Raw genomic sequence first — 57,671 nt, forward strand, 5'->3', positions numbered from 1 at the left:
TGAGTCCGTAGACTTTTAATTTTTCGTCTCGCAAGTGCCCACACAGATTGTCTGTTTCTTCTTTTTAAAGAGCTGACAGCTTTAAATTTAACTAAACATTTTGGTGTTTTAGTTTGCTGTCTCAAGGGTTGCGTATGTTACTCACTTCACATGTTTACGTCAACCCCTATTTTGCAAAATTTGCTTTTTTTGGATTAAGTGATTGCTTTTTACACAAAGCAACGTCTTATAGGGTTATTTTTAATTGTTTTACGATAGCATCGGCTTTATTTATTGCTTCTTCCACTGTTACAGCACTAGCAAGTGCAACCCCCATTCTACGGCAACCTTCAACTTGTGGTTTGCCAAATAAATGTAAATCAGTATTTGGTTGACTTAATGCGTTATCTAAATTTGTGAACGATACCTGTTTTGATTCACCTTCAACCATTATGACCACAGATGCACTAGCATGATATTGTTCAATAAGTGGAATAGGCAAGCCTAATATAGCTCTGGCATGTAAGGCAAACTCAGATAGATTCTGGGAAATTAAAGTTACCATTCCGGTATCATGAGGACGAGGCGATACTTCACTAAACCAGACTTTATCGCCTTTAACAAATAGTTCAACACCAAATAAACCGTACCCGCCTAATGCTTGAGTTATTTTAGTTGCAATATCTTTTGCTTGCTCTAAAGCATTACAAGACATTTGTTGAGGCTGCCAAGATTCCCGATAATCACCTTTTTCCTGACGATGCCCAATCGGTTCACAGTAAGAAATACCATTGATATGCCTAACTGTTAATAAGGTAATTTCGTAATCAAAGTCGATAAAACCTTCTATAATGACTTTACCGCCACCAGCTCGACCACCTTCTTGTGCATATTTCCAGGCTAATTGAAGATCAGCTTCACTGCGTAATAATGTTTGCCCTTTACCGGAAGAGCTCATCACTGGTTTAACTAAGCAGGGATAACCAATCTCTTTTACAGCATCTTTAAATTCTATTTCGGTTGAAGCAAACCGATAAGGTGAAGTTGGTAGATTTAGTTGCTCAGCAGCGAGGCGACGAATTCCTTCTCTATTCATGGTTAACGCGACTGCTTTTGCAGTAGGAATAACCGTAAATCCCTCTTGCTCTAACTCAACTAAAGTTTGCGTTGCAATGGCTTCAATTTCAGGAACAATAAAATCCGGTTTTTCCTGTTCAATAATTTTTCTCAGTTCATTACCATCTAGCATATTAATAATATGATAACGATGAGCAACTTGCATTGCTGGTGCATTAGCATAGCGATCAACAGCAATAACTTCACAACCAAACCTTTGTAGCTCTATCACAACTTCTTTAGCCAATTCACCTGCGCCACACAGCATAACTTTGGTTGAAGTGGGTGATAACGGCGTCCCTAATTTAGCCATAATGTCCTCATACTCAGTTAACTATTTTTAATATCCTAAAAATAAAAAATCGGGAAAACGCACCCGATTTTTTATTTACAATTACGCTTGATAAGGATCACGTAGAATCATGGTTTCACTACGATCCGGACCTGTTGATATAATATCAATTGGTGTTTCGGTTAATTCTTCAATTCGTTTGATATAGGATTTGGCTGCTTGTGGTAAAGCATCATAACTTTTAATACCAAACGTTGACTCGCTCCAACCAGGCATAGACTCATATACAGGTTTTACTAAACTCCAATCTTCAGCAGCAGCTGGTGCATTTTTGATGACATCACCATTTGGTAATTGATAACCAACACAGATTTTGACTTCTTTAAGACCATCTAAAACATCAAGTTTAGTTAAACAGAAACCAGAAACTGAATTTAGTTGTACAGCTTTTCGTACAGCAACCGCATCAAGCCAACCAGTACGACGACGACGACCAGTTGTTGCACCAAATTCATTACCTTGTTTGCAAAGATATTCACCCACATCATCAAATAATTCAGTTGGGAAAGGGCCTGCACCGACACGAGTAGAGTAAGCTTTAACAATACCTAAAACATAACCAACATAACGAGGACCAAAGCCTGATCCTGTTGCTACACCGCCAGCAGTAGTATTTGAAGAGGTAACAAAAGGATAAGTACCATGATCAATATCAAGTAAAGTACCTTGCGCCCCTTCAAACATGATTCTTTCGCCTTTTTTTCGAGCATCTTCTAATAGCGTCGGAATATCTGCAATCATAGCCACTAAAATATCTGCAATCGCTAATGTGTCATCAAGGACTTTTTGATAATCAACCGCTTCAACTTTATAGTAATTTACTAATTGAAAGTTGTGGTATTCCATAACTTCTTTCAATTTTTCAGCAAATGCTTGGCGATCACGTAAATCACCTACACGCAATCCACGACGAGCGACTTTATCTTCATATGCAGGACCGATACCTCGACCTGTGGTACCTATCGCTTTATTACCACGTGCTTTTTCTCGAGCTTGGTCTAATGCTATATGATAAGGCAATATTAAAGGACATGATTCTGAAATTAGAAGTCTCTCTTTAACAGGGATACCATTTTCCTCAAGCTCTTTCATCTCTTTCATAAGAGCATCAGGACAAAGCACAACGCCATTTGCGATGATGCTAATGACATCATTACGTAAAATACCTGATGGAATTAAATGTAATACTGTTTTTTCACCATTAATAACTAAGGTATGGCCAGCATTATGTCCGCCTTGATAACGTACCACATATTTTGCTTTTTCTGTGAGTAAATCAACAACTTTTCCTTTGCCTTCATCACCCCATTGTGTACCTAGCACAACAACATTATTACTCATAGTTTATTTACTCATTGTATTATTTGTTAGACTTTAGTTTCATATATCGGAAAAATTCACTATCAGGACTAATGACCATAACATCATTACCTGTAAAGCTTTGTTCATAAGCTTTTAAACTACGAATAAAACTAAAAAACTCGATATCATTACCAAAAGCATCAGCATAAAGTTTAGCTGCATTTGCATCACCTTCACCACGAATAGATCGAGCTTGGCGCTCAGCTTCTGATATTATTTTAGTTTTCTCAAATGTAGCTTTCGCTCTTATTTCTTCTGCAGTTTTAACACCTTCATATCGTTTTTCACGCGCAATAATATCACGTTCAGCTCGCATGTTAGCATAAATTGATCCTGACACTTCAGCTGGGAAATTGATTTGCTTGATTCGAACATCAATCACAACAACGCCAAAAGCTCTTAAACTGGCTTTACTGTTTTCAGGATCTTTTTTCGCATCATTAACTAATTTGTCGATAGGTAAATTTTCTTCAATTTCTTGTGGTGAACCATTTAATGCATCTTTAACACTTGCCATCAATGAATTTCTTGATTTGGTATCAGCATTAGTATCATTAATGATATCTCGGTTACTTAATTTACCTATTTCAGAACGCAAACGACCATTTAAACGAGCCAAAATTAAGTCGTTAACATCATTACCACCAGCAATAGTTTCATAATAACGATTAAAATCAACAATTTTCCATTGCACAAAATAATCAACGATTAACTCTTTCTTTTGAACGTTAAAAAAGCGCTTTTCGTTACTATTATTTGAACTATTAGTGGTTTGTATTTTAGCATCGATTATTTTAATACTATCAACAAGTGGCATTTTAAAATGGAGACCCGGTTGAGATAACCCAATAATTTTATTAAAACGTAGAACAACACCACGCGTGCCTTCCTCAACCACATAAACACTAGAATAAAGGCCAACAATTAAAATTAAAACTATAGGAATCAATAATTTTCGCATTTTTCTCTCCTTATCGACCCATAGCTCGGTTACTTCGATTAGTAGAACTATTATTATGAGTTGTAGTGTTATCAGTTGTAGAATTTTGTGCTTCATTTTTATTTTGAGAAGCATTATCCACTGTTTCTGAAGCTGTAGACGGATTAATATTGTCATCACTACTTAAATCTGATAATTTTGCCGATTCAGGTTCAAGTTTATTTTTCATTAATTGCTCTAACGGTAATACCAATAAGTTACCACTCTTATCATTAACAATCACTTTTTGAGTTTTAGCTAATATTTTTTCCATTGTTTCAATATATAAACGATCTTTGGTAATTTCAGGCGCGGCTTTATATTGAGGTAATAATTTTTCAAACCGTGCAACGTCACCAGCTGCTTCTAATTCAACTTGTACTTTATAAGCATTTGCATCCTCTAAGATAGTAGCAGCACGACCTTCTGCTTGGTGAATTAACTGCACTTTATAAGATGTAGCTTTTTTTATTTCTCGCTCACTATCATTTTGAGCTCGAATAGCATCAGCATAAGCATCTTGTACTTCGACAGGAGGACGCGCTACTTGGAAGTTAATATCGACAATAGTAATACCCATATCATAATAAGAAATAACATTGATAAGTTCTTCTTTAGTACTGTTCTCTAACACTGAACGTCCATCAGAAATAATTGCATCAATATTAGAACTGCCGATAGATGTTCTAAGCGCACTATCTGCTGCTTGGCGTAAGCTATCTTCAACATTAGTTACATTAAATAAATATTTGATAGGATCGCTGATTCGATATTGAACATTCATTTCAACAAAGACCAGATTTTCACCGTTATCACTAGTCGTTATAATATCACCCTGAACATTAAAGTTATAAGTTCCTTGGGTATCTACTTTATAAACTGTATCAATAAATGCTGGATTCCAATTTAAACCAGGTTGGATAATTTCAGGTTGAACTTGTCCAAAACGAGTTATTACACCTCGTTGGTTTTGGTTGATGGTATAAAAACCACTTACCCCCCAAATCAAAGCAAGCACTAAAATCATCGACATAATAATTTTAGAAGAACTCAAGTTAATATCTGAGGAACCTCGATTATTACTTGATCCACCTTTTTTTAAGAGATCTTTAATTTGATCAAATATTCCTCCCGACGAAGAATTGGAAGGTTTATTTCCCCATGGGTCGTTATCTTGTCCGTTATTGCCGGGCTGATTCCACGCCATATTTTATATGCTCCATTTAACAATTAGTTGTTATTTTGCGTATTGATTAAGTATAACAGATCTGGCTCTTGTTTACAGAGGCGATTCCATTCAATTAAAGGTATTCTTATATTTAGGTGAAAACTCCCATCATCTTCAATGACTTCATTCTCCACTGCATTTAATTTATATAGCCGACTTCTAAGTTTAGCTAAATAAGGAGGTAAGTTTAATTGGCAAACTTGAATTTGCCCAGAGAGCCTCTCTTTTAATGCGGTAAATAAAAGATCTAATCCTAAACTATTTTGAGCTGAAATCCAAACGCGAATTGGTACACCATTTTCGTCCCGATCAATACTCGGTTCCTTACCTTCTATTAAATCAATTTTATTCATCACTAACAAAGTAGGAATATCATGTGCATCAATTTCCAGTAATACCTCATCAACGGCATGAATATTATCTAATATATTAGGATCAGCTGCATCAACAACATGTAATAGTAGTGATGCTTCCTGTGTTTCTAATAAAGTTGCTTTAAAAGCAGCAATAAGATCATGCGGTAAATGACGTATAAATCCGACTGTATCAGCTAAAACAATCTCTCCAACATCTTCAACATTAATGCGTCTTAAAGTAGGATCTAGCGTCGCAAACAATTGATCGGCAGCATAAACTTCAGCATTAGTTAATGCATTAAAGAGAGTCGATTTACCAGCATTTGTATAACCAACTAATGATACCGTTGATAAATCTGCTTTACTTCTAGATTGACGATTTTGATTGCGCTGTTTTTCAACTTTAGCAAGTCTTGATAAAATTAATTGAATACGATGGCGAATTAATCTTCTATCAGTTTCTAACTGAGTTTCACCAGGTCCACGAAGGCCAATTCCACCTTTTTGGCGTTCTAAATGAGTCCAACCACGAACTAATCGAGTAGATAAATATTGCAATTGTGCTAATTCAACTTGTAATTTACCTTCATGTGTTCTAGCGCGCTGAGCAAAAATATCGAGAATTAATCCAGTTCTATCTACTACGCGACATTCACATAATTGCTCAAGATTGCGTTCTTGGGTCGGTGTTAAAGTATGATTAACTAAAATGACTGAAGCATTAAGTTCTTTTACTTTATCGGCGATTTCTAATGCTTTTCCTTCACCAATAAAATATTTAGCTTGTGGGGACTTTTTTGAGGTTGTCACAATATCGAGAATTTCAATTTGAGCAGAAGAAACAAGCACTTCAAACTCTTTTAAATCCTCGATATCGCTTTCTTGAGGGAAGAATACATGGACTAATAAGGCAGATTCACCACCTTTATATCGCTCAAACAATCACATTCTCCACCCAACTAATTAGCTTTCGCTGTCCTCTTCAGGTTGTGATATCAATCCAGAAATTGGTCTTGATGGTACCACAGTTGAGATAGCGTGCTTATATACCATTTGGCTAACAGTATTTTTTAATAAAATAACAAACTGATCAAATGATTCAATTTGTCCTTGTAATTTAATACCGTTAACTAAATAAATAGATACAGGAATATGCTCGCGACGAAGCAAATTTAAATAAGGATCTTGTAATGACTGCCCTTTTGACATGAGTTTATCCTTTAAGATGAAATAAAAATATAAAGATAAAATAAGTTTACAATCAACATAATAATTTAATTGATCGCAATATAAAATACTTATGTAGTATTTACCAAAATAACATAAAAAACTCAGCTCTTAAACTAATCAACAGTAATTTATGCACAAATAACTAAAAATTTAATAAATTAACGAAATTTATACAAACAAGTAACCTTAATCGTTAAGAAAAGTAGAAATTTTTTTAAGAAATGAAAAAATTTAGCGTATTATAATAACCAATAGAAAAAATACCAAAAACTATTACTACTATTTGTAACTTAAAAAATCTGATTAAGAATTGAATCTATATTATCATTATTTAACCATGTTATCGATTGTTTCCAACCTCTAAGCCATGTAATTTGCCTTTTTGCTAATTGGCGAGTAGCACAAATTCCTTTAAAAACCATTTCATCATAACTAGTATCGCCATTTAAATATTCCCACATTTGACGATACCCTACGCAACGTATAGAAGGTAGATTTAAATGAAGATCGGGGCGCTGCATAAGTTTTTTTACTTCATCTTCAAAGCCTTGATCTAGCATTTGTAAAAAGCGTTGTTCAATTCGTTGATGTAATTCTGCTCTATCTTCCGGCATGATAGCTAATTGCATAATATCATAAGGTAATGCATCACCACTTTCTTTAGTTAATTCAGTTAAACTTTTACCAGTAATAAGATAAACCTCTAATGCTCGATTAAGGCGTTGTGGATCATTGGGATGGATTCGCTGAGCTGATACAGGATCAACTTTTTTTAACTCCTCATGAATCGCTTGCCAACCTAATCGATTTGCTTTTTCCTCAATTTGATCGCGAATATCACTATTTGCCGCAGGAAGAGGAGAAAGTCCTTCAATTAACGCCTTAAAATACAACATTGTTCCACCAACTAATAATGGCGTTCGGCCATTACTTAATGATTTTTCAATTTCTACAATAGCATCATGCCTAAAGTTAGCAGCAGAATAACTTTCTGCAGGGTCACAAATATCAATAAGTTTATGTGGATATTTAAGTTGTTCTTCTTTAGTTGGTTTTGCACTGCCAATATCCATACCTCGATAAATAAGTGCGGAATCAACACTAATAATATCTATAGGATACTTGTCGTAAAGCACCATGGCATAAGCGGTTTTACCCGATGCGGTTGGCCCCATTAACGAAATAATTTTTGGTTTATTCATGATAAAATTGATTGTGAAAAAGATTGAAGATCAATCGGATATAAAAAGCTATCTTGTTGTAATAAATTAATATCTATCTGTTCTAATTGTACTAATAACTCGATAGCTTTAGTTACATTCCAATTTTCAACAGAATCATCTCCACAATTTTCAACCAACCAAGCTATAATTTGCGTTGGATCGAGCACATCCTTACCGGATGATAAAAGAAACGAAATTAAAGTTGGTAATAATTTTTGCCAATTTGTAGTTCTTAACATTTTTGGCACATTATGCAAATGCAATTTTGCTTTATCAATATAAAAATCAAAGCCTAAAAACTTCAATTGTTCTTGATAATCATTTAATACTTTTTGTTCTTTCTTATTAATTAAAATTGTCAATGGAATGAGTAATCTTTCTGACTCGTTAGATAATAATTTAACTGAATTTACTTTCTGTTGAGCAACCGACAAATTCATTAACATAAACTTTTGTTGATTATCTTCTGATTTTTCAATTAAAGCTATATCTGGTTGAATAACCGTTAATACTTTACCAAATTGTATTAGTGAAGATCTATCAATTTGCTGATGTAGTGATTGCAAAGGTACATTTCGTTTAGGAAACAATCCCTCAATAACCGCTTGTTGTGGTGCAGTTATAGAACTATCATCATCCGATAATTCAAATGATTTTAAGAGCGTTTTTTCTATTGCTCCTTTTAACTTAGTATCAACCAATTGCCCATATAGTCTATTTTCTTTAACATGATTAATTGCTTTTTTAGGTAATGCGCTAGTTGGTGAATAAGTTTTATTCTCAGTTTTATTATTAAAAATATTCTCACCTGCTGCTTGCCGATTCGGCATCATTAGCACATTTTCGTCATTGGCAAGTTGTTGGTTTGACTCAAGCGCCATGACAATAGCTTGATAAACAAAATCATGCACCAATCTTGCTTCATGAAAACGCACTTCATGCTTAGCAGGATGAACATTCACATCAATTTGTTTAGGGTCGATCTGTAAAAAAATGACATAACTCTGTTGTTCATTAGTCCGGCTACTATAAGCTTGACGCAAAGCATGATTAATTAATTTATCTTTTATTACCCGCCCATTAACATAAAAATATTGCAACTCACTCACTTCACTGCTACTTACCCATCCTTGAATGAATAAATCATTATGTTGCCAATCTAATTTTATCGCTTTTTGAACAAATGTACGTCCACAAACTAATTCAACACGTTTTTCAAGAAGTGATTCTCGATACTGTTTGACGAGTTTCCCATTGTGCTGCAAATTAAAAGTAATATCAGGTCTAGCAAGTGCAATTCGACGAACAAACTCCTCAATATGCATAAATTCTGTTTTATCAGTTTTAAGAAAGCGACGTCTAGCAGGCGTATTGTAAAACAGATCAAGAACTTCAACCGTCGTTCCAACAGGATGTGCAGCCGGTTTAATTGTTGGTTTCATTTCACGACCTTCAGCATAAACTTGCCATGCCTCAGACTGATCGGCTGTGCGTGAAGTTAAGGTTAACCGAGCAACAGAACTGATACTTGCCAGCGCTTCACCACGAAACCCCAAACTCATTATGGTATCTAAATCATCCAACGTATTAATTTTGCTGGTTGCATGGCGAGCTAAAGCTAATGCCAATTCATCTTTAGCAATACCATTACCATTATCACGAATACGAATTAATTTACTGCCACCTTGTTCAACATCAATATCAATTTGAGTACTACCAGCGTCAATGCTGTTTTCAACTAACTCTTTGATCACCGATACTGGTCTTTCAACCACTTCACCAGCAGCGATTTGGTTAGCTAATTGAGGAGATAATATATGAATAGCCATTAATGCTGTTTCCCAAAATTAGGGTTCTGTTTGACATAATTTTTTATACCTTGATAAATCAATTTAGCAATTTTATCTTGATGAGCATTACTTGATAACAAACTTTCTTCAGTTTCGTTAGTAATAAATCCAACTTCAATTAATATTGAAGGGATATCAGGTGAACGCAATACACCTAAACTTGCATGTTCAGGCCTATTCTTATGCAATTTAATAACACCTTTCATCTCTTTTAAAACCTGAGTGGCTAATTCATAGCCAACCTGCTGTGAATATGAAAACTGTAAATCTAGTACTGCTTGACTTAAATTTTGGTCATGATCATCACTTAATGCATCACCAGCACCGCCTAATAGTTGAGATTGCTTTTCATCTTGTTCAAGCCAGCGCCCCAATTCTGTATCCGCTCGCTTAGTAGATAATACCCAAACTGATGCACCAGACGCGCTGCGATTAGGAGCGGCATCTGCATGGATAGAAATTAATAAGTTTGCTTTACTTTTACGGGCAATATCAGAACGCTGAGGAACAGAAATAAAATTGTCCGTACTACGTGTTAATACGCCTTTAAAGTTAGGATCTTTATTCAATAAATTAGTTAATTTTTTTGCTATCGAAATGGTGACATTTTTTTCGTATAACTTATTTTTACCAACGGCACCCGAATCCTTACCACCATGACCAGCATCAACAGCAATGATAACTTGTGAAGCATAAACTGAGCCACAAAGCAGTAATAATATAAAAAAAGTGAGTATTTTTTTCATTTTTTTCGCTAATTTTATTGGTTAATAATAGCTTGCCCTTTTTCACTGTTTGCTTGCAAACAAACTGTGCGTTCAAGCGCCAAATAAGCCAAATGAATTTCAATATCAGCAGGAGGTAAAATACCTTCAGCCTGCATAGGCCACTCAATTAAGCAAATTGATTTCGATGAAAAATATTCACGAATCCCCATAAACTCTAACTCTTCTGGATCAGCTAATCGATATAAGTCAAAGTGATATACTGAAAACATATCAAATTGATAAGGTTCAACAAGAGTATAAGTCGGACTTTTAACATTTCCGACATGTCCAAGCTGCTGCAAAAAGCCACGGCTAAACGTTGTTTTACCAGCACCAAGATCACCTATCAGATATATAACAATTGCACTATCATGATTAGACAAATATTTTAAACACTGCTCAGCCAATTGTTGACCAAACAAAATTGTTTCTTGTTCATTGGCTAAAATAATAGGTTTCATGACGAATTCTTTGCTCAATAAATAGTCCTTATTATATACTAATAAAGATGTACCAAGTAAAATTAACTCTAATTTATATCAAAAAAAGTTGAGGAACGGGGTTTTTGAAGGGTAATTTAAAGGTAAAAGGAACAAATGCTACATACCATCACAACAAATAACCAATCAACAATTGATCCAACGCTAATTTCAGCGCAAGATGCAGTACTTTTCTGGCAAAATGGCGTAATTATAGCTTGTCAAAATAATCCCATATTGAAGGCTATTTTACAAAATACCCAAAATTGTTTTGTGCTTGATAATGATATTAATGCTCGTAGTTTAGCTTCACTAATAGATCCAAGAGTAAAAATAATCAGTATGCAGCAGGTTGTTGATTTAACTGTTAACTATTTCCCACAAATGAATTGGGAGTAATTTAACTAATTATCTTAAACCAGTATTTATCTTAATATCACTGCTACCATCTTCAATTTGCAAATAGGCTTACCTCAGTTTAATATAATTTTTAACAATAGTTGGTAAACATACAAAATTTAATGGCAAACTTATTAAGTCTTTTAGAAATCAATTCATTATTAAAAAAAGGTGAAGTGGTTGCTTATCCAACTGAAGCTGTTTTTGGTTTAGGTTGTGATCCCGATTGTGAATCAGCAGTTTTTAAATTGTTAAAATTAAAACAACGTTCAGTTGAAAAAGGTTTAATTTTAATTGCGAGTCACTATGAACAACTGATCCCTTATATTGATCAATCGGCTTTAACTCAAGTTCAAAAACAGATGGCTATTGATAGTTGGCCCGGCCCTAACACGTGGGTTTTTCCGAAAAATGTTAATACTCCAAATTTTTTGAGCGGAAAGTATCATTCTATTGCCGTTCGCGTTACTGATCATCCATTAGTATGTAAACTTTGTGATTTATTTGGTAAGCCATTAGTTTCGACCAGTGCCAACCTCTCTGGACATCAATCTTGTAAAACAGCAATTGAAGTTGCAAACCAATTTGGTCAATTTTTTCCAATTTTAGATGGTAAAACCGGTGAGCGTTCACAACCATCAATCATTCGGGATGTCCAAACTGGCACTATCATTCGACAAGGATAATATTATGCAAAATTTATACATTGGCGTAATGTCAGGTACCAGTATGGATGGTGTTGATATTGCATTAGTTGATATTACTGATGGGAAAATTACTTCGATTGCTAGTGATTGCTACCCAATGCCAACTGAAATTAAAAGCCAATTATTAACGCTTTGTAATAGTAAGCAAACTACATTACAAGCGCTCGGTGAGCTTGATCACCAACTTGGTATGCTTTACGCAAAAAGCATTGATCAGTTTATAAAGCAAAATCATATTGATAAAAAACAAGTTAAAGCCATTGGTTGCCATGGGCAAACTATTTATCATTCTCCTAATAGCCAACATCCCTTTACTATGCAAATTGGTGATGCCAATATCATTGCTGCTAAAACAGGCATTACAACAATTGCTGATTTTCGTCGTAAAGATATGGCTTATGGTGGCCAAGGAGCACCATTAGTTCCGGCTTTTCACAAAGCGATATTCTTAAATCCGTCAATTAACTGTGTTGTTTTAAATATTGGTGGTATTAGCAATATTTCCGTTCTAATACCAGGCCAACCTGTAATTGGTTATGACACTGGGCCAGGCAATGTTTTACTTGATAGTTGGATAAATAAAAATCTAGGGAAAAACTACGATAAAGACGGCTTATGGGCTAAATTAGGAAAAGTTGATCAAAGTTTATTAAATACCTTATGTGATGAAAATTATTTTCAACTACCAGCCCCAAAAAGTACTGGTAGAGAATTATTTAACTTAACTTGGCTTAACCAAAAACTCAGTAACTTCAATCTAAACGCTCAAGATATTCAAGCAACACTCGTTGAATTTACTGCTACTACTGTTGCTCATGAGATTAATAAATTATCAATAAATGCTCATTTACCTTGTCAATTGCTAGTTTGTGGCGGAGGGGCAAAAAATCCTCTGATTATGAAACGATTGTCAGCATTATTACCAAAATGGGAAGTTTTGACCACAGATGTGAAAGGGGTAAACAGTGACGATATGGAAGCGATTGCTTTCGCTTGGCTTGCATATTGTAGGATGAATAATATTCCATCTAATATTCCAGAAGTAACTGGAGCAAACCAAGCGGTAAGCTTAGGAGTTATTTATCAATAATAACCTTTAATCTGATAATTTTGATTGCTTATTATAACCAATTAGTTCAGATATTTTAGCGGCAGCTTGGCTAATTTCACCGACAAGTTTAGCTTCATCTTCTGCTGTATTACATCTAAAGATAGAGGTAGATAAACTTAAAGCTGCAATAATATTACCTAAACGATTATAAATTGGCACTGCAAAACAACGTAAACCAAGCTCTGATTCTTCATCATCTTTGCCATAACCTAAACGTTTAACTTCATCAAGTTCAGCAAAAAATGCCTCTTTATTAGTGATTGTTTTAGGTGTGTATTGAACAAAATTAATGCCATTTACTAAGCTTTTTTTGCTTTCATCATCTAACCAAGCCAACAAAACCTTACCTAATCCACTGGCATGTACAGTTGCTTGATTACCAATTTTAGAGGTTAAACAAAGACTATACTGTTCAGATGCCACTTTATTAATATAAATAATTTGGTCACCTTCACGAACGGCTAAATGGATCGTTTCTTTAGTTTTATCCCTTAGCTTTCTCATTTCTAAATCAGCAATAGCTAAAAAGTTTTGGTGATAAAGTACACGGTTGCCTAAATCAAGTAATTTTAAATTAAGAGAATATTTATCTGAATCTTCTTCTTGATTAACATAACCTAATGATTTCATGGTTTGTAAAAAACGGTAGGCAGTGCTTTTAGGCATCATTACTTTTTGCGATAATTCTGATATAGCAATGTCTTTAGATTCGGATAAAGCTTCTAAAATTCCGAAAACTTTTAAAACCGAAGCAACCGATTCTGGTGAGCTATCATTCATTATTAGCACATCTCCTTACTAAAAATTAGTCATTATTCTATTATTAAATGATCAACTAGAACAAATCAAAATTATCGAAAGTATATCATAATTAATAATGAACTAGCTATTTTATAAAAAATCTAATCTTTGAGGAGTAAACATATCAAGCAAAACACCAGCTTGTTTGCAAACACAACCATGTTCAATATTGGTTTTTTTATATAATGTATCACCAGCACGAACAATCTTAGTCTCATCACCGATAGTAAATTCAAATTCACCAGACAAAACATAGGTTAGTTGTTCATGTGGATGATGATGCATCGCACCAATTGCGCCAGTTTCAAAATGAACTTCAACCGCCATCATATTACCATCATGAGCTAAAATTTTACGTTTAACCCCATTTCCTAAATCAATTAATTCAATATCTGAATTAAAACAAAACATGACATTACTCCTAAATTTATAAAAAAACAGAGATAATAAATAATATCCTTTTATTTTATTATCTCTTAAATTATCTAATTTTTAACCTTATTTTATTAAGGTTGTTTACCGATATAAGCTAAAATACCACCATCAACATAAAGAATATGGCCGTTAACAAAATTTGATGCTTCCGATGCTAAAAATACGGCTGCACCAGCTAAATCATCAGGAGTCCCCCATCGGCCTGCCGGTGTTTTAGCAATAATGAACTGATCAAATGGGTGACGAGAACCATCTGCTTGTTTTTCACGTAATGGCGCAGTTTGAGGAGTGGCAATATAACCTGGACCAATACCGTTACATTGAATATTGGCATGACCAAATTCAGAACAGATATTTTTGGTTAACATTTTTAAACCACCTTTAGCCGATGCATAACCTACAACCGTTTCACGACCAAGTTCACTCATCATTGAACAGATGTTGATAATTTTGCCACTTCCTTTTTTGATCATTGAAGGAAGGACTGCTTTTGCCATAATAAATTGACCTGTTAAGTCGATATCAATAATTTTACGATAATCAGCCGCACTTGTTTCAAGCATTGATTTGCGTTGAATAATACCAGCATTGTTGACTAAAATATCAATCACACCATGTTCTTTTTCAATTTGAGCAATGGATTTTTCAACAGCAGCTTCATCCGTAATATCAAATAGATAGCCATGGGCATCAATACCAGCTGCTTTATAAGCATCAAGTCCTTTTTGTAAATTTTCAGGCACGACATCATTAAATACGATTTTCGCTCCGGCACCGGCTAATGATTTTGCTATCTCAAAACCGATGCCATAAGAAGCGCCCGTTACCAGCGCTATTTTATTGTTGAGTGAAAATTTATTTAAAATCGACATAATTATATTCTCCGTTATAGTTATGATAGACAAAAGGTCTATCACATTTCTTCTAATATGTTAGCTGGCACTTTGGTTAAATAAAGTGCAGGTTCATCTTGTGCATCACATGAATATAAAACGTATTTATTATCAGGTGAAAATGATGGATGAGGGTGAGTAACTTGACGATCACCATCTAAAACTCGCCATGTACTATTATGCTTAACCAACTTATGAGCTGTTTTTGTTTTAGGTGCTAAAATATAAAGCCATGGATCATTTTCAATTTTATAGCCACTTGTATCTATTACATCTACAGGACTGCCTGTTCCATCACCAATATAAAGTGTGCCATCAAAATTACTCATTAAGTGCGAACAAGCTGGCATCTCCATAATTTCTTTATCTTCATCAGTTACCGGATTATATAGACGAATATATCGTTCTTGTTGCCCTTTCATATAAGATACATAAGCTAATCCAGAACCATCTGGAACCCAAAATTCATGAGTGCAACTTTCACCAGGTAAATTATCATGCGCTTTTCTTTCATTTTTACCATCACGATCAACCAACCAAATCCTTGCATCAACTAAATCATGAGGACCTTCATGGCAAAATGCGATAGTTTTATCATCAAAAGGTCTAAAAATTGGGTGACCTAACCATACATTCTGATCAATAACTGTTTTAGCTACACCGGTTTCAATATCAATCTTGATTAAACGGCAGTGTGGATTCTTATCATAAAATGCTTTAAATATTGTCCAATCGGTAAGTGGCGTCCAATCTTTTTTATCAATTTCAATTCCAACAATTTCATTACAATCACTATTAGCAACCCATGTGCCGTAACCAACCCATTCATCAGGAACAGTATAAACATTTTTTTCTTCTAATGTTTCAAGATTAACTTGTTGTAAGTTACGTTCATTTTTAACATAGTATAAAAATTTGTCATCTGGTGATAAAAAACCGCCGAAAGTATTATCGCCAGGTCCTTCAGTAAGTTGTTTTGCTGTTTGTTTTTCAATATCGAGTAAATAATAGTTACGATGAGTATCAAATTCACCAGCAAAAAGTAATTTTTGACCATCATTGGTAAAACATTTTTGATAAAAATAATTACGGTGGCATAAAATACCTTCTGGAGTTAACCGAATAATTTCATTTTTTGAATCTTCATCTGTAAATGATGAATATGATAGCCTTACGATATTCCCCTTAGCCATATGTACTCCCTGAATATAAATATAATTAAATGTTTAAAAGATTTTCATTTATTAAATATAGTAATATAAAAATTAAGACGTTTTTGTGACTTTCATCACATTGCAATAAATTTATTAAAACATCGTTTTATTTTAGTTAAAAAAATTGATATATTTTTGGGTGAGCTTATAATGAAAACGAAATGTACTAATATATAATTAGTTATTATTTCTATCAAAATAGAGGAAAATCATGAAAATAGCACTAATGAACGAATTTAGCCAAGCAGCTAAAAATCCAATTATTTTAAATGAATTGAAAAATGCAACTGAGAAATACGGACATACTGTTTTTAACGTTGGCATGGATGGCGACAATGATAAAAAATTAACTTATGTTCATTTAGGTATTATTAGCGCTATTTTATTAAACAGTAAAGCCGTTGATTTTGTTATCACAGGATGTGGTACAGGACAAGGCGCATTAATGGCGTTAAATGCATTCCCAGGTGTTAACTGTGGTTATTGTATTGAACCTACTGATGCCTATTTATTTGCACAAGTAAATAACGGTAATGCGTTATCACTTGCATTTGCTAAAGGCTTTGGTTGGGGTGCAGAACTCAATGCTCGTTATATTTTTGAAAAAGCATTTGATGGCGAAAAAGGATTGGGTTATCCACCTGAGCGTCGTGAATCTCAGAATGCTAATGCTGTAATTTTAAATGATATGAAAAATGCAGCAGGAAAAAGTTTAATTGAAGCATTGAAGTCAATTGATCAATCATTACTTAAAGATGCGATCAGAGGTGAGCGTTTCCAAAAATGTTTATTTGAAAATAGTCAAGATCCTGAAATAACCAATTACATCAAAAGCTTACTAGCTTAATTTAGAGTTTACTACATCCTTCAATTTTGTGCCATTTCAACTTAACTGGTGAAATGGCTCAATTCACTATTTTTAATCGTTTCTAACTTAATAGAATAAATTCTAATGTATTTTTCATTAACAAATGATTAAACCGATTTAATTTAAAAATGGAGGAATGAGATTGCTGATTGAAAAGATTAAGAGTGCTAAATCTTACTAGATCTAGCACTCTATTTTTTTAATTATTTAGCTTTATTTTTTTCGATTAGCGTTTTTAGCTCTTTTGGTAACACTATATTACCGTTTTTATCTCGAGTGATTTTAAAGTCACTATTTCCTTTCCATAATTGATTGCTGGTTACAGATTTAAAATTTTTACTTTTAATCTGTGGTCCAAATGAATCTTTTATCGCTGATTGCCAGCTATCACGAATAGAATAGTTGTGTTCAAAAATGACCACTGGTTTTAAAAATTCATAAGGATTAGCGCGTAAAATATAATTATACCTCGCACTATTGATCGAAAGATTATTCTTCATGATATAAGAACCAGTATTAAAATTATCAGTAAAGCCATCCATATTATTATTTAAGGAAATTGAATTGATAATTTTATGATTTACCGGTTGACCTTCTGCTCCTAATTTAAAGCCATTACCTATACTTCCTTTAGCAATATTGGGTTTTGAAAAAGGAAAACCGTTTGAATATGTAACAGAACTATCAATTAATACCGGATCATTTGGGCCATCTTCAATCTTGTTATAAAGATCGAAACCATCATCAGTATTATTATGGGCAATACACCCTCTAAATATATTCCCTTTACCAACACCCAATTTAGCGGCAAAACCATCAGCATTTTTACCTGATTTATCCATATTATTATAAGAATCAGAGTTAAGAATTAGGTTATAAGATGGCCAATAAATTCGATTTTGATTTTTCTTTTTAGCTGAGATAGCCAAACCTGTATCACTATTATTACGTGTAATAACTTGATCAATCACATTATGACTGCCCGAAATTCTTAAATAAGCTGGTTTATTATCTTTATCATCAATATTTCCATCAAAAATAACCTGCTTAATAGCCCAATAGTTGCTATCTAAATTAAACGTAGTGTTGATAAAAATCGCTTTATGCTTATTAATGGCTTGTATGGTTTTTAATTTACCGGGTAATCCACTTAATTGAGCCGGAAGAGTTATGCCGTCATAATAACCATCCATCAAATGAATAACACCGCCCGGTTCAACGCTATTAACAGCCGTTTCGAAATCAACCGGTGATTGTTTGGTACCTTTATTATCCTTTTTACCTTCTGGCGAAACAATAATATTAGATAAATTTTCAATCGATGATTTATTTAGATTAATTGTAAAAATTTGAGTATTATTTTTAGCATTATCAGTAAACTCAACAGTAAAGGTATTAGTTCCATCTTTTAGCTGAGCTGGAAACTGTAATAACTTACCAACTTCCGCATTCAACGTTTTATTAATTTCTTTAACAAATACGGTACCTGAAGTATTTGGAAAAAATTGTAATGTATAATTTTTACTATATACATCATTTGGTGATGATAAAATTAACGTTGGTTTAACATCAACAATTACCTCAGGTTTAGCGGGTAATTTATCATAATCAACCGTTATATCACTGAGGGTTAATTTAGAATTTTTGAACTCAACTTTTGCGTTTCTAGAAGCAAAAAAGCCGACATAAATATTTTTGTTATCTTGTTGATTTAAGAATCCTGAATAATCATTGGTTGCCCACTGTTTCTCTTCACCAGTCGCATTATTTTTCATCGATAAGATAAATTGATCTGCCGTTCTGGTCATTGTTAAATGCATACTTTTAACATCAACATAATTAACATTTTCAACATAACCAACTTTCTCAATTGATATGCCTTCATTACCCCATGCTTTTTTTACACCATCACGTACTAAGCCAGTTACTTTTACTAAATTATCATTTTTTTGATTTTGAGTAATTAATGCATTCATAATTACATTTGAAGCATTTGGAAACTCCTCATAACCAGCCGGCTGAGGATCACTTCTAGCTACGCCAATAGTATCACGAGCAAATAAACCCACCGCTTCTTGAGCGGCAGGCGTTTTTCCATCCACTTCAGGTCCTATTTGCTCTAAGGTAACATCACTTTCTAAAGTAAAAGTTTGATTAACGGGTAATTGAGTATAAAAAACCACCATTCCATCATGCGAGTTAGCAATTTTACCGCCTCGACTTTCTAAATAGAAATCTGACGGTAATTGATAAGGTTGATTTGGAACTAAATAATCTTTTTGACCAGCAATCCATGCATTATTGGTTCCCACTTTTTCAGGCTTGATAAGTGAGGCAAAATTTAAGTCAGTCGATTGGCCAAATGCTATCGCTTTCCACTCTTGTGCAGAAGCTGCGCTAACATAAAGCGAAGACAGACAAAGTATTGAAGTTAATATTTTTTTCATTATGGGTCCTAACATTTTTGTTTATTTCAATAATTCTAAAGCTTTCCACTACCGACTAATCGTCCATAGTTTTTACTAAATTGCTTAATATCATCCACGCTATATTGATAAGGCACAGACCAATTCAAATTATCAACAAAACCACATGATGATAATTTCAACTTAGATTGATTAAATAGAGAATTATTATCCCGAAGGTTATCGCCTTTAAACTGTTTAGCTACTTTGCAGTTATCTTTTAAACCATCAATCATAAATTGATTATTTTCCGAAAGCACACTACCTTTATAGCCTAAGCCAATAGAGTATTGATATGGGTATACAGTTTTAGATTTATTAACCGATCCTTTAAACAGGTTGTTATACATGTGGATTTTGCCAAACCTTACTCTTGGTGCGCGTTGAGTGATGTCTAAAAAAACATTATGATGAAGCGTGATATTTAACTTATTCTCATCCTGATCAGCATTTTTATCACTATGGCCAATTAACATAGTCTTATCATGGTTTTCAAATAGACAATAAGAGATAGTAATGAAATCACTACCACGCTTAATATCCAATAAACCATCATGTTGTACATATTTCCAGCCATCTTTTTCCTGGTACATATCATCGGTAAATTTACCATCAGTTAGAGTGACATGATCAATCCAAACATAAGTTGAGGTAATAATATTTATCCCATCCCATTCAGCATTCCATCCATCTCCCTCTTCAAATTTTGGCGCAACATCAATTGGTGCTTCAATTTTTAAATTTCGAATAATGACATTATTTACTTTAGACAACATAAGTGAACCATTGATAAAACCAGCATTATTACCAACACCAATTAATGTGGTATCACTAGGAATTTTGATCAACGAACGAGATTTTTGATCATCAAAGTCTTTGTAAGGTTTGCCTTCACTAATATCTATAATCCCAGAGACTTGAATAATACGAGGCTGATTTTTATTGATCGCAATCGCATCTAAAAGATCTTTTTTGTTATTCACCATAAAGATCATTTTTTCATTTGCTTTAGCGCCACCGATCGTGCCCGTATTTGTCGCTAAATCATAACCACCAAAACCGTCTCTAGGTGCAACATCACGAGCTTCTCTAATTTTGATAGGAGACGGAGATAATGCATGACATGCAGCAATAGATGAATTAATTGCCAAAGGAACTAATAGCGCAATGATTAATTTTTTCATTTAACAAATACCTTTTATTAGTTAATCTGAGTTTGATCGAAAGTGATTCCTTGCTGTAACCAAGGATCGTTGTTTATGGCATTAGCAATAATTTTGGCGATAGCTAATGCGCCTTTTTCTTGAAAATGCGTAGCATCAGGATTGTTAATCACGCCAGAAGTTTGATTTTTATAATAAGGATATTGAGGATCATTAGGATCTACAGCTAACCAGTAAGACTGCCAGTCATCTTTGTGTTGGTTGGCAAAATCAATACTAAATGACTCCAAATCAATTAAAACAACTTGATTAACTTTTGCCGTATGTTTAATCGTATTCGAATAATCTCCCCAATAAGCAAAACCTGGTTTATTGGCGGTATAATGCATATGACTAACAGGATTAGTATTTTGATAAGCAATGTTATTATCTTTATAACGGGTGACTGGTGTCATTAAAATTGGCGTCATATCCAACGCTTTTGCCACAGAGAGATAACCTTCTAAAGAGGATTGGAATGACATATTTTCTTGCGTTGATGGATACTGTTTTTGGTTATTATCATCATTAGGATAAGTGCATAAATTAGCAACATCCACTTTACCTCGTTTCGGATTGTTACCGTTACATTTTTCATCATTATGTCCAAAAGCGATGATCATATAATCGCCTTTTTTCATTAAAGGGATCAGTAAATCGAACCATCCTTCAGTTTTGAAACTACGGCTTGAACAGCCTGACTGTGCGCCATTGATGACAACCGTATCAGCCTTATCATCAATAAACTGATCAAAAACTTGGCCCCATCCCATTCTTGGATAAACTTTTTTATCATAGTTGGACGCAGTCGAATCACCTAAAATAAAAATACGTTGCTTAGCATTTATATTTCTTTCTTTTTGCTTAACTGCCTGATCATAATCAAAAGGTGAATCTTGACTAATGGGTCTTAAACGCATATCAAACAATACAGTACCACTTACTTTACCAGTAGAAGAATCGTATCCACGATTAAAGTATATTACATTAAGTAGCTTGTTAATATCTGGATTTTCGGTGGTAAGTGGATCAAAAGAATTAGCAATAATACCTACTTGGCGTAATGCTTTATCAAACAGCATATGATAATTTTTATAAGCATGGCTTAACGCAGCATCATCTATTGAAAAAGATAATTGATTATCAGTAAATTGTTCTGGGCCTAGAAGATTGATTTGTTTAGCTAGTTCACTAGTTAAAAAATCAGTTAATGGATTAATATTAACAGTATTTTTTTCATCTTTTTGTAAGGTATGAACGTATGAAACCAAACAATTACCGTTACACATTTGCCCTTCATCCGCTTTTCGGGCAAGTGAGTTTTCATTACTAAAAACAATTAGTGGTGGAGTCAGTTCAGAAACATCTTGTTGATAAAACCCATCGCTATTAGTCGCCGTTTTTAAAATTTTATTATTCACATCACGGACTATCACCGATGAAACAACTGGTTTATTAACATAAACATAACCTTGTATTACAGTACTTGCCAATACTTGATTGATTGAAGTGACAACCAATAAAAATCCGAAAAAAATTTTCTTTATCATTTTTTCACCACTAACTGTTTTTAACACTTTTATCGATTAAAATAAATAAGATAATCCTAGTGCTAACTTAGCTTCCCTTGCGTCAGAATGAACACTTTTTGCCACATCTTCTGCAGCAAAGTTAACTTGCCAAACTTTGGTTGCTTGCCAATTTATATCCAGTTCTTGTTGATAATCATGCTTTTTATCATTGTGTAATACATAGTTTCCTTTTAAGTATGAGAAGCGATAGCCAATGTTCCAATCAGGAGTTAGATTAATATCAGTACCTATATCAAAACGATTGCGCGCTCGATTATCGACATAACCTTGAACACTATCTTCGCGTTTACTTCTTGAAACTTTGCGATATTCAAATCGATATTGGCCATAAAAAGATAGATCATCACTTTGTAACCAAGTCAATTTTAAAGCGGGAGAATAACGAACACCTGGACGTTGTGAATCACTTACATCACCTAACTGATAATGGGGTAAGTTTTCTTTACTTTTAGCTTTATAACCACCACCTGAATAGAATCTAACTTCCATATTTGGTGTTAGTATCCAATTATCAGCTAAATAAAAATTGTAACCTCCATAAATTTGATAATGACTAGAAACAATATCATCAAAGAATAATCTATTTTTTAATTGGTTATAGGTATTTACACTTAGACCAACATAGCCTTTTTTATCAAAATCAGTATATAGACCAAAACTATCACCATGGTAATGTGAAGTTAAACCATAATGATGTGCATATTTGAAATAGGTTTTATAAGAAAAATTAGAGTCTTTGCTATTTGATTGACCGAATGCGTAATTGAAACCAACTTTAAACTTAGCTTGTCGAGTATTAGTGGTTTTATTTTTCGATACATCAGAAATAGAAAAATAAGGACGGAGTAATTTTGAATAATTATAGGTAATTTTAAATTCTTGCTCATAATCAGTTTTTTTATTGTTATAAGCTTTATATTCATTTTTAGAAAAACCGTTCCTCAATGCTTTATAAGAATTGTTAGTATAATCACCAAAATAATAGTTAAAGGTATAGGCAAAGTTAAATGCTTTTATACCAGAATACATTAATGCCCAATCTAAACGATTCCTTCCTGTATTACTACTAGCAACATATTTAACTTGTTTGCCAGCTATTTTTGCTCTTTTATAACGTTCAGCGTGAGATATTTTTTTCCATTCATAGCGATATCGAAAACTTGTTGACCAATCACTATTAATTTTATAACTATATTTCAATCCTGGTTGATAAAGAGTTGAATCTTTGCTGAAACCTAATTCTAATGATGGAATAATCGATCCCCAGCCATCATCAAGCGTAAATGTTTTTTGAATAACGACACCACCTGATCCACCTTGCATATCATCATATAAAACATCACGTTTGTTCCCGCCACCTTCAGTAACACCAAATTTAAATTCATATTGCCAATTATCGTCGGTTTTATGGATTAACTTAATTGTATCCCCATGAATCCTATCCATAGATTTCCAGTTATGTTCATATTGAAAAGTTGTTTGACCAGCAAAAGAATAAATAGGAAAGGTAGACAGAAACATTAAAAGCGGTATTTTTTTTAATTTAAATTGACTCATTATTGTTTTCCTAAATTTTTAAATTTATTTTTGAAATACTGTTTTATATTTTTTATTATTTTATTAATTTTTTCTGTTAATAAGATCACAGTTTCAGAAAACAATTCAAAAAAAACAATAACTACATGATATATTTAATTTTTATTTAAAATAATATTAATATATATACCTTAAAAATCAAAATAATTTGTTACCAACGTCACATTTCTAAAAAAAAATTAAAATTAATTTGTATAAATTTAGTATTATTTCAATAATAATTTTAAAACAGTATTTCATAATTATTAAAGGAAATAGATTTATGGCTGATAATCAGAAAAAAATAACCACACTCACTCGATTTTCGTATGGTAGTGGTAATTTGATAGGAAGTGGTGCTCTAGCAATTAGTGCCGCTTGGTTACTATACTTTTATACAACATTTTGTGGACTTTCGGCATTTCAAGCAACGTTAATTTTTTCTATAGCTACCTATTTAGATGTAATTTTAAATCCACTAATGGGTTTTATTACTGATAACTTTAACCATACAAAACTTGGACGTCGATTTGGTCGCCGTCGATTCTTCATCCTATTTGCTATTCCATGTATGATTATTTACCCATTACTTTGGGTAGATGGGATGAATTTCTGGTACTACTTAACTACTTATATTTTATTTGAATTCATCTATACCATGATTATGATTCCATATAATACTTTACCGGTAGAGATGACTAAAAACTTCGATCAAAGAACTTACCTAGCAGGTTCCAAAGCGATGTTTGGTAAAGTAGCAAACTTCTTAGCTGCAGCTATTCCTGGTGTATTTTTCTATCTATTTGATGGTAAAGACTCTCCACTACCATTCTTATTAACAGGTATTACTTATGCATCTATTATGGCGATAGCACTAATTTTACTTTATTTTAATAGCTGGGAAAAATCAGTTGATGAAATTGAAGATGAAACAACTTCTGGCCTTTGGGAAAGTATTGTTAAATTATTTTCAGATGTTTTTTCAACTTTCCGTTTAAAAACTTTTAGAAACCATTTAGGTATGTATCTATTTGGCTTTGGTGCTGAATGGTTATTTGCGGCAACATTTACTTATTTCGTAGTATTTAACTTAGGCCAACCAAAAACCTTCGTTTCACAGATGAACAGTTTAAGTAGTATTTGCCAATTAATCTCAACTGCCTTTTTCATGGCTTGGTGTGTAAAACGTGGATTCAAAAGACCATTTGTTATTGCAATATTGATAGTAATATCTTCGGTAATCGGCTATATCGGTGTCTACTACTTTAATATGCCTCATGTTACATGGATTGTAATTGGTATTACTATTTGGTTTGGATTAGGAACGGGGGGTGTTTATTATATTCCTTGGAGTGTATACACATTTTTAGCAGATATCGATGAAGTACTAACAGGAAGACGTCGCGAAGGTATTTATGCTGGTGCTATGACCATGGCCGGTAAATTAATGCGTGCAACTATCGTCTTTGTCTTAGGTATTGTATTGAAATATTCTGGTTTTGTGTCTGGCGTAGATGCTGTTCAACCAGAGAGTGCCGTTACTGCAATTAACTTAGTATTAATCTTCGGTGTGTGTGGAATGGCACTATTAGGTATCTTCTTCACATATCGTATGAAATTAGATAAATCGACTCATGCACTTATTATTCAAGAACTTGATAGATTAAAAAATGGTGGCAAAAAACAAGATGCAACACCAGAAATAAGAAGTTTAGTTAAAGAGTTAACTGGCTTTGAATATGACAACTGTTTTGGTAACAATAATGTAGGCTTTAAACAACACCACTAAACAAAAGTAATATAATTAAACTTAAAATCATCTAATCTAAACAATTAGATGATTTTTTTTATATTAAATTAATCCAAACTTTTTCAATGCCTTCGCTATGCCATCATTATTATTGGTATCAGTGACATATTCAGCTTTTTCTTTTAGCTGATCAACCGCATTGCTCATTGCTACAGGATGGTCAACGGTTAGGAACATTTCAAAATCATTCATACCATCACCAAATGCATAAGTAGGTACGTCATTAAAACCTTTAATTTCTAATAATTCTTTAATTCCATTACCTTTAGAACCGCCATGATTAAAAACATCAACACAATAATGTGTATTACGGATAAACGTCAATTCAGGAAAAACTTCTCTATAAGGTGATTCGCCTTGTTCACAAAGCAGTAATAACATTTGAATCGGTTCTTTTAAGTAAATTTGATCATCAACAGGAGGTACTTGTTGTTTTAAAGAAGTATAGAATTTTTGAGCTGGAAGACTATTTTCACTCACTCGCATGGTCTTATAGCTATAGAAAGATAATGGAATATTCATCTTTTCTCTTGAATATTCATATAATCGAGTAATGAGATTTTTATCAATATTATTTGTGAAAACGACCTCTTTTTCATAAATAACTACTTGGCCATTCATACCAATAATTGAATCTATACCAGTATCCCTCATCAAATCAACCGCTTCAGGTGGTGTTCTACCAGTTGCAATTATTGGTACAATATTATTTTGTTTTAGTTTTCTAATTGCATCATAAGAACTAGGTAACACATCTATATCTTTATTAAATAAGGTTCCATCTAAATCGAAAAAAACAATAGCTTCAGGTTTCTTTTTCATTTCATAAATCCAAAATATGTTTAATAAAAGGAATGGTTAATTTGCGTTGTTGAGCTAACGTAGCTACTTCAAACTCTTCCATTAAAGAAAATAAAGTTCGCATATCGCGATTAACACGTTTTAACAAAAATAATCCAACTTCCGTTGATAGCTCAAATCCACTTAGCTTAGCCCTAAGTTGTAAAGCTTTTAGTTTATCCTCATCACTTAACTCTTTTAACTGATAAACTTGCCCCCACGTTAACCTTGATACCAAATCAGGTAGTATAAAAGGAACTTGTTTTGGAGGAGCACTGGCAGTTATCAATAATTTACTAACGTTTTTTTCGGTTAAACGATTAAAAAGATCAAATATTGCTTCTTCCCAATCACGATGACCTGCTATCGCATCAATATCATCTAAACAAACCAAATCATAATTATCTAAACCTTGTAAAATCTCAGGTACAAGTAGAACATGTTGTTTTAAAGGAATATAGCTTGCTAACTTATTTTGACATGAAGCATGTAATAGATGAGTACGACCAGCGGCACTTGCTGACCATATATAAAAGACGTTGAAGCCTTCCTTATCAAGTAAGGTTTGCAAAGATTCAAACAATAATTGATTATTACCTACATAAAAACTATCAAATGTTTCGTTATTAGGTAATATAAAAGGTAAAGGCAACTGTGAAAGAGTAATAAAATAACCTCACAATAAAAATATAATCTTACTAAGTATAAATTTGCTTTTACAAAAATCAATCACTTTTACAGCAAACAAATAAGTTAACGAAAGTAACTATCAAAAATTAATATATCAATCCTAAAAAACTAAATAATAACCTAATTAAAAATTAATTTAGATATAGAAATTAATCCATTTTATTATTATCTAATACTTAAAAAAACATTTTAACCTTTTCCTAAATAGCTTTTAATAAGTACTATTATTTTAAGTGATGATGGTACTGCTACCTCACAGCACTTCCGAATTAAAAGAAACAAATACTTATAATCCTACTTTTAAACATTAGTTACATTAGCTTTCTACTAAAAACACCAATATCTTTTAGAAAAATATCTTTTTCAGGTATTTAAAAAAACTAATAAAATGATAATTAATTATCCTATTCTTAGGTATTTTTAAAATTTAAATTAATAAAATTAATGTCGCTAAGTATGATCAAAGATCATATTTCGAACTTTATAATGATCATTAAAACTCATAATTACATTTTTATTGATCATAATATTTAAGATGTATAACTTTTTTAACCAGAATGATCTAAATAATTAAGATTAAATTATAGACAATAAAAGATAAAATTTAAGCAAACAAATTTATTTTTTGTGGATAACTCTGTGATAAACCCACTATATAAGCTGTTATAATCATATTAATAACCTTAAAAGCAAAAAAGGTTGTGGATAAAAATAAGAATTATAAACAGGATTAACTAAAAAAAGATCCGATCAATTAACAGCATTAGACGATCATTAAGATCCTATAAAATAATCATAAAAAAGAGTTATCAACAAAAATGATCCAAACTAATAATAGTAAAAATAAAAAAGATCACAAAAAGATCTTATTTAATTTAAATGATGATCAAAATAGATCATTTGACGTAATAAAAAAGATGAGTAAAATTCCTTACGCTAAATAAAACCAAATCACCTGATCAAAATAATGATCATCTATCTGTAAAATAAAAAACGAGGCTTTATATGTTTTATCCAGATCTTTTTGATGTCATCGTCGTTGGTGGTGGCCATGCCGGAACAGAAGCAGCAATGGCATCAGCAAGAATGGGCCGAAAAACATTACTTTTAACCCATAATATCAATACGTTAGGACAAATGTCATGTAATCCTGCTATTGGTGGTATTGGTAAGGGACATTTGGTAAAAGAAATTGATGCAATGGGTGGATTAATGGCACATGCTATTGATCTTTCTGGGATCCAATTTAGGATCTTAAACAGCAGCAAAGGTCCTGCTGTAAGAGCAACGCGAGCTCAAGCGGATCGATCTTTATATCGTAAAGTAATACGAACAACCCTTGAAAACCAAGAAAACTTAATGTTATTTCAACAATCAGTTGAAGACGTGATCATTGAAAACGATCAGATCACAGGCGTGGTTACACAAATGGGTGTTTCATTTAAAGCAAGATCTGTTGTATTAACTACTGGCACTTTCTTAGATGGCAAGATCCATATAGGACTTGATAATTATAGTGGTGGTAGAACGGGTGATCCTGCTTCGATAGGTCTTTCCAAATCGTTGCATCAATACCCATTTAGAATGGGTCGTTTAAAAACAGGAACGCCACCTCGTATCGATGCTAGAACCATAGATTTTTCTAAATTAGGTACACAATACGGTGATGATCCTGTGCCTGTATTTTCGTTTTTAGGTGATGCTAAACAGCATCCTAGACAGATTCCTTGTTATATAACAAGTACTAATGAAATCACACATGATATTATTCGAAACAGCTTAGATCGTAGCCCTATGTATACAGGTGTTATTGAAGGTGTAGGTCCACGATATTGTCCATCAATCGAAGATAAAATAATGCGTTTTGCTGATCGTAACTCGCACCAGATCTATTTAGAACCAGAAGGTTTAGACAGCAATGAAATTTATCCAAATGGAATATCAACAAGTTTACCTTTTGACACACAATTAGCTTTTGTTCGCAGTATGAAAGGACTGGAAAATGCCAATATAGTCAGACCAGGTTATGCGATTGAATATGATTACTTTGATCCTCGTGATCTCAAACCAACTCTTGAAAGTAAAGTGATCAAAGGCTTGTTTTTAGCAGGACAGATCAATGGTACTACAGGTTATGAAGAAGCCGCTGCCCAAGGTATGCTGGCAGGATTAAATGCAGCTCGTTTTGTTTATGATCAAGATCAATGGTATCCAACGCGTGATCAAGCTTATTTAGGGGTTTTGGTTGATGATCTTTGTACTTTAGGTACTAATGAACCTTATCGTATGTTTACTTCACGAGCTGAATATCGCTTAATGTTACGTGAAGATAATGCAGATATTCGTTTAACAGAAATTGGACGACAACTTGGAATGGTTGATGATTACCGTTGGCAACGTTTTAACGAAAAATTTGAAGCTATTGAACAAGAAAGAGCACGTCTTCGTGACATTTGGGTTCATCCTCACATTGAAACAATTGATGAAGTTAATGCGGTATTAAGCGCTAACCTTACCAAAGAAGCCAATGGAGAAGAGCTGCTTAAACGCCCTGAAATGAGCTACAAAACTCTACAATCCCTGTCTTTATTTGCACCAGGGCTAAGTGATGATCAAGCAGCAGAACAAGTTGAAATTCAAGTTAAGTATGACGGCTATATAAAACTACAAATTGAAGAAATAGAAAGACAAAAACGAAATGAGGAAACTCTTATACCTGAACATATAGATTATGCTGAAATATCAGGGTTATCTAACGAAGTTGTTGCTAAATTAAAACAACATAAGCCGGTTTCAATTGGCCAAGCTTCACGTATTTCAGGTATTACACCAGCTGCAATTTCAATGTTATTAGTTTATTTAAAAAAGAAGAACTATGTTAAAAAAGAAACTCATTAATCTTATTGATCAAACGGATCTTTCAATCAATTGTCAGCAAATTGATCAACTGATCAATTACGTTGAAATGCTTAATAAATGGAATAAAGCTTACAACCTAACAGCGGTGCGTGATCCTAATGAAATGTTAATAAAACATATTATGGATAGCTTAGTTGTTTCACCTTATTTAGTTGGTAGCACGTTTATTGATGTAGGTACAGGCCCTGGATTACCAGGGATTCCTTTAGCAATCATCAATCCAGACAAACAATTTGATCTCGTTGACAGTTTAGGTAAAAGGATCCGTTTTTTAAAACAAGTTCAATTTGAATTAAAGCTACCAAATATTCAACCAATTCAAAGCCGTATTGAAGAATATAATCAAAAAAAATTCGATGGGGTAATAAGTCGAGCATTTGCTTCTTTACAAGATATGTTAACCTGGTGTAAACATCTTCCTAATGAACAAGGATTATTTTATGCGTTAAAAGGCAGTGATCTTGATCCGATCCCTGAAGGATTTACGCTTAAACAAGATATAAAACTTACCATACCTGAATTGAATGCTGAAAGACGATTAATGATCATTGAATAAAAAACAAATTGATCTAATCACTTTTTAGATCAATTTTTACGTCTTTTCAAATAATCCTTAATACCATCAACTATGGCTTTAGAAACTTGATTTTGGAAGGCTGCTGTTTTAAGTTTTTGCTCTTCAGCTATATTACTAATAAAGGCTGTTTCAACTAAAACTGATGGAATATCTGGTGCTTTTAACACTGCAAAACCTGCTTTTTCTATCGATGGTTTATGTAATTTATTCACATTTTTCATTCGATTTAAAATAGCACTTCCTAATAATACACCATTAGAAAGGGTTGTTTTTTGCACTAAATCTAAAATAGTGTTATCTAAATATTTATCACCACTTCGGCTAACACCACCTATTTGGTCTGCATCATTTTGAGTTTGTGCTAAATAACTTGCAGCAGAACTACTAGCTCCACGTGTTGATAAAGCAAATACAGATGACCCTCTAACAGATCGACTCGCAAAAGCATCAGCATGGATAGAGACAAATAGATCCGCATGTAAAGATCTCGCTTTCGCTACACGAACTTTTAATGGAATAAAAACATCTTCATTACGAGTCATATAAACTTTTATATTTGGTTCTTTTTTTAGCAAACTATATGTTCGTCTGGCAATTTGCAAAACAATGTCTTTTTCTCGTGTTCTTTTGTAGCCAATCGCACCAGGATCCTCACCACCATGACCAGGATCAAGCATAACAATAATAGGCGAGTTTTTATTTTTATTCGTTGGCGATTTTATTTGCGCTTGTTTTTTATTTAGATCCCCTTTTTGATACTCTTCTAAAAGAGCAAGTAAAGGATCATCATTAGCTGTAGCCGGTTTAGACGGATAAAGATCAACGACTAATCGATGTTTAAATTCAGCAATCGGTGGTAATGTAAATGTATTAGGATCAATACCCTGTTTTAATTCGATCATAATACGTACAGTTTTAGGATCTAACTGTAATGCACGTATAGATTTAATAAAAGGATCACGGCTTAAAACTTTTGTCGAAACGGTTTTTAATATTGGATTTAAATTGAGATTATCAATATCAATCACCATACGATCAGGGTTATATAATTGTGCGCTTTTATAATTAAGCTTAACGTTTGATTCTAACGTTATTCGTGTATAGGTTGATGAAGGCCAAACACGCACAGCCACAACTTGAGCCATTGCCGCAGCAAAGCCAACTCGTGTAACAGATAATAGACAAGTAGCAATAATGCCTTTGATCAAAAAGCGCTTTGTTGGACTAAAAGTTTTCGACATACCTAGACACTTTTATATTAGTAATATTAATAGGCCAAGAATAATAGCATAAAATAAAACGATATTAAAAAGAATGATTATCATAATCAGTTGTTTTTTCGATAGATTAATTACTAATTAGACATTATTTTCTAAATAAAGCATATAAATATAGTTTTTTATATTAATTATAGACCCTACAATCACAAAGGATTACAATATGGCACGCTAAAATCACGGATTTAAACCCGTTTTCATTTTAACAATTAAATATAGCTGAGTTATTGATGAGCAAAAAATTACATATCAAAACTTGGGGTTGCCAAATGAATGAATATGATTCAACAAAAATGGCAGATCTCCTTGAATCCACCCATGGTTTAACTTTAACAGAAAATGCCGAAGAAGCAGATATTTTACTATTAAATACTTGCTCTATTCGAGAAAAAGCCCAAGAAAAAGTCTTTCATCAACTAGGCCGTTGGAAAAATTTAAAACAACATAATCCTGATATAATCATTGGTGTAGGTGGTTGCGTAGCATCACAAGAAGGTGCACATATCCGTAAGCGTGCTCCTTTTGTTGATATTATTTTTGGACCACAAACTTTTCATCGTTTACCCGAGATGATTGAACAAATTCGTAGTGGTAATGGTCATCATGTGGTTGATGTTAGTTTTCCTGAAATTGAAAAATTTGACCGTTTACCCGAACCTCGCAGTGAAGGTCCAACAGCTTTTGTTTCAATTATGGAAGGATGTAATAAATACTGTACTTATTGTGTGGTACCTTACACCCGTGGTGAAGAGGTGAGCCGACCTTGTGATGATGTAATTTATGAAATAGCTCAACTTGCTGAACAAGGTGTACGCGAAGTTAATTTACTGGGTCAAAATGTAAATGCTTATCGAGGGCCAACTTTCGATGGTGATATTTGTTCTTTCGCTGAACTACTACGCTTAGTTGCTGCTATTGATGGTATTGATCGCATTCGCTTTACAACTAGCCATCCAATTGAATTTACTGATGATATCATCGATGTATATCGTGATACGCCAGAACTGGTTAACTTTTTACATTTGCCGGTACAAAGTGGTTCTGACCGAGTGTTAAATTTAATGAAACGCACTCATACAGCAATTGAATATAAATCAATCATTCGCAAATTACGCAAAGTTCGTCCTGACATTCAAATTAGTTCAGACTTTATTGTTGGATTCCCTGGTGAAACCCAAGAAGATTTTGAACAAACCATGAAACTCATTGCTGATGTTAATTTTGATTTAAGTTATAGCTTTGTCTATTCAGCACGACCAGGTACACCTGCTGCTGAAATGGAAGATAACGTTTCTGAAGAAGAGAAAAAACAAAGGCTCTATATTCTCCAAGAACGAATCAATCAACAAGCAATGCAATTTAGTCGTCGCATGTTAAATACTGTGCAACGTATTTTAGTTGAAGGCCCTTCTAAAAAGGATCTTATGGAATTAACCGGACGAACAGAAAATAATCGTATTGTTAATTTTGAAGGTAGTCCGGATATGATTGGTAAATTTGTTGATGTTGAAATTACCGATGTTTATCCTAACTCATTGCGTGGTAAAGTAGTAAGAACAGAGGATCAGATGAATTTACGTGTGAGCGAATCACCAATATCGGTCATCTCTCGTACCCGTAAAGAAAACGATTTAGGTGTGGCTATCTATCAACCATAATTAAATAATGATTGAAATAATAATATATAACATGTTGATAAATTTTGGCTCAAAAGAACGTGTTTAAAATAAACGATTTGGGGACATATCTTTGAATATTACGACATATGAAACAATGCTTGAACCAGCAGATAATCAGCGGCTTAATAGTCTTTGTGGTCCCTATGATGACAATATCAAACAACTTGAACGACGATTAGGATTAGAAATAAACCATCGGGGTAATCAATTTGCTATTACTGGCGATACAATTTGTGCAAAAGCGGCAACTGAGATTTTACAATCGCTGTATAAACAAACTAAAGTAAAAGACAGTATTGTCGATATAGAACCAGAGCAGATACATTTAGCTATTAAAGAATCAGGTGCGTTAGAAAAAGCTAATGAACACGCACCTAGTTATGTTGATCTGCATGGTAGCAAACAAGTGATGATAAAGACCAAGCGAGGAGTAATAAAACCCCGCACGCCTAATCAAGCACAATATATTGCTCATGTATTAGATTATGATATCTCTTTTGGTATCGGTCCTGCTGGTACAGGTAAAACCTATCTAGCTGTAGCTGCCGCAGTTGATGCACTTGAAAAACAACAAGTTAGACGAATTATATTAACACGCCCTGCAGTTGAAGCCGGTGAAAAATTGGGTTTTTTACCAGGTGATTTAAGCCAAAAAGTCGATCCTTATTTGCGTCCGCTTTACGATGCTTTATTTGAAATGCTTGGTTTTGAAAAAGTCGAAAAACTAATTGAAAAAAGTGTGATTGAAGTTGCACCGTTAGCTTATATGCGTGGGCGTACACTCAATGATGCATTTATTATTCTTGATGAAAGCCAAAACACAACGATAGAACAAATGAAAATGTTTTTAACGCGCATTGGTTTTAATTCTAAAGCGGTAATAACGGGTGATATAACCCAAATAGATTTACCTCGTCATCAAAAATCTGGGTTACGTCACGCAATAGAAGTATTAAATGAAGTTGAAGATATTAGTTTTAATTTTTTCAAGAGTGAAGATGTAGTTCGCCATCCTGTGGTAGCTAGAATTGTTAATGCTTATGAAAAATGGGAACAAAAAGAACATCTATAAACAGAATTTAGAGGAGTTAGATTATCTCTATTTCAGGTAAAACAAAAAAAGGCTATATTCGCGATCACTCCGCAGAAACAAACTTATTTTTGCGTAGAGCACTGTTTGCATTTGTCGTAATTATACTACTAATTTTTGTATTATTAGCCAATTTAGCTGATTTGCAAATATCGAATTTTAGTTATTACAGCACCAAATCGAACAATAATCGTATTGAAATTATCCCTATTCCTCCAAGTCGCGGTATGATTTATGATCGTAATGGCACGCCATTAGCGATAAATAATATTACCTATCAACTTAATATTGTTCCTGACAAAACTAAAAACCTTAATGAGCAATTTGAACAATTAAAAAAGATTGTTGATTTAACTGATGAAGATATTGAAAACTTCCAAAAGGAGCGACGAAATTATCGATCTCATCGTCCTGTACCACTTAAAGAAAACTTAACCGAAAAACAAATTGCTCGGTTTATTGTTGATCAGCATCGATTTCCTTTTGTATCGATTGTAAAAATTCAACATCGATATTATCCATACGGTGCTTCACTTACCCATATTCTTGGTTATATATCTAAAATAAACAGTCAAGATAAGCAACGTCTAGAAGAAGAAAATAAAGCTAGCAATTACGTGGCTACCTTTAATATTGGAAAAATGGGGATTGAACGATATTACGAAGATGTTTTACATGGCACGGCGGGTAACGAAAAGGTTGAAGTCAATAGCCGAGGTCGTATTGTTCGCTTACTTGAACAACATCCACCACAAGCGGGTGAAGATATCTATTTATCCATTAATCTCAAATTACAACTCTATATTGAATCACTGCTTGCTGGCCGTAAAGCCTCGGTTGTTGCTATTAATCCAAATAATGGTGAAATATTAGCAATGGTATCAAGCCCAAGTTATGATTCAAACGACTTTGTAGGTGGTATTTCAAGTAAGAAATATAGTGAGTTACTTAATGATCCAAGTAAACCACTATTTAACCGTGCATTGCTCGGTGCTTATCCCCCAGCTTCAACGGTTAAACCATTTATTTCGATAGCAGCATTAAGTGAAGGCGTTGTTTCACCAAAAAGTGTGGTTAACGATCCGGGTTGGTGGCAATTACCGGGTACTGAAAGACGTTATCGAGACTGGTTAAAATGGGGGCATGGCCATGTCGATGTATTACGAGCGATAGAAGAATCAGTAGATACCTATTTTTACCAAGTTGCATATGACATGGGGATAGATCGCTTAAATTTATGGATGACTAAGTTTGGTTATGGCCAGCGAACAGGCATTGATATTTCGCCTAGTGAAGAGACTCGAGCTGTCATGCCAAGTCGTGAATGGAAATTAAAACGCCATAAAAAATCTTGGTTACAAGGAGACACTATTCCTGTCGGTATAGGTCAAGGTTATTGGACAGCAACACCAATGCAAATGGCTAAAGCATTAACTACACTAATTAATAATGGTAAAACCTATACACCCCACTTTTTATTATATAAAAAGAGCGACATTATCAATACCAATCAAAATCAACCGTTGATTGATCCATCAAAATATATTGAAAATAACAGTCTTGTTGATGTTAATCCAGCCTATTGGGCATTAGCAAAAGAAGGTATGCACCGTGTAATGTTTGGTGCTCGAGGCACCGCGCGTAAAGTTTATGCAGGCGCTAAATATCAAGCCGCGGGTAAATCAGGTACTGCTCAAGTTTATGGTTTAAAAGAAAACGAAACCTATAACGCACATAGAATACCTGAACATTTACGCGATCATGCTTTATTTATTGCTTACGCACCTTACGATAAACCAAAAATAGCCTTAGCGATTGTTCTGGAAAATGGTGGAGGAGGAAGCTCCAACGGTGGTGCAGTCGCACGTAAGATACTAGATTATTATCTTGAAGGTGATAACTCAACGGAATTAAACGATGAATCACCTAATACAGGACATGAAGATTAATGATGAATAATATTAAGAAATCTTTTTGGCAAAAGATACATATCGATCCGCTTTTTTGCTTATGTATCTCTTTACTACTTGGTTATAGCCTTTATATTCTATGGAGTGCTAGCGGCCAAGATATAGATATGATGCAAAAAAGAGTGATCCAAATATTACTTGGTTTTTTTGTGATGATTGTCTTTGCACAGTTTTCACCAAGAAGTTATGAACAGTGGGCACCTTATCTTTATATTGCCTGTATTTTTATATTACTATTGGTTGATATTTTTGGCTACACCAGTAAAGGTGCTCAACGCTGGTTAGACTTAGGTGTCATTCGTTTTCAACCCTCAGAAATTGCTAAAATAGCTGTTCCTTTAATGGTAGCTAAATTTATTCATCGTGATGGTTGCCCTCCACCACTAAAAACGACCTTACAAACATTAGCTATTATCGGTGTGCCAACACTATTGGTGGCAATGCAACCCGATTTGGGAACTGCTATTTTAATTGTCATGTCGGGTATTTTTATTATCTTTTTGGCTGGTATTAATTGGCGATTTATTCTTGTTGCTTTGATATTGTTGGCTATCTTTGTACCGATTATGTGGTTCTACTTAATGCACGATTATCAACGTGAACGAGTATTAACGCTAATTAATCCTGAACGTGACCCTAATGGTACTGGCTATCATATTCTTCAATCTAAAACAGCAATTGGATCAGGTGGAATATGGGGCAAAGGCTGGCTAGAAGGTACCCAGTCACAGTTAGAATTTTTACCTGAACGCCATACTGATTTCATTTTTTCAGTCATCGCAGAAGAGTTTGGTTTTATTGGCTCGATTATTTTGCTGGTCTTATTCTTATGCTTAATAATTAGAGGTTTGATTATTGCCTCTCAAGCACAAACGACTTTTGGCCGAATCCTTTCTGGTGGTTTAATTTTGGTCTTTTTTGTCTATGTATTTATTAATATCGGTATGGTCAGTGGAATATTGCCAGTAGTTGGTGTACCATTACCACTAATAAGTTATGGTGGCTCATCATTAGTCGTTTTAATGGCAAGTTTTGGCATTATGATGTCTATTCACACTCATCGATATATGTTATCTAAAAACATTTAACGGAATTTTTATAAATGAAAAAGAAATTTAAATTATCTTTTGGATTATTAGTGCTCGCAATATGTTCTTCTGCTTCTGCGGAAATGGCTTTTCCTATACCGGCTATTCCACAACTAGATGCTGAAGCGTATATCTTAATGGATGCCAAATCTGGCGAAATTTTAGCGCAATATAATGCGGAACAACAACGCGATCCAGCAAGTTTAACTAAAATGATGACAAGTTATGTTGTTGGTCAAGCCTTAGAATCAGGCCGAATTAAAAATGATGATATGGTATTAGTGAGTAAAGATGCGTGGGCAACAGGTAACCCAGTATTAAAAGGCTCATCATTAATGTTTTTAGAAGTCGGTAAGACTGTTTCGGTCTCTGATTTAAATAAAGGTATCATTATTCAATCGGGTAACGACGCATGTATTGCTATGGCTGAACATGTTGCAGGTAGCCAAGGTGCTTTTGTTAATTTGATGAATGAATATGCGAAAAAAATTGGATTACAACACACTCATTTTGAAACTGTGCACGGGCTTGATGCACCGGGTCAATATACCACAGCTAAAGATATGGCGTTGTTAGGTCAGGCTTTAATCCGTGACTTACCAAAAGAATATGCAATTTATAAAGAAAAAGAATTTACCTACAATCTTTCTAAACCTCAAATGAATCGTAATGGATTACTTTGGGATACTACATTAAATGTAGATGGAATTAAAACTGGACATACTAACGCAGCCGGTTATAACCTTGTTGCTTCTGCTGTTGATGGTAATACACGTTTAATTTCAGCGGTATTGGGTGGTCGAACATTTAAAGGTCGTGAAGAAGAAAGTAAAAAATTACTTACGTGGGGATTTCGATTCTTTGAAACGGCAAATCCAGTAAAACCCAATGATCCACTCGCGATTGAGTCAATTTGGTATGGTGATGAAAATAAAGTTAAATTAGGTGCGATCAATGGCGCTTATATCACAGTGCCGAAAGGTCGTTCAGCAGATGTTAAAGTGCAATATACCATTGATGATTACATTTATGCACCAATAACCAAAGGAACCGCGGTTGGTAAAATTCAATTTTTATTGGATGATAAAGTTATCAATGAACAATCTTTAGTTGCGCTTGAAAATATTGAGGAAACTGGATTCTTCGGCGGCATTTGGGATTGGATATGTTTACAATTCCATAAATTATTTAATTAATTTTTTCTTAATAACCGCTGTGTGACTTTTGTTTACGCAGCGGTTTTTTATTTTAAGCAAAATTTGATTTTATCAAGCGTTAATTATCTCTAATTTAGGCGTTCAAAAACCCCGTTCCTCAACTTTTTTTGTCTAAGTAGATACATCAGCAAGATAGATTAAGATGCGAGAAATTGTTGAAAAGATCTGTTCTAAAATTGATTCGACAAACAATGGTAAAGCAGAAAATAGATACGATAACATCGTTAGCCCACATAATAATGTAAGCGGGTAGCCGACCACAAAAATTGATAGTTGTGGTGTAAATCTATTTAATAAGCCCAATGACAGATTAATAATAAGTAATAATGTCATTAATGGTAATGCCAACATAATACCGTTATTAAATAATAGACCCGTTATTTCGATTAAGGCTAAATAGCCGTTTTGTTTTAAAGGATAGGCCGTAATAGGAATGATATCAAAACTGTTAGCTAATCCGTAAAGTAACCATAAATGACCATCTAAACTAAGAAATATCAACATAGCAATAATATTAATTAAACGTGATAATACCGAGGTTGATGGACCGCTGATAGGATCATAAAAAGTGGCCATTCCTAATCCCATTTGCATACTAATTAATTCCCCCGAAAATCTAACCGTCATAAAGGTAAGTTGTATTGCAAAACCAATTAGGATGCCAATCATGATTTGCTGAGCAATAATCCAGATGCCCATTAATGAATAAAGGGTAAGGTTGTCGTCTAACTTTGGTAAAGGTAACACAATGACTATAAGTATTGCTAAACCTATTTTTACACGGTTTGGTACTTCTTTTTCGCCAGTGATTGGTGCGACCATAATTAAAGCTAAAATACGAACAAAAGGGAGAAAACTTGATTGAACCCAAGCAAAAAAATCAATATTCAATAGATCGACAATAGCTAAATCCATTAAGGTTAACTTGTTAGGTTGGGAATGCTAGTGATGACAAGGCGAATATAGTCGATCATTGTGGTTAGCATTGATGGACCTAAAATAATTAATACTAGAATAACAGCCAAAATTTTTGGGATGAAAGATAACGTCATCTCATTAATTTGGGTTGCTGCTTGTAGTAAACTGATGATTAATCCTGTGACCAGTGCCGCTATTAATAAAGGACCAGCAAGCGATGCTGCAACCTTGATGGCTTGTATGGCGAAATGGCTAATATATTCAGATGGCATTATATTCCTTTACTTTAACTAAAAAAACTTTGTGCTAACGAACCTAATAGTAAGTGCCAGCCATCAGCTAATACAAACAACATAATTTTAAATGGTAGAGATACCGTTGCGGGTGGGACCATCATCATCCCTAACGCCATTAAGGTACTGGCGACAACTAAATCAATTACTAAGAAAGGAATAAACAGTGTAAAGCCAATTTGAAAAGCGGTTTTGAGTTCACTAACGATAAAAGCCGGCACCAAAATTCGTAGTGGGATATCTTCACGAGTTTGAATTTCATTCGTATGAGACATATTTACAAATAACCCTAAATCGCTTTCACGAGTCTGAGAGAGCATAAATTCACGAAGCGGTTTTGTTGCTTCATTTAACCCTTCTTGCATGGTGATTTGTTGTTTCGAATAAGGTACATACGCCTCTTGATATATTTTATCGAGTGTTGGTGACATGATAAAAAATGTCATAAATAACGCAATGCCTATTATCACTTGATTAGGTGGTGCAGATTGTGTGCCAAGTGCACTTCGCAATAATCCTAATACAATAATGATCCGAGTAAAACTCGTCATTAGTAGTAGAATAATAGGGATAAAAGTGAGTAAAGTTAAAAAGACTAAGGTTTCAACAGGTAAAGACCAACTTTGTCCTTCTTGATAGGGTGTTTGAGAAACAATTGTTAATGGTGATAATTGAGCAAAACAACATTGACTAAAAAACAGTACGTTTAGCAAAATAATATGTATTAACCGCACTATGTTACCTCTTGTCTAACACAGATTGTAATATCTGATTAAACAGGTTACTTTTTGACAATTGCTCAACCTCAGCGGGCTCAGCTAATAACATTTCAGTGCGTTGTTCATTTATGGTGTGCAGTAATGTCATTTGTTGTGCAGTAACACCAACTACCAGTAATTGATGATCTACATAAACCAGAAGAATTCGCTCTTTAGCACTTATATTATAAGTTGCTTTAATATCAATGAATTGTTTCGTAGACTTTTTCCAACCAATTCGTTTTATTATCCATGCTAAAAATAAGATAACAGCAATTACACAAAAAAATGCCATGCCGATCTGGCTATATAGGCTTGATTCTACAGGAATGGCGGATAAAGTTTGGGTCATGGTTATCTCATTTTTAACGGCTTAATCTACGAACACGTTCTGATGGAGTAATAATATCGGTAATTCGTACTCCATAATTATCGCCAACTACAACGATTTCACCTTGGGCGATTAAGTAACCATTGATAAGTATGTCTAAAGGCTCACCGGCTAAACCGTCTAAGGCTATAACTGAACCCTGAGTTAAATTTAAAAGATCTTTAATGGCCATTTTGGTTCGACCAAGTTCTACGCTTAGATTAACTGGAATATCTAGGATAAGGTTAATATCTTGCTTTTTTACGTCTGTTGGTTGTGGTGAAAGGGTTTCGAAAATAGCTTCTTTCATTACTGATTCATCACTAATATTTAGTTGGCTATCATCACTTGGTATATCACTCATTGAACACTCCTTCATTCAATTGTTCTAAAACTGGATTGCTTATCTGATCTACTTGGATTGCATATTGTTTATTGACGCTACCATAATGACCTTTTAATACTGGTACACCGCCAATGGTGACATCAAGGATTGTTGGTTTTTCGATATCCAAAATATCACTGACTTTTAATGCTAATAATTTGGCAACAGTTGTTTGAATGTTTGTAAAGTTTGCGACTAACTCAACGGTTGATTGTTTAATACCACTCGTCAGTGAGCTCATCCACACGTTATCATCTTGGTGAGTTTGGTTTTCTATCGGTGGTTTAATTAATAGCTCTTTAATTGGTTCAACCATTGCATAAGGAATACATATGCAAAATGTTCCTTTAAAATTACCAATTTCGACTAAAAATGATGAAGTTAACACAACATCGTCAGGCGAGCTGGTAATGTTGGTAAATTTGCTTTCTACTTCAGAGCGGATGTATTCGGTTTCAATATTGTATACATCAATCCAGGAGCTTTGATAAGTTGTTAAAGCAAGACTTAATACTCGTCGAATAATCTCTTGCTCAGTATGAGTAAACTCTCGTCCTTCAGTATCAACATTAGTAGTATGGCCATCCCCACCAAAAAGAGTATCAACAACAATAAATACTAATTCAGGTGAAAATGAAAATAAGCAACTTCCCCGCAAAGGGTTAAGATGAACTAAATTTAAATGATTGGTTGCTGAAACATGTGAAAACTCTTTAAACGTTTTGGGTTCAATGGGTGAGGTTATAACATCAGTATTTCGGCGTAATAAATTAAATAATCCAATTCTAAATTGACGTGCAAAGCGTTCATTAATAATCTCTAACGCGGTTAGTCTTTCAGGGATAAAGCTATGTTTAACTGATATATCATAAGGCTTAACTTCAGTCCGTTTACTTTGTTGTAAATGATAATTTTGCTCAGCATCATTTTTTATGCTGGCTGAATTATTTTGTGAATGCAAAGATTCACTTTTATCGGTATTAGGTTGAAGCTTATCAGACATGATAATTACCTTACAATGAAATCAGTAAATAGAACTTCATCAATTTTTACTGAATGTTTTGCATCATATTGGCGAGATAATGCCATTTTTATCTGCTCTTGTAATTCAAGTTTGCCTGACTCTTTCTTTAAATTATTAACGTACTGTTTTGAAGTTAACAAAAGTACGTCACTTCTTACTTCAGGAAGATAATCTAATAAAACGGTTTTTTGTTCTTCATCAGCGACGCGTAACACCATACCAACGTATAGAATTTTATTGATTTCTAAATTTTCTTTAGATGGTGGAAGTGAAATTGTGAAAGGTTTTAATGTTAAAAAAACCGGTGATAACACTTCTGGTTCTACATGGGGCTTTGTTTTAGGAGAATCTTGTAACCATAAATAAGCAGCAAAACCTGTTGCTAAAAGGGTAATTAAAATAAGTACTAGATTTAAAATACTTATTTTTTTCTTGGTAGTTTGCATATTTATTATTGTCTCAATGAAAATTAATGAAATGTCTATTTAAATAGCCAAAAATTACCAAAATAATAAATCATGCTTTGAGAATTAATTGGAAGAATAGGCAGTAAAAATATGACCTATTCAACCTTTTTAATCTCTAGCTATCAAAACGTAGTACTGTTTCAAATACTATTATTTAGGCAAAAATACTTAATCCTGATTGAACAATGTTTGATGGATGATCAAGTTCATGAAGTGTTTGATTTTTATCGTCCATTAATTGCTCTATTTCAAACTCTTGTTTATAAGGTGATGAGGAGTCATTCATCATTGAAAAATCACTAATATCGGTCTGCTCTAACATAATACCTTGTTCTTCCAATGAAGTTCTTAATTGCGGTAAAGCTGATTCTAACACGCTTTTAACCATATTATGTGCAACAGCCATGTGAAGGTTCATTTTGTCATCAACTATTGCCAATTTAATATGCAGCGAACCCAATTCTTCAGGATGTAATTTGATTTCCGCATTTTGGATACCTTGACGACAAACGAGACTAATTTTTTCGTTTAATGTTTTTTGCCATTCAGTAATATCCATTGGCATAGGTAAATTTATATTTAACGTTTTTTGACTTTCAATTAATGGTGTTGATGTGGTTAATTGATTTGGGCTATGGACTAGTAATGTAGGTTCTTGTTCAAAGTGGTTAATATCAAAATTGGTGATAGGTAAATCGATATTATTATTTTGAGTATTAGTAAGAGTTGGTAATGGTTGATTTGAGGTTTTAACTGAATTTATATTGGTTGATATATTATGTTCATCATTCGTTAGCAAGCTTGTTTGTTCATTTGCTTTAATGATCACTTGTTCACTACTATTAATAATAGTTAGAATTTCTGCTGCTTTTTCATCTACATTGATATCATCAGAAATTGGTGCCTTTAAAAGTATATCATTAGCTGTAGTATTAATTTTTAATTCACGTATTGCTGGCTGTTCAGTATGATTATGCTCATTATTAATTATAGGCTGTTCTTCGACTTGCAAAGTTAGTGGAAATAGTGTGAATAATTCATCACTATCTTCCTCTTCTTGATCATCTAATTGATGATCGAGTTTGTTCTCGAAAATATCAGCTTTGGCTAGGCTATTATTTTCGCCTAACTCTTGTTTTTCATTAAACTGTAATAAAAGCTGAAACAAATCGTCTTCAATAATTGATACTTCATTCAATTCTATAGGTGATATTAATGGGATATCACTAAATTGATTAATATTCATTCAACATTCTCCTTGCTAACTGCTGCTGTGCAAATTCATCGGTTAATTTTTGTTGTAAACGGCTTTGCTGTAGCAGTAGTTTTTTATCTTGTTTATCTAATAATGTGGTGTAAGTATTGAGACTTTTTTGTGATTGATTTAGCTCATTGGTAATCTGTTTTTGTTTAATTTCTAAAGTTAACAATAACTTTTTTTGTTGTGTGATCCCTTGTTCAATAGCAGTAATAAAAGCATTAAAATTGTTCAGTTCTGATCCTGTAATGCCAACTGATAACGCTTTATTTAAGCGCTGTTGGTACTCATTATAGTAATCATTCAATACATTTAGTTGTGATTGAGCATTACGCTTATTATCATGCGCATTTTTTAATTTAATCAATTTGTCGTCGACTGATTTTTCAGCTAACTTTTTTAATGTTAAAAAGGCAAATTTACCATTATATTGATTGGCCATTGTTCTTTCCTAAGTTTGAATCAACAATTCTTGCTAACTGTTGATAAGCGTCTTGATAACTACAATGTTCATAAATTCCTTGTTGTAAAAATTGTTGCATAGCAGGAAAAAGCGTTATTGCCTTATCTAATAAAGGATCGGTTCCTGCTACATAAGCGCCAACATTAATTAAGTCACGATTTCGTTGGAAACTTGAAAATAATTGCTTAAATAACCGTGATTTTTTTTCGTCTTTGGTTAGTTCTGTCATCACGCGACTTATTGATGCTTCAATATCAATAGCTGGATAATGACCTGATTCGGCAAGAGAACGGGATAAAACAATATGTCCGTCGAGAATTGCTCTAGCTGAGTCAGCGATAGGATCTTGCTGGTCATCACCTTCGGTTAGCACGGTATAAAAAGCGGTAATAGCGCCTTTGCCTTCAGCGTCATTACCGGCTCTTTCAACTAATGCTGGTAATTTTGCAAATACTGAAGGAGGATATCCTTTAGTCGCTGGTGGTTCACCGATCGCTAAGGCTATTTCACGTTGTGCCATGGCGTATCGTGTTAATGAATCCATAATGAGTAATACATTAAATCCTTGGTCACGAAATTTTTCAGCAATTTTAGTCGCGTAGGCTGCACCTTGTAGACGTAATAATGGCGATACATCAGCAGGCGCGGCAACAACAACAGATCGAGCTAAGCCCTCTTCACCTAAAATATTTTCAATAAAATCTTTTACTTCTCGACCTCGCTCACCGATTAAACCAACCACAATAATATCGGCTTTGGTGTATCTTGCCATCATGCCAAGTAAAACACTTTTACCAACGCCTGAACCTGCAAAAAGCCCCATTCGCTGACCTTGACCAACGGTTAATAATGCATTGATTGCACGAATGCCAACATCGAGAACTTGATGAATTGGTGTTCGGGTTAGCGGATTTAGTGTTTTATTAATTAATCCTTCATATTCGATATCTTCAGGTAATGGTTTGCCATCGAGAGGTTTTCCCATTGCATCGACAACTCGGCCTAATAACCCCATACCAATTGGTAAAACTTTGTGGCTAAAATGTGTTAAATCATATTGTGATGTATAAACTCTTGCATCGAGTAATATACCGTCTGTTGATTCAAACGGCATGAGGTATAGTGTTTTTCCTTTAAAACCAATTACTTCACACTCAACAGCTTGGATTTTGCCATCTAATTGTCGTTCAACAAAACAGTTGGATCCTAATGGTAGTTTTAAACCAATAGCTTCTAGAACAAGACCAGACGCTTTAACCAATCGACCATATTGACGAATTAAAGATGCAGACTCTAATTTCTGTTTAGCACTATCAATTTTAGTTGCCCATTGCGTACAAAAGCTCACCTTAACGCTCATCTCCATGCACTGTGTCTGAAATAATTTGCCAGTGATTGGTTATACTTGCGTCGATCTCATTTGTTTCAGTAAATATTTTGCAGCCACCTAATTCTATATTTGCATCGGCAATAAATTGCCATTCGTTTTTTAGTTGATCATCTAGCTGTGGCTCTAGCCATAAAAAATCATTCGGATTGATTCGAACCACAATCGGTGCAATTGTATTTTGTTCAATTAATGACTTGATCGAATGCATTAATTGCTTTTGTTTTACTTTGGATAACGAACCAACAGTTTTTTCAGCGGCAAGTAAAGCGAGATCAAATAGCTTTGGTACAATTTTTTCATCAATTTGATTAATTGACTGCTGAAAATGAATTGCTAGATTTTTGATGGATTCAACAGTATTTAATTTTTCTTCGTTTATCTGTTGTTCTATTTTCTCCAGGCCTTCTTGTTGGCCTATTGTTAACCCTTCCTCATACCCTGTTTGTTTACCAATATTGAAACCTTCTTCTTTACCTAGATTAAAACCTTCTTGATAGGCTTCTTCTCGTGCTTGTTGTTTGATATTTTCAAGTTCTAGCGTTATTTCAGGGCTATTAATATCAATAAAATTGGTATCGGCCTCATCGACTATTTCAAGTTCTGGTTCACACTCTTCTTGCTCATCGGTTTCAGGAATGAGTGGTGATGATTCTGCTAAATCTTGAAAGTGTAATGGTTTCCAAGTTAAGGTATTAGCTTGATTATACATATTCATCATCACCGCTACTTAAGATCATCTCACCGGTTTCAGCTAAACGACGAGCAATAACCAAAATTTTCTTCTGTTCGGTTTCAACTTGTGACAAGCGCACTGGTGGTCTGTTTTCTAAATCTTCACGTAATATAGATGCAGCACGTTGCGACATATTCGATAATAATTTTTCCCGTAATGGTTCTGTCGCACCTTTCAGGGCAATAATTAAGGTTTCATTATCCACATCTTTGAGTAGACGTTGGATACTTCTATCATCCACATCAACCAGATTTTCGAATAAGAACATTTCATCAATGATTTTTTGAGCTAACTCATTGTCATAATCACGTAATGCATTGATAACCAATTCTTCTTGTTGTGATTTCATCAGGTTGATGATTTCTGCTGCGGTGCGGATACCCCCCATATTATTAAGCTTAATATTTTGTCCATGTAGTAAAGTTGATAACGATGTTGATAATACCTCTAACGCTGAAGGCTCTACTCCACCGAAGGTTGCAATACGTAGCATTACATCATTACGCAGATCATCATCAAATAGATTTAATATCTCAGCAGCTAAGTCACGATTTAAGTGAACTAAAATTGTGGCGATAATTTGTGGATGCTCTTTCTTAACCAAATCAACAGCTCTGGCCGCATCAACAAAGTTAAGCATTTTTAAGCCATCGGTAGTATCTTCAATATCGGTATCTAATAGTTCATCAAGTAGACGGCTGGCTTTATCACTACCAATTGATTTTTCGAGAACTTTTCGTAGATAGCCATTAGTATCGGTATTTAATACGGCACAATCATCAAGTGTGGTTTGACACTCATTAAGAATATTTTTGAGTTGTTCTTGTGTTAATTGTGGCAATCCCATCATGGCACTACTAATTTGTTGTACCTCTTTATGGTCTAAAAATTGCATTACTTTTGCAGCTAATTCTTCACCTAAAATCATTAAAATTGTCGCTGCTTTTTGAGATTCACTTAAATTCATTACTCGGTGTCCTTCTTGTTCATCCAACCACGAATAATGAGAGCCATTACACGAGGATCTTTTTCGACAATTTTTCGGATGTATTGCTGTTGTTGCATATTATCTTCAAAAATTTTCTGTTGCAGTTTACTGTGTGCTTTATAATCAAGCTTATCTTCAGCGCCCATCGTGCCGTCAGATTTATCCGTATTGAGGTATTGTCTTTGAATCTTAATCCATACCGAACGCAGTACTTTTCGCCATGCATACCATATTATTAAGATATAAATTAGATATTTAATTGCCGTTTTCAGCATGTCGTAAACTTCATGTTTTTGTAAAAAGGTGATGGCGTCATTTTCATCATCTATTTGATCTGTAAATTTCAAATTTGCCACCGTTAATGAATCACCACGCAAGTCTGAAAATCCCATAGCTTGACGTGCTAGCGCCTCAATATGAGTAAGCTCTTCTTTATCGAGTTTTACCCATTTTTCGACCGCTTCATTTTTTTGATTTTCTTCATTTGACGATGCAACTTCATTGATTGTCGCAAATTTGTAATTAACTAGAACCGCGACAGATAAGCGCTTGATACGACCTTCAGGAATTTTGCTATGAATAATTTGACGATTAACTTCAAAGTTCAACGTATTATTGGATTGTAAATGATACATTTTTTGCTTGTCGTCTTTATCTTTTGCTTCATTCTCTCCATCAATTGGTGCACTTGGTGTTGGTACTGGTTGGTTAGATAAAGCCCCTGGTACACCACCAATAGCATTGCTTGATGCTAATTGACGGTTTTCAACTTGCTGCTTACTGCGAATGGTTTGATTGTTAACATCGCTATTAGGATCATAGATTTCGGATGTTGATTCCTGACGGCTAAAGTCAATGTCAGCATTAACTTGAACTTTAACATTTTGTTTACCTAAAATCGGTATAATGATTTTTTCTACGCGTTCACGCACCAAATTTTCGATTCGTTCACTATATTCTAATTGGGCAACATTAACGTTAGTATCGCGGTATTTTTCTCCAGTCAATAAATTACCGTTTTGATCGATGATAGTGACTTTATCCGCTTGTAATTCCGGCACACTACTTGAAATTAAGTGGATAATAGCGTCAATTTGACCTTGAGATAGCGAGCGACCCGGTAATAAAGTTAATGCGACTGATGCAGAAGGGAATTTTCTTTCTCTAACAAATAAAGAGGGTTTTGGCATAGCCAAATGCACTCTGGCATCATCAACACTACTAATGATTGAAATTGTTCTAGATAATTCGCCTTCTAATGCTCGTTGATAATTGATTTGTTCATTGAACTGGCTCATTCCAAAGCTTTCTTTATCGAGCAGTTCAAAACCGATAGCACCGCCTTTAGGTAAACCTTGTTGAGCAATTCGTAGGCGAGTATCATAAATTTTATTTTCGGGAATTAAGATCGTTGTACCGGATGATGAAAACTTATAAGGAATATTCATCTTATCAAGTTGGCTAATGATTTCACCGCCATCTTTATCATTCAAATTACTAAATAGCACACCGTAATCATCACTCTTAAGCCATAAATAGGTGATACTACTTATAGCTATTACGATCACTCCTACAATAAGGAGCAGCATTTTACGATTTTGTTTTAATTGATTGATAAATGGTAACTTATTCAATATTGATTCGCCTTTGTTACCTACTGACTGGCTATCCATATGTATCCTAATTCTAAACAGGTTAGATTAATTCTAGGGTCTATTATCTGTGTATTTATAAAAATCAATAGCTAAAAAAGCACATGCTTTACCCTTTAGTTATCGCTTTTAGATTGTTATCTTTGTGATAATTTAAGCGGTAATTTTATTAAGATGAATATAATTAATATGATGAACAGTATCGAGGCTTTTAATCCGGCAACTAAATTGGATTTTTCTTCGAATCAACAGGTAAGTAAAGAGCAAAATTTTGTTGCTGAATTAAAAATGGCATTAGATAAAATTAGCCAAACTCAAATTGAGGCAAGTAAGCAAGCTAAAGCTTTTGAAATGGGTGAACCTAATGTTTCATTAAATGAAGTAATGGTTAATATGCAAAAGTCTTCGATTTCATTGCAATTTGGCGTGCAAGTTAGAAATAAGTTAGTAGCAGCGTATCAAGAAATCATGAATATGAATGTTTAATTTATTAATGATTCTATTTGTTTAAAAATCGCCATTCATCAACTGCCAATTTTTATCAAAAATTGGTTTTCATCTATATTGTTAAAAAGTCAGCCTACTATTCACCTTTTATAACCTTAACTAGTTTAATTTGATAATAAAAAAAGTTGAGGAGCGGGGTTTTTAGCGATTCTAATATGCAAAAAAACCCCGCTCCTCAATTATTTTTAGTCTATTTTTTTGATTACTTAGTGAATTATGCTAGGTTGGCAATTTTTTGGTAACTATCTATTTTAGTTTGATAATTAACCTGCTCGCCAATGAGTCTGGTAAGTTCATCATGCCGTAGATGTATTAATTGTTCTAATTGCTCTTGATAACCCAAAATATTATTGATATACATTCGAATCATATCTTGCTGTGGTGATGGTATCGTATCAATTAGTTGGATATCTTTAGATAATTGGTGGTATTGAGCTTGCCAGCTGATTAATGATTCCCAGTTTTCTTTTTGTGCATTAATTAGCATTTGCTCAACAACATAATTAAGCTTTTCATATTGTTCTAATAATAAATTATTATTTAAAACTGATGTTCCCATAACTATGCTATCTCCCGCCAAGCTTGAGCAATGTTATCAAGCAAATTAAAACAGACTTGCAGTTTGTCTTTATCATTATGTAAATTGGCTAAAACCAACTGCTGACTGATGTATTGATATAATTGATCTAAATTTTCGGCAATTTCACCACCTTGCTCTAGATCAAGTGAACTCTTAAGTCCATTATCTATAATATTAATTGCTTTCGAAATGGCTTGCCCTTTGCCTGCAATATTCCCTTTTTCTATATATAACTCAGCTAAACGAATAGCATTAAGTGCGCCCTCGAATAATAAAACAATAAGCTGATGTGGCGAAGCCTGATTAACACTCGTTTCTAAATTAACTTGCTTATAAGCTTGAACTCCCATTTTTATATTCCTTATTTTTTCATGTTCGCCATCATTTCGAATTGTGTGGTTAAGTAATTGCTCATACCATTTAATTCATTGATCAAGATATCTAATTTAGTAAACTGTACACGATAACGTTCAATAGTTTGGTCAATAGAGTTGTTAACTTGATCATAGCGTTTATCTAATGATTTTAAGGTTGAGTTTAAGCCGTTAGTTGCGGTATCAATCATGCCATCACTATCAATGAAGCTACTCACTTTGGCACATACTTCGTTAGCTATGCCTGTCGTTTCACCATCACCAATAAATAGTATGGCGACTGCTTCACTGTTTTCTTTGAGGGCTTTTTCTAATTCGTTTTCTTTAATAATTAGCTTGCCATTACTATCCATATTGATACCGATTTGAGCCAATACAGAGATTTCACCAGCTTGACCTTTCGAAAAGATAGATCGGATACTTTGATCTATATTACGTAGTGTTGAATCACCAACCAGTGGTCCATTATTACTATTTAATTCATCTGAATTGGCATCACTAGCAGTAAATTGAGTTAAGGTTGATATCGTTGATTGTAATTGATTAAATGCCTCCACCCACTCTTTAAGTGCCTCTTGGGTTTTTTCGTTATCTGCGTTAATAGTTAAATTTTGCGATGTGGTGGTTACTGCTTTTAAAGTGATATCAACGCCAGGGATGACATCTTTAACGGTATTTGATGCACTATTGACGGTAATACCATTAAAACTAAATTTAGCATCTTGCGCTTTAGCGACTTCGCTCATTGCTGATGAATCAGCTTGATTAATATCAAAACCAACTAATGAATTGAGTTTTTCATCATCGGATGATATTGAAGTTATAGTTTGTTGTTCACCTGTTTCTTTAGATGTGATAACCAGTTGATAGCTATTGGTTCCTGAACGAACAATTGTGGCATTAACGGGAGATTCACTGATTGAGCCATCTTCATTAACCACTTTAGCTTGGTTAATTGCATTTGCGATTGATTCTAGAGATGTTTCATCTTTAGCTAAAGTGACATTTAATTTTTGACCATTAGCTTGTTCGATGGTGATTGTTCGCGTTTCATTATTGTTACCTAACGCTGTTTGTTTATCGTTTATTGTATTAGTAGCAACGCTGTGTGCGCTAGCAAGTTGTTGCACACTCACTGCATAATTACCTAATTGAGCATTGCTACTTACGTTAGTAGTAAAGTAGTTGTCATTGCCCGATACCGATCTAGCTTGGAACAGCTCTTTTTTTTGTAGTTTTGCTGTTGCGCTATTAAATGTTGATAATGCACTTTTTAATTTGCCAAAACCGCTTATTTTATTATTAATTGTTTTTTGCTGTGCTTTTATTGGCGTAAGACGGTTTTTTTCTACCGCTTCTAATTGATCTAATACTTCATTTAAATCAATACCAGAACCAATCCCCAATATACTCATTGCCATGTTTTATTATCCTATTATAAATTCTTTCATCTCTTGTTTTATCGACTGATGTAATAAAAAGTTTAGATATTTTTACTAATAAATAATTAGGTTTTGGCAATGCATATATTGCTAGACGATTTTATCTATTCAAAAACCAGTTATTTATTCAATTATAAATGTTATATCCATATCAATTTTGCACTGTAAAAAGATGTAGGTGACATATCGCTACTGGAGTTATAAATTATCTTTTTAATCAATGAACTTTGATATTTTAGAGTGTTAAAAGCTAAATGTTTTTCTAAATGGTTTTAAGGATGGCAGTCGTAATTTAAAAATAAAATTAAGTAGTGATCTTTCTAATATAATTTCTATTATTAGTAAATATATTGCAATTATTTAAATAGATAGGAGGTTATGCACTTTTGCCGCGGCCTTTATTAAATAAGGCTATCAACTGTTTTTTACCGATTAATTTACATATAAAAATGTATTAGGACCTCTGATCGTTTTATCAAACTTAATTAGTTATTCGGTTTTATTCGACGACATAAAATAAAAATTAAAAAAATATTAAAGTTTCTTTTTTTAATACCGATAACTAAATCATCAGCAAAAGTATTGAATAATATTTTCAATATCTCGTTGATCTAACTAATCATATTAAAGGAGATAAAAATGGCACAGGTAATTAATACCAATACTATGTCTTTAATGGCAAGAAACAATCTGAATAATTCTCAAAGTGTTCTTGGAACTGCAATTGAGCGTCTATCATCAGGTATGCGTATCAATAGCGCTAAAGATGATGCAGCAGGTCAAGCAATCGCTAATCGTTTTTCTTCAAATATTCGTGGTTTAACTCAAGCTGCACGTAATGCAAATGACGGTATCTCTTTAGCTCAAACAACTGAAGGTGCATTAAACGAAATTAATAACAACGTTCAACGTATTCGTGAATTGACTGTTCAAGCGGCAAATGGTACAAACTCTCAAAGCGATTTAGAATCAATTCAAAACGAAATTGATCAACGTTTAGAAGAGATAGACCGTGTATCTAAACAAACTGATTTCAATGGTACTAAAGTATTATCTGCTGATAAAACACTTAAAATACAAGTGGGTGCAAATGATGGTGAAACTATTGAAATCAATTTGAAAAAAATTGACAGTACTGAACTCGGTTTAGCTTCATTTAATGTTTCTTCAAGCCCAACAGCAGATCCTTTAAAAACACTTGATGCTGCATTATCAAAAATTGATGAATTACGTGGTGAGCTTGGTGCGGTACAAAATCGTTTTGAGTCAACTGTGACTAACATCAACAATACAGTAAATAACTTAAGCTCAGCGCGTAGCCGTATTGAAGATGCAGATTATGCTGAAGAAGTCTCTAATATGACTCGTGGTCAAATTTTACAACAAGCAGGTACATCAGTATTAGCACAAGCTAACCAAGTACCTCAATCTGTACTATCTTTATTACAATAAAGTATATCTCTAAAATTTTACTTTAATTTTTATACTATAGTAATAATGGTATTTTTTAATACCATTATTGCTAATAATGTTAATTACCTATTTTTTAATACTTTATTCTTGCCATTAACTCAGTCAATTATCGTCATAATATTCCTTAGCATTTTTTACAATGGTTTAGGAAATGAGTGATAACCTGTATAACTCTCAGGGTGTAGTGAATCAAATCGATTGGCAACAATATATCTATTTAGTTCGTAATGAAGCGTTGAAATTAGCTGTTCGTTTACCGACGACGATTGAGCTTGATGACTTGTTACAAGTTGGTTATATCGGTTTATTAGAATGCATAAAACGTTATGATGCAGCACAAGGTTATACTTTTACTACATTTGCTATTCCTAGAATAAAGGGAGCAATGTTAGATGAGTTGCGTAGTCGTGACTGGCTACCAAGGCAAACTCGAAAAAAAATTAAAGATGTCACTAACGCCATTAATGAATTGGAACAAATTTTAGGTGTCCCACCTAATGATCACCAGATAGCTGCACATCTGCAATTGTCTCTTACTGAATATCGCAAAGTGTTATTAGATTCAAATTATAGCCAAATCTGTTCTTACGATGAGATACAAAAAAAACTCGGCGATAATTTGGATGTGCTGATTGAGCCTGATTCCGATAACAATCCTTTTGCTTTTATTATTAATGATGAAATTCGCAATATTATTGTTCAACAAATTGATAACTTACCTGAAAAAGAAAAAATGGTTTTAGCGCTCTATTATCAAGAAGAGTTGAATTTAAAAGAGATTGGAAAAGTGTTAGATATTAGTGAATCTCGCGTAAGTCAATTACATAGCCAAGCAATAAAACGAATACAAAGTAAAATTAATATATAAAAAACAGAATAAAACAGTAAAACATGAAAAAATAAATTGAAAATAAATCGAAATGATTTTTTTATTGACCTTTTGCTTTTAAAAATGTAACTTTAAGTGAAAAAAAACGAATTAAGATATTTTTTACTGATTTCGCATTTTTTTATGCGAGAAAAATATAAATTTTGGTGAGTAAATTGGGAAATATACAAGAAGACGATATTTTGAAATGTATACATCATTTAAATCTTTCAACGCTTTTATTAAGCCAAAGGATGATAGAGAAAGATAAAGTGATGGCAATGTATCGATTAGGAATTGATGAAAAAACCGCTGATATTTTGAGTAATTTAAGTGCTTCTCAAATGTTGGTTTTATCTGAAACCAATCAATTAACGTTTCAATTTCGATTTAAAAATTCAGCAATGATGGAAAAATTAACTGAAGAGTCTCGCGTTAGTGATATAAAGCAGATGCATACAGGGATCCTTCTATCAAGCTTACTTTTAGATTCTATTAATAAGTAGGTAAATGATAAAAATGAGTAGCAAAAGCATTATCCAAAAATATAAAGAAGTCCAATTAGCTATTCGATTAATTACACTCGGCGCTAGAATTCAAATGTTGGAAAGTGAAACCAATTTAAGCCGTGGAAAGCTGATTAAATTATATAAAGAAATCCAAGGATGCCCACCACCTAAAGGTTTACTTCCTTTTTCTACCACGTGGTTTATGACTTGGGAGCCTAATATTCATTCAAGCATGTTTTATAATGCTTACCGATTTTTAGTCAAGCATGGTACTAAATCTGGAGTTCATGCAATTGTTAAAGCTTATCAACTTTATTTAGAGCAATGTTCCCTTCATCACGATGAAGAGCCGGTTTTAGGCTTAACTCGTGCATGGATTTTAGTTAAATTTGTTGAAAGTAATGTTATGCAGCAATCGTGTTGCAAAGAGTGTAAAGGGCGATTTATTACACACGCTTACCAGCCACATAATAGTTTTGTTTGCAGTTTATGCCAACCGCCATCAAGGGCCGAAAAAAATAATAAAACGCATAAAGAAAGCCAAGCAAAATGCTTACAAGTTTTATCAATACCTAGTGCATTCAACTTAGTCACCGCAAATCAGGTAACGGTTTAGATAAACAATTAATTAAAAAAGTTTAGTTACATTTTATAGAGATAAAGGAAAGCCAATGCTAATAATTATAGGATATATTGTTGTTATCGCTTCTGCTTTAGTTGGTTATGTGCTAAGTGGAGGGTATTTGGCAGTACTTTTTCAACCATTAGAGTTTCTGATAATTGGTGGTACAGCTATTGGTGCTTTCATTGTAAGTAATGAAAAGAAAGCAATAATTGCTACACTTAAATCGTTAGGTAGTTTATTTAAAACATCAAAATATAATAAAACTCTTTATTTAACATTAATTAATTTAATGTACACCATTTTAACTAAGATACGCCAAAATGGAGGATTATCTATAGAAGAAGATATTGATAATCCAAAAGAGAGTGTGTTATTTAAAAAGTATCCACTTATTCTTGCCAATCCACAAATATGCGATTTTATCACTGATTATTTACGCTTAATGATTAGCGGAAATATGGAAGTTTATGAAATTGAAGCATTAATGAATGAAGAAATTGAGACGTATACCCATGAGTTAGAAAAACCTGCAGATGCGATTTCTAGTGTGGGCGATGGGTTACCTGCTTTTGGGATTGTGGCTGCGGTTATGGGAGTGATTAACACATTAGCACAAGCAGATAGGCCTGCTAGCGAGTTGGGTGAACTTATTGCACATGCTATGGTTGGAACCTTTTTAGGAATTTTACTGGCTTATGGGTTTGTTTCGCCACTAGCTGCTTTATTAAGACAGAAGAATGCTGATACAGTAAAAATTTTAGAATGTACTAAAGTTATTCTTATTGCCAGTATGCATGATTATGCTCCACAGATTTGTATTGAATTTGGTCGAAAAACTATTTTTTCGCATGAGCGACCATCTTTCTTTGAATTAGAAAAATATATTCAAGAAGTGAAAGATAAAAATGCTAACCCAACAGAAAATAATGAATAATGAAAGATAAGCCAGTAAGAATAATTATTTCTAAAAAAAAGTCAGGGCATGGCGGTGGCCATCATGGTGGTTCGTGGAAGATTGCTTATGCAGATTTCATGACTGCTATGATGGCACTTTTTTTAGTCATGTGGTTGATAGCCAAATCCAGCCCACAAGAATTACAAGGAATTGCCGAATATTTCAGAACGCCATTAATACTAGGTCAAAATGGTGGTAAAAATATTAGCGATAGCGAAAGCCCTATTCCTGGTGGTGGCGATGATGTCAGTAAAAGTTTGGGCGAAGAGCAACAGAGCATAATAAATGAACAACCAATA

55 protein-coding genes and 1 pseudogene (1 of these 56 running past the window's edge) are annotated in these 57,671 nt (G+C 33.7%); 19 read left to right on the plus strand and 37 right to left on the minus strand.

Features of this window, described 5'->3' with window-relative positions; all coding sequences use genetic code 11:
* Positions 1-226: 226 nt before the first annotated feature.
* The 10 genes and pseudogenes from purT to tsaE form a co-directional block, all read right to left on the minus strand.
* Positions 227-1,408: a formate-dependent phosphoribosylglycinamide formyltransferase gene (gene purT, locus J3U18_RS08735; RefSeq protein ID WP_267353676.1), complete on the minus strand. Its 1,182-nt coding sequence runs from the start codon at positions 1,406-1,408 to the stop codon at positions 227-229.
* An 81-nt stretch (positions 1,409-1,489) separates the two neighbouring features.
* Positions 1,490-2,788 (minus strand): adenylosuccinate synthase, encoded by a 1,299-nt coding sequence (locus J3U18_RS08740; RefSeq protein ID WP_065561908.1) that lies wholly within the window; start codon positions 2,786-2,788, stop codon positions 1,490-1,492.
* Between the two features lie 19 nt (positions 2,789-2,807).
* Positions 2,808-3,770 carry a protease modulator HflC gene (gene hflC, locus J3U18_RS08745; RefSeq protein WP_267353678.1) on the minus strand — a complete coding sequence of 321 codons (963 nt, stop codon included), beginning with the start codon at positions 3,768-3,770 and terminating at the stop codon, positions 2,808-2,810.
* Positions 3,771-3,780: 10 nt separating this feature from the next.
* Complete coding sequence (hflK, locus tag J3U18_RS08750) at positions 3,781-4,995, minus strand: FtsH protease activity modulator HflK (RefSeq protein WP_267353680.1); 1,215 nt, start codon at positions 4,993-4,995, stop codon at positions 3,781-3,783.
* Between the two features lie 23 nt (positions 4,996-5,018).
* Positions 5,019-6,314: a ribosome rescue GTPase HflX gene (gene hflX, locus J3U18_RS08755; protein WP_267353682.1), complete on the minus strand. Its 1,296-nt coding sequence runs from the start codon at positions 6,312-6,314 to the stop codon at positions 5,019-5,021.
* 21 nt (positions 6,315-6,335) lie between these two features.
* Positions 6,336-6,581 carry an RNA chaperone Hfq gene (hfq, locus tag J3U18_RS08760; protein ID WP_065561904.1) on the minus strand — a complete coding sequence of 82 codons (246 nt, stop codon included), beginning with the start codon at positions 6,579-6,581 and terminating at the stop codon, positions 6,336-6,338.
* 311 nt (positions 6,582-6,892) lie between these two features.
* A complete protein-coding gene (gene miaA / locus J3U18_RS08765) occupies positions 6,893-7,804 on the minus strand; it encodes a tRNA (adenosine(37)-N6)-dimethylallyltransferase MiaA (RefSeq protein ID WP_267353684.1) in 912 nt (303 codons plus the stop codon).
* Entirely contained in the window at positions 7,801-9,654 is a 1,854-nt protein-coding gene (mutL, locus tag J3U18_RS08770; protein WP_267353685.1) for a DNA mismatch repair endonuclease MutL, read from the minus strand. The genes miaA and mutL overlap by 4 nt, the downstream gene beginning before the upstream one ends.
* 20 nt (positions 9,655-9,674) lie before the next feature.
* Positions 9,675-10,367: pseudogene (locus tag J3U18_RS08775) on the minus strand (N-acetylmuramoyl-L-alanine amidase); the annotation flags it as partial.
* Between the two features lie 68 nt (positions 10,368-10,435).
* On the minus strand, positions 10,436-10,903 hold the full coding sequence (tsaE, locus tag J3U18_RS08780; RefSeq protein ID WP_065735269.1) for a tRNA (adenosine(37)-N6)-threonylcarbamoyltransferase complex ATPase subunit type 1 TsaE: 468 nt from the start codon (positions 10,901-10,903) through the stop codon (positions 10,436-10,438).
* A gap of 135 nt (positions 10,904-11,038) precedes the next feature.
* On the opposite strand from tsaE, the gene tusB reads away from it, so the two are divergent.
* The 3 genes from tusB to J3U18_RS08795 all read left to right on the plus strand — a co-directional run bounded on the left by tusB (position 11,039) and on the right by J3U18_RS08795 (position 13,117).
* Positions 11,039-11,320 (plus strand): sulfurtransferase complex subunit TusB, encoded by a 282-nt coding sequence (tusB, locus tag J3U18_RS08785; RefSeq protein ID WP_065561899.1) that lies wholly within the window; start codon positions 11,039-11,041, stop codon positions 11,318-11,320.
* A 122-nt stretch (positions 11,321-11,442) separates the two neighbouring features.
* Positions 11,443-12,006 (plus strand): Sua5/YciO/YrdC/YwlC family protein, encoded by a 564-nt coding sequence (locus tag J3U18_RS08790; protein WP_267337159.1) that lies wholly within the window; start codon positions 11,443-11,445, stop codon positions 12,004-12,006.
* Positions 12,007-12,010: 4 nt separating this feature from the next.
* Positions 12,011-13,117, plus strand: a complete 1,107-nt coding sequence (locus J3U18_RS08795; RefSeq protein WP_267353689.1) for an anhydro-N-acetylmuramic acid kinase — start codon at positions 12,011-12,013, stop codon at positions 13,115-13,117.
* 6 nt (positions 13,118-13,123) lie between these two features.
* On the opposite strand, the gene kdgR is transcribed toward J3U18_RS08795, so the two are convergent.
* The 4 genes from kdgR to J3U18_RS08815 form a co-directional block, all read right to left on the minus strand.
* Positions 13,124-13,918, minus strand: a complete 795-nt coding sequence (kdgR, locus tag J3U18_RS08800; protein ID WP_081299433.1) for a DNA-binding transcriptional regulator KdgR — start codon at positions 13,916-13,918, stop codon at positions 13,124-13,126.
* Positions 13,919-14,029: 111 nt separating this feature from the next.
* Entirely contained in the window at positions 14,030-14,350 is a 321-nt protein-coding gene (locus tag J3U18_RS08805; RefSeq protein ID WP_267353690.1) for a cupin domain-containing protein, read from the minus strand.
* Between the two features lie 95 nt (positions 14,351-14,445).
* Positions 14,446-15,240 (minus strand): gluconate 5-dehydrogenase, encoded by a 795-nt coding sequence (locus J3U18_RS08810; protein WP_065735277.1) that lies wholly within the window; start codon positions 15,238-15,240, stop codon positions 14,446-14,448.
* Between the two features lie 47 nt (positions 15,241-15,287).
* The gene (locus J3U18_RS08815) at positions 15,288-16,460 is read right to left on the minus strand and encodes an oligogalacturonate lyase family protein (protein WP_065561894.1); all 1,173 of its coding nucleotides are present in this window, start codon (positions 16,458-16,460) and stop codon (positions 15,288-15,290) included.
* Between the two features lie 232 nt (positions 16,461-16,692).
* Between J3U18_RS08815 and J3U18_RS08820 the strand changes: the two genes are divergently transcribed.
* Positions 16,693-17,328, plus strand: a complete 636-nt coding sequence (locus J3U18_RS08820; protein WP_065735267.1) for an RpiB/LacA/LacB family sugar-phosphate isomerase — start codon at positions 16,693-16,695, stop codon at positions 17,326-17,328.
* 224 nt (positions 17,329-17,552) lie between these two features.
* Here J3U18_RS08820 and J3U18_RS08825 read toward each other — a convergent pair whose 3' ends face one another.
* The 4 genes from J3U18_RS08825 to J3U18_RS08840 are packed head-to-tail and all read right to left on the minus strand — an operon-like array spanning position 17,553 to position 24,165.
* Complete coding sequence (locus J3U18_RS08825) at positions 17,553-19,796, minus strand: right-handed parallel beta-helix repeat-containing protein (RefSeq protein WP_267353691.1); 2,244 nt, start codon at positions 19,794-19,796, stop codon at positions 17,553-17,555.
* Between the two features lie 35 nt (positions 19,797-19,831).
* On the minus strand, positions 19,832-20,998 hold the full coding sequence (locus J3U18_RS08830; protein ID WP_065735265.1) for a pectate lyase family protein: 1,167 nt from the start codon (positions 20,996-20,998) through the stop codon (positions 19,832-19,834).
* A gap of 17 nt (positions 20,999-21,015) precedes the next feature.
* Positions 21,016-22,566 (minus strand): SGNH/GDSL hydrolase family protein, encoded by a 1,551-nt coding sequence (locus tag J3U18_RS08835; RefSeq protein ID WP_267353692.1) that lies wholly within the window; start codon positions 22,564-22,566, stop codon positions 21,016-21,018.
* A gap of 36 nt (positions 22,567-22,602) precedes the next feature.
* Complete coding sequence (locus J3U18_RS08840; RefSeq protein ID WP_267353694.1) at positions 22,603-24,165, minus strand: oligogalacturonate-specific porin KdgM family protein; 1,563 nt, start codon at positions 24,163-24,165, stop codon at positions 22,603-22,605.
* A 301-nt stretch (positions 24,166-24,466) separates the two neighbouring features.
* On the opposite strand from J3U18_RS08840, the gene J3U18_RS08845 reads away from it, so the two are divergent.
* On the plus strand, positions 24,467-25,972 hold the full coding sequence (locus J3U18_RS08845) for an MFS transporter (protein WP_065561888.1): 1,506 nt from the start codon (positions 24,467-24,469) through the stop codon (positions 25,970-25,972).
* A gap of 63 nt (positions 25,973-26,035) precedes the next feature.
* Here J3U18_RS08845 and J3U18_RS08850 read toward each other — a convergent pair whose 3' ends face one another.
* Both J3U18_RS08850 and hda read right to left on the minus strand, forming a co-directional pair.
* Positions 26,036-26,815, minus strand: a complete 780-nt coding sequence (locus tag J3U18_RS08850; RefSeq protein WP_267332169.1) for a Cof-type HAD-IIB family hydrolase — start codon at positions 26,813-26,815, stop codon at positions 26,036-26,038.
* 1 nt (position 26,816) lies between these two features.
* Positions 26,817-27,500: a DnaA inactivator Hda gene (gene hda / locus J3U18_RS08855; RefSeq protein ID WP_065561886.1), complete on the minus strand. Its 684-nt coding sequence runs from the start codon at positions 27,498-27,500 to the stop codon at positions 26,817-26,819.
* Between the two features lie 1,028 nt (positions 27,501-28,528).
* On the opposite strand from hda, the gene mnmG reads away from it, so the two are divergent.
* Together mnmG and rsmG are read left to right on the plus strand one after the other, a co-directional pair.
* Entirely contained in the window at positions 28,529-30,421 is a 1,893-nt protein-coding gene (gene mnmG, locus J3U18_RS08860; RefSeq protein WP_267353696.1) for a tRNA uridine-5-carboxymethylaminomethyl(34) synthesis enzyme MnmG, read from the plus strand.
* On the plus strand, positions 30,399-30,998 hold the full coding sequence (gene rsmG, locus J3U18_RS08865; RefSeq protein WP_065561884.1) for a 16S rRNA (guanine(527)-N(7))-methyltransferase RsmG: 600 nt from the start codon (positions 30,399-30,401) through the stop codon (positions 30,996-30,998). The genes mnmG and rsmG overlap by 23 nt, the downstream gene beginning before the upstream one ends.
* A gap of 29 nt (positions 30,999-31,027) precedes the next feature.
* Here the strand turns inward: rsmG and J3U18_RS08870 are convergent, their stop codons facing one another.
* Positions 31,028-32,260: an N-acetylmuramoyl-L-alanine amidase gene (locus J3U18_RS08870; RefSeq protein ID WP_267337166.1), complete on the minus strand. Its 1,233-nt coding sequence runs from the start codon at positions 32,258-32,260 to the stop codon at positions 31,028-31,030.
* A 266-nt stretch (positions 32,261-32,526) separates the two neighbouring features.
* Between J3U18_RS08870 and miaB the strand changes: the two genes are divergently transcribed.
* The 5 genes from miaB (at position 32,527) to J3U18_RS08895 (ending at position 39,319) form a co-directional block, all read left to right on the plus strand.
* Entirely contained in the window at positions 32,527-33,954 is a 1,428-nt protein-coding gene (gene miaB / locus J3U18_RS08875; RefSeq protein ID WP_220225482.1) for a tRNA (N6-isopentenyl adenosine(37)-C2)-methylthiotransferase MiaB, read from the plus strand.
* 91 nt (positions 33,955-34,045) lie between these two features.
* Entirely contained in the window at positions 34,046-35,047 is a 1,002-nt protein-coding gene (locus tag J3U18_RS08880) for a PhoH family protein (RefSeq protein ID WP_267353698.1), read from the plus strand.
* Positions 35,048-35,076: 29 nt separating this feature from the next.
* On the plus strand, positions 35,077-37,014 hold the full coding sequence (gene mrdA / locus J3U18_RS08885) for a penicillin-binding protein 2 (RefSeq protein WP_416380400.1): 1,938 nt from the start codon (positions 35,077-35,079) through the stop codon (positions 37,012-37,014).
* On the plus strand, positions 37,014-38,123 hold the full coding sequence (mrdB, locus tag J3U18_RS08890) for a peptidoglycan glycosyltransferase MrdB (protein ID WP_267353701.1): 1,110 nt from the start codon (positions 37,014-37,016) through the stop codon (positions 38,121-38,123). The genes mrdA and mrdB overlap by 1 nt, the downstream gene beginning before the upstream one ends.
* Before the next feature lie 14 nt (positions 38,124-38,137).
* Complete coding sequence (locus tag J3U18_RS08895; protein ID WP_065733601.1) at positions 38,138-39,319, plus strand: serine hydrolase; 1,182 nt, start codon at positions 38,138-38,140, stop codon at positions 39,317-39,319.
* A 132-nt stretch (positions 39,320-39,451) separates the two neighbouring features.
* Here J3U18_RS08895 and fliR read toward each other — a convergent pair whose 3' ends face one another.
* The 13 genes from fliR to fliF all read right to left on the minus strand — a co-directional run bounded on the left by fliR (position 39,452) and on the right by fliF (position 50,060).
* Positions 39,452-40,255 carry a flagellar biosynthetic protein FliR gene (gene fliR, locus J3U18_RS08900; protein ID WP_267353703.1) on the minus strand — a complete coding sequence of 268 codons (804 nt, stop codon included), beginning with the start codon at positions 40,253-40,255 and terminating at the stop codon, positions 39,452-39,454.
* A 5-nt stretch (positions 40,256-40,260) separates the two neighbouring features.
* Positions 40,261-40,530, minus strand: a complete 270-nt coding sequence (gene fliQ / locus J3U18_RS08905) for a flagellar biosynthesis protein FliQ (RefSeq protein ID WP_065561876.1) — start codon at positions 40,528-40,530, stop codon at positions 40,261-40,263.
* Between the two features lie 14 nt (positions 40,531-40,544).
* Positions 40,545-41,288 carry a flagellar type III secretion system pore protein FliP gene (fliP, locus tag J3U18_RS08910; RefSeq protein WP_416380401.1) on the minus strand — a complete coding sequence of 248 codons (744 nt, stop codon included), beginning with the start codon at positions 41,286-41,288 and terminating at the stop codon, positions 40,545-40,547.
* Position 41,289: 1 nt separating this feature from the next.
* Complete coding sequence (gene fliO, locus J3U18_RS08915) at positions 41,290-41,661, minus strand: flagellar biosynthetic protein FliO (RefSeq protein ID WP_065561874.1); 372 nt, start codon at positions 41,659-41,661, stop codon at positions 41,290-41,292.
* A gap of 13 nt (positions 41,662-41,674) precedes the next feature.
* Entirely contained in the window at positions 41,675-41,989 is a 315-nt protein-coding gene (fliN, locus tag J3U18_RS08920) for a flagellar motor switch protein FliN (protein ID WP_370632649.1), read from the minus strand.
* Between the two features lie 46 nt (positions 41,990-42,035).
* Complete coding sequence (fliM, locus tag J3U18_RS08925) at positions 42,036-43,067, minus strand: flagellar motor switch protein FliM (RefSeq protein WP_267353705.1); 1,032 nt, start codon at positions 43,065-43,067, stop codon at positions 42,036-42,038.
* A 5-nt stretch (positions 43,068-43,072) separates the two neighbouring features.
* A complete protein-coding gene (locus tag J3U18_RS08930; protein ID WP_267353707.1) occupies positions 43,073-43,534 on the minus strand; it encodes a flagellar basal body-associated FliL family protein in 462 nt (153 codons plus the stop codon).
* A 175-nt stretch (positions 43,535-43,709) separates the two neighbouring features.
* Complete coding sequence (locus tag J3U18_RS08935; protein WP_267353709.1) at positions 43,710-44,801, minus strand: flagellar hook-length control protein FliK; 1,092 nt, start codon at positions 44,799-44,801, stop codon at positions 43,710-43,712.
* Positions 44,791-45,255: a flagellar export protein FliJ gene (gene fliJ, locus J3U18_RS08940; protein WP_065561869.1), complete on the minus strand. Its 465-nt coding sequence runs from the start codon at positions 45,253-45,255 to the stop codon at positions 44,791-44,793. Before fliJ ends, J3U18_RS08935 begins: the two co-directional genes overlap by 11 nt.
* On the minus strand, positions 45,239-46,636 hold the full coding sequence (gene fliI, locus J3U18_RS08945; RefSeq protein ID WP_267332176.1) for a flagellar protein export ATPase FliI: 1,398 nt from the start codon (positions 46,634-46,636) through the stop codon (positions 45,239-45,241). The genes fliJ and fliI overlap by 17 nt, the downstream gene beginning before the upstream one ends.
* On the minus strand, positions 46,626-47,384 hold the full coding sequence (locus J3U18_RS08950) for a FliH/SctL family protein (RefSeq protein ID WP_081299432.1): 759 nt from the start codon (positions 47,382-47,384) through the stop codon (positions 46,626-46,628). The genes fliI and J3U18_RS08950 overlap by 11 nt, the downstream gene beginning before the upstream one ends.
* A complete protein-coding gene (gene fliG, locus J3U18_RS08955; protein WP_065561866.1) occupies positions 47,368-48,366 on the minus strand; it encodes a flagellar motor switch protein FliG in 999 nt (332 codons plus the stop codon). Before fliG ends, J3U18_RS08950 begins: the two co-directional genes overlap by 17 nt.
* The gene (gene fliF / locus J3U18_RS08960; protein ID WP_065561865.1) at positions 48,366-50,060 is read right to left on the minus strand and encodes a flagellar basal-body MS-ring/collar protein FliF; all 1,695 of its coding nucleotides are present in this window, start codon (positions 50,058-50,060) and stop codon (positions 48,366-48,368) included. The genes fliG and fliF overlap by 1 nt, the downstream gene beginning before the upstream one ends.
* 171 nt (positions 50,061-50,231) lie before the next feature.
* Here fliF and fliE point away from each other — a divergent pair, with 171 nt between their 5' ends.
* Positions 50,232-50,525, plus strand: coding sequence for a flagellar hook-basal body complex protein FliE (fliE, locus tag J3U18_RS08965; protein WP_416380402.1), 294 nt, complete (start codon positions 50,232-50,234; stop codon positions 50,523-50,525).
* A 235-nt stretch (positions 50,526-50,760) separates the two neighbouring features.
* Here fliE and fliT read toward each other — a convergent pair whose 3' ends face one another.
* From fliT to fliD, 3 genes are read right to left on the minus strand one after another with little or no spacing between them, the layout of a single operon-like run.
* Positions 50,761-51,105 carry a flagellar protein FliT gene (gene fliT / locus J3U18_RS08970; RefSeq protein WP_267353714.1) on the minus strand — a complete coding sequence of 115 codons (345 nt, stop codon included), beginning with the start codon at positions 51,103-51,105 and terminating at the stop codon, positions 50,761-50,763.
* Between the two features lie 2 nt (positions 51,106-51,107).
* A complete protein-coding gene (fliS, locus tag J3U18_RS08975; RefSeq protein ID WP_065561862.1) occupies positions 51,108-51,476 on the minus strand; it encodes a flagellar export chaperone FliS in 369 nt (122 codons plus the stop codon).
* Positions 51,477-51,487: 11 nt separating this feature from the next.
* On the minus strand, positions 51,488-52,921 hold the full coding sequence (fliD, locus tag J3U18_RS08980; RefSeq protein WP_267353716.1) for a flagellar filament capping protein FliD: 1,434 nt from the start codon (positions 52,919-52,921) through the stop codon (positions 51,488-51,490).
* 660 nt (positions 52,922-53,581) lie between these two features.
* On the opposite strand from fliD, the gene J3U18_RS08985 reads away from it, so the two are divergent.
* The 6 genes from J3U18_RS08985 to motB all read left to right on the plus strand — a co-directional run.
* Positions 53,582-54,394, plus strand: a complete 813-nt coding sequence (locus J3U18_RS08985) for a flagellin (RefSeq protein ID WP_065562537.1) — start codon at positions 53,582-53,584, stop codon at positions 54,392-54,394.
* Positions 54,395-54,566: 172 nt separating this feature from the next.
* Positions 54,567-55,283, plus strand: coding sequence for an RNA polymerase sigma factor FliA (locus J3U18_RS08990; RefSeq protein ID WP_267353718.1), 717 nt, complete (start codon positions 54,567-54,569; stop codon positions 55,281-55,283).
* 185 nt (positions 55,284-55,468) lie between these two features.
* Complete coding sequence (flhD, locus tag J3U18_RS08995; RefSeq protein WP_141673924.1) at positions 55,469-55,789, plus strand: flagellar transcriptional regulator FlhD; 321 nt, start codon at positions 55,469-55,471, stop codon at positions 55,787-55,789.
* A gap of 13 nt (positions 55,790-55,802) precedes the next feature.
* Entirely contained in the window at positions 55,803-56,408 is a 606-nt protein-coding gene (flhC, locus tag J3U18_RS09000) for a flagellar transcriptional regulator FlhC (protein WP_081299485.1), read from the plus strand.
* Positions 56,409-56,463: 55 nt separating this feature from the next.
* A complete protein-coding gene (motA, locus tag J3U18_RS09005) occupies positions 56,464-57,351 on the plus strand; it encodes a flagellar motor stator protein MotA (protein ID WP_267353720.1) in 888 nt (295 codons plus the stop codon).
* Positions 57,351-57,671, plus strand: the 5' end (the start) of a protein-coding gene (gene motB / locus J3U18_RS09010) for a flagellar motor protein MotB (RefSeq protein ID WP_267330843.1). It continues 567 nt past the right edge of the window; 321 of the gene's 888 nt are visible here — the first part of the coding sequence; it begins with the start codon at positions 57,351-57,353; the stop codon falls past the right edge of the window. The genes motA and motB overlap by 1 nt, the downstream gene beginning before the upstream one ends.

Origin of the sequence: Gilliamella sp. B3482 (assembly GCF_026536805.1) — a bacterium.
GTDB lineage: Bacteria > Pseudomonadota > Gammaproteobacteria > Enterobacterales > Orbaceae > Gilliamella > Gilliamella apicola_E.

What these genes read in the sequence shown, in the direction of transcription:
- fliT (WP_267353714.1), bottom strand. Translation starts at nt 51,105, where the DNA reads ATGGGAACATCAGTTTTAAATAATAATTTATTATTAGAACAATATGAA.
- J3U18_RS08840 (WP_267353694.1), bottom strand. Translation starts at nt 24,165, where the DNA reads ATGAGTCAATTTAAATTAAAAAAAATACCGCTTTTAATGTTTCTGTCT.
- tsaE (WP_065735269.1), bottom strand. Translation starts at nt 10,903, where the DNA reads ATGAAACCTATTATTTTAGCCAATGAACAAGAAACAATTTTGTTTGGT.
- J3U18_RS08845 (WP_065561888.1), top strand. Translation starts at nt 24,467, where the DNA reads ATGGCTGATAATCAGAAAAAAATAACCACACTCACTCGATTTTCGTAT.
- fliM (WP_267353705.1), bottom strand. Translation starts at nt 43,067, where the DNA reads ATGTCTGATAAGCTTCAACCTAATACCGATAAAAGTGAATCTTTGCAT.
- J3U18_RS08930 (WP_267353707.1), bottom strand. Translation starts at nt 43,534, where the DNA reads ATGCAAACTACCAAGAAAAAAATAAGTATTTTAAATCTAGTACTTATT.
- fliJ (WP_065561869.1), bottom strand. Translation starts at nt 45,255, where the DNA reads ATGGCCAATCAATATAATGGTAAATTTGCCTTTTTAACATTAAAAAAG.
- J3U18_RS08950 (WP_081299432.1), bottom strand. Translation starts at nt 47,384, where the DNA reads ATGATGAATATGTATAATCAAGCTAATACCTTAACTTGGAAACCATTA.
- J3U18_RS08740 (WP_065561908.1), bottom strand. Translation starts at nt 2,788, where the DNA reads ATGAGTAATAATGTTGTTGTGCTAGGTACACAATGGGGTGATGAAGGC.
- miaA (WP_267353684.1), bottom strand. Translation starts at nt 7,804, where the DNA reads ATGAATAAACCAAAAATTATTTCGTTAATGGGGCCAACCGCATCGGGT.
- miaB (WP_220225482.1), top strand. Translation starts at nt 32,527, where the DNA reads ATGAGCAAAAAATTACATATCAAAACTTGGGGTTGCCAAATGAATGAA.
- purT (WP_267353676.1), bottom strand. Translation starts at nt 1,408, where the DNA reads ATGGCTAAATTAGGGACGCCGTTATCACCCACTTCAACCAAAGTTATG.
- motA (WP_267353720.1), top strand. Translation starts at nt 56,464, where the DNA reads ATGCTAATAATTATAGGATATATTGTTGTTATCGCTTCTGCTTTAGTT.
- J3U18_RS08795 (WP_267353689.1), top strand. Translation starts at nt 12,011, where the DNA reads ATGCAAAATTTATACATTGGCGTAATGTCAGGTACCAGTATGGATGGT.
- J3U18_RS08935 (WP_267353709.1), bottom strand. Translation starts at nt 44,801, where the DNA reads ATGAATATTAATCAATTTAGTGATATCCCATTAATATCACCTATAGAA.
- J3U18_RS08830 (WP_065735265.1), bottom strand. Translation starts at nt 20,998, where the DNA reads ATGAAAAAATTAATCATTGCGCTATTAGTTCCTTTGGCAATTAATTCA.
- fliS (WP_065561862.1), bottom strand. Translation starts at nt 51,476, where the DNA reads ATGGGAGTTCAAGCTTATAAGCAAGTTAATTTAGAAACGAGTGTTAAT.
- J3U18_RS08815 (WP_065561894.1), bottom strand. Translation starts at nt 16,460, where the DNA reads ATGGCTAAGGGGAATATCGTAAGGCTATCATATTCATCATTTACAGAT.
- J3U18_RS08850 (WP_267332169.1), bottom strand. Translation starts at nt 26,815, where the DNA reads ATGAAAAAGAAACCTGAAGCTATTGTTTTTTTCGATTTAGATGGAACC.
- fliF (WP_065561865.1), bottom strand. Translation starts at nt 50,060, where the DNA reads ATGGATAGCCAGTCAGTAGGTAACAAAGGCGAATCAATATTGAATAAG.
- mnmG (WP_267353696.1), top strand. Translation starts at nt 28,529, where the DNA reads ATGTTTTATCCAGATCTTTTTGATGTCATCGTCGTTGGTGGTGGCCAT.
- J3U18_RS08870 (WP_267337166.1), bottom strand. Translation starts at nt 32,260, where the DNA reads ATGTCGAAAACTTTTAGTCCAACAAAGCGCTTTTTGATCAAAGGCATT.
- fliG (WP_065561866.1), bottom strand. Translation starts at nt 48,366, where the DNA reads ATGAATTTAAGTGAATCTCAAAAAGCAGCGACAATTTTAATGATTTTA.
- mrdB (WP_267353701.1), top strand. Translation starts at nt 37,014, where the DNA reads ATGATGAATAATATTAAGAAATCTTTTTGGCAAAAGATACATATCGAT.
- J3U18_RS08985 (WP_065562537.1), top strand. Translation starts at nt 53,582, where the DNA reads ATGGCACAGGTAATTAATACCAATACTATGTCTTTAATGGCAAGAAAC.
- J3U18_RS08825 (WP_267353691.1), bottom strand. Translation starts at nt 19,796, where the DNA reads ATGAAAAAAATATTAACTTCAATACTTTGTCTGTCTTCGCTTTATGTT.
- fliR (WP_267353703.1), bottom strand. Translation starts at nt 40,255, where the DNA reads ATGGATTTAGCTATTGTCGATCTATTGAATATTGATTTTTTTGCTTGG.
- fliN (WP_370632649.1), bottom strand. Translation starts at nt 41,989, where the DNA reads ATGAAAGAAGCTATTTTCGAAACCCTTTCACCACAACCAACAGACGTA.
- J3U18_RS08990 (WP_267353718.1), top strand. Translation starts at nt 54,567, where the DNA reads ATGAGTGATAACCTGTATAACTCTCAGGGTGTAGTGAATCAAATCGAT.
- fliD (WP_267353716.1), bottom strand. Translation starts at nt 52,921, where the DNA reads ATGGCAATGAGTATATTGGGGATTGGTTCTGGTATTGATTTAAATGAA.
- J3U18_RS08835 (WP_267353692.1), bottom strand. Translation starts at nt 22,566, where the DNA reads ATGATAAAGAAAATTTTTTTCGGATTTTTATTGGTTGTCACTTCAATC.
- fliI (WP_267332176.1), bottom strand. Translation starts at nt 46,636, where the DNA reads ATGAGCGTTAAGGTGAGCTTTTGTACGCAATGGGCAACTAAAATTGAT.
- rsmG (WP_065561884.1), top strand. Translation starts at nt 30,399, where the DNA reads ATGTTAAAAAAGAAACTCATTAATCTTATTGATCAAACGGATCTTTCA.
- hfq (WP_065561904.1), bottom strand. Translation starts at nt 6,581, where the DNA reads ATGTCAAAAGGGCAGTCATTACAAGATCCTTATTTAAATTTGCTTCGT.
- fliO (WP_065561874.1), bottom strand. Translation starts at nt 41,661, where the DNA reads ATGACCCAAACTTTATCCGCCATTCCTGTAGAATCAAGCCTATATAGC.
- mutL (WP_267353685.1), bottom strand. Translation starts at nt 9,654, where the DNA reads ATGGCTATTCATATATTATCTCCTCAATTAGCTAACCAAATCGCTGCT.
- hflC (WP_267353678.1), bottom strand. Translation starts at nt 3,770, where the DNA reads ATGCGAAAATTATTGATTCCTATAGTTTTAATTTTAATTGTTGGCCTT.
- J3U18_RS08820 (WP_065735267.1), top strand. Translation starts at nt 16,693, where the DNA reads ATGAAAATAGCACTAATGAACGAATTTAGCCAAGCAGCTAAAAATCCA.
- fliQ (WP_065561876.1), bottom strand. Translation starts at nt 40,530, where the DNA reads ATGCCATCTGAATATATTAGCCATTTCGCCATACAAGCCATCAAGGTT.
- tusB (WP_065561899.1), top strand. Translation starts at nt 11,039, where the DNA reads ATGCTACATACCATCACAACAAATAACCAATCAACAATTGATCCAACG.
- hflK (WP_267353680.1), bottom strand. Translation starts at nt 4,995, where the DNA reads ATGGCGTGGAATCAGCCCGGCAATAACGGACAAGATAACGACCCATGG.
- J3U18_RS08790 (WP_267337159.1), top strand. Translation starts at nt 11,443, where the DNA reads ATGGCAAACTTATTAAGTCTTTTAGAAATCAATTCATTATTAAAAAAA.
- flhC (WP_081299485.1), top strand. Translation starts at nt 55,803, where the DNA reads ATGAGTAGCAAAAGCATTATCCAAAAATATAAAGAAGTCCAATTAGCT.
- J3U18_RS08805 (WP_267353690.1), bottom strand. Translation starts at nt 14,350, where the DNA reads ATGTTTTGTTTTAATTCAGATATTGAATTAATTGATTTAGGAAATGGG.
- fliE (WP_416380402.1), top strand. Translation starts at nt 50,232, where the DNA reads ATGAACAGTATCGAGGCTTTTAATCCGGCAACTAAATTGGATTTTTCT.
- kdgR (WP_081299433.1), bottom strand. Translation starts at nt 13,918, where the DNA reads ATGAATGATAGCTCACCAGAATCGGTTGCTTCGGTTTTAAAAGTTTTC.
- J3U18_RS08895 (WP_065733601.1), top strand. Translation starts at nt 38,138, where the DNA reads ATGAAAAAGAAATTTAAATTATCTTTTGGATTATTAGTGCTCGCAATA.